General features: G+C 63.5%; 53 protein-coding genes (1 of these 53 running past the window's edge). 30 read left to right on the plus strand and 23 right to left on the minus strand.

What is annotated here, in order from left to right; genetic code table 11:
* Positions 1-142: 142 nt before the first annotated feature.
* The 11 genes from KFO72_RS13850 to KFO72_RS13900 form a co-directional block, all read right to left on the minus strand.
* Positions 143-1,183, minus strand: coding sequence for an ABC transporter substrate-binding protein (locus KFO72_RS13850; RefSeq protein ID WP_225032373.1), 1,041 nt, complete (start codon positions 1,181-1,183; stop codon positions 143-145).
* Positions 1,180-1,977 carry a siderophore-iron reductase FhuF gene (gene fhuF / locus KFO72_RS13855; protein ID WP_225032374.1) on the minus strand — a complete coding sequence of 266 codons (798 nt, stop codon included), beginning with the start codon at positions 1,975-1,977 and terminating at the stop codon, positions 1,180-1,182. The genes KFO72_RS13850 and fhuF overlap by 4 nt, the downstream gene beginning before the upstream one ends.
* 2 nt (positions 1,978-1,979) lie before the next feature.
* Complete coding sequence (gene fhuB / locus KFO72_RS13860) at positions 1,980-4,106, minus strand: Fe(3+)-hydroxamate ABC transporter permease FhuB (protein WP_224101525.1); 2,127 nt, start codon at positions 4,104-4,106, stop codon at positions 1,980-1,982.
* Complete coding sequence (locus tag KFO72_RS13865; protein WP_224101524.1) at positions 4,103-4,945, minus strand: ABC transporter ATP-binding protein; 843 nt, start codon at positions 4,943-4,945, stop codon at positions 4,103-4,105. Before KFO72_RS13865 ends, fhuB begins: the two co-directional genes overlap by 4 nt.
* Positions 4,946-4,949: 4 nt before the next feature.
* Positions 4,950-5,975, minus strand: a complete 1,026-nt coding sequence (locus tag KFO72_RS13870; protein WP_176052772.1) for a TauD/TfdA family dioxygenase — start codon at positions 5,973-5,975, stop codon at positions 4,950-4,952.
* 140 nt (positions 5,976-6,115) lie between these two features.
* Positions 6,116-6,349, minus strand: a complete 234-nt coding sequence (locus tag KFO72_RS13875; RefSeq protein ID WP_054933064.1) for an MbtH family protein — start codon at positions 6,347-6,349, stop codon at positions 6,116-6,118.
* Between the two features lie 55 nt (positions 6,350-6,404).
* Positions 6,405-7,112 (minus strand): RNA polymerase factor sigma-70, encoded by a 708-nt coding sequence (locus KFO72_RS13880; RefSeq protein ID WP_225032375.1) that lies wholly within the window; start codon positions 7,110-7,112, stop codon positions 6,405-6,407.
* 373 nt (positions 7,113-7,485) lie between these two features.
* Complete coding sequence (locus tag KFO72_RS13885; protein ID WP_107202830.1) at positions 7,486-8,817, minus strand: MFS transporter; 1,332 nt, start codon at positions 8,815-8,817, stop codon at positions 7,486-7,488.
* Between the two features lie 114 nt (positions 8,818-8,931).
* Positions 8,932-9,180, minus strand: coding sequence for a DUF2783 domain-containing protein (locus KFO72_RS13890; RefSeq protein ID WP_054933066.1), 249 nt, complete (start codon positions 9,178-9,180; stop codon positions 8,932-8,934).
* 42 nt (positions 9,181-9,222) lie between these two features.
* A complete protein-coding gene (locus KFO72_RS13895; protein WP_225032376.1) occupies positions 9,223-10,944 on the minus strand; it encodes an FAD-dependent oxidoreductase in 1,722 nt (573 codons plus the stop codon).
* A 42-nt stretch (positions 10,945-10,986) separates the two neighbouring features.
* Positions 10,987-11,946 carry an MBL fold metallo-hydrolase gene (locus tag KFO72_RS13900; RefSeq protein ID WP_054933068.1) on the minus strand — a complete coding sequence of 320 codons (960 nt, stop codon included), beginning with the start codon at positions 11,944-11,946 and terminating at the stop codon, positions 10,987-10,989.
* Positions 11,947-12,182: 236 nt separating this feature from the next.
* Between KFO72_RS13900 and KFO72_RS13905 the strand changes: the two genes are divergently transcribed.
* Positions 12,183-13,031 (plus strand): IclR family transcriptional regulator, encoded by an 849-nt coding sequence (locus KFO72_RS13905; protein ID WP_054933077.1) that lies wholly within the window; start codon positions 12,183-12,185, stop codon positions 13,029-13,031.
* Positions 13,028-13,855 (plus strand): IclR family transcriptional regulator, encoded by an 828-nt coding sequence (locus KFO72_RS13910; RefSeq protein ID WP_054933069.1) that lies wholly within the window; start codon positions 13,028-13,030, stop codon positions 13,853-13,855. The genes KFO72_RS13905 and KFO72_RS13910 overlap by 4 nt, the downstream gene beginning before the upstream one ends.
* A 12-nt stretch (positions 13,856-13,867) precedes the next feature.
* Here the strand turns inward: KFO72_RS13910 and KFO72_RS13915 are convergent, their stop codons facing one another.
* From KFO72_RS13915 to KFO72_RS13925, 3 genes are read right to left on the minus strand one after another with little or no spacing between them, the layout of a single operon-like run.
* The gene (locus KFO72_RS13915; RefSeq protein WP_060604361.1) at positions 13,868-14,740 is read right to left on the minus strand and encodes a MurR/RpiR family transcriptional regulator; all 873 of its coding nucleotides are present in this window, start codon (positions 14,738-14,740) and stop codon (positions 13,868-13,870) included.
* A gap of 39 nt (positions 14,741-14,779) precedes the next feature.
* On the minus strand, positions 14,780-15,850 hold the full coding sequence (locus KFO72_RS13920) for an ABC transporter ATP-binding protein (protein WP_225032377.1): 1,071 nt from the start codon (positions 15,848-15,850) through the stop codon (positions 14,780-14,782).
* 49 nt (positions 15,851-15,899) lie between these two features.
* Entirely contained in the window at positions 15,900-16,673 is a 774-nt protein-coding gene (locus tag KFO72_RS13925) for an SDR family oxidoreductase (RefSeq protein WP_054933072.1), read from the minus strand.
* Between the two features lie 298 nt (positions 16,674-16,971).
* Here KFO72_RS13925 and KFO72_RS13930 point away from each other — a divergent pair, with 298 nt between their 5' ends.
* The 6 genes from KFO72_RS13930 (at position 16,972) to KFO72_RS13955 (ending at position 22,146) form a co-directional block, all read left to right on the plus strand.
* Complete coding sequence (locus KFO72_RS13930) at positions 16,972-18,204, plus strand: ABC transporter substrate-binding protein (protein WP_054933073.1); 1,233 nt, start codon at positions 16,972-16,974, stop codon at positions 18,202-18,204.
* Positions 18,205-18,406: 202 nt separating this feature from the next.
* Positions 18,407-19,297, plus strand: a complete 891-nt coding sequence (locus KFO72_RS13935; RefSeq protein WP_035999643.1) for a carbohydrate ABC transporter permease — start codon at positions 18,407-18,409, stop codon at positions 19,295-19,297.
* Complete coding sequence (locus tag KFO72_RS13940) at positions 19,294-20,139, plus strand: carbohydrate ABC transporter permease (RefSeq protein WP_035999640.1); 846 nt, start codon at positions 19,294-19,296, stop codon at positions 20,137-20,139. The genes KFO72_RS13935 and KFO72_RS13940 overlap by 4 nt, the downstream gene beginning before the upstream one ends.
* A gap of 204 nt (positions 20,140-20,343) precedes the next feature.
* Complete coding sequence (locus KFO72_RS13945) at positions 20,344-20,781, plus strand: carboxymuconolactone decarboxylase family protein (protein WP_107202832.1); 438 nt, start codon at positions 20,344-20,346, stop codon at positions 20,779-20,781.
* Positions 20,782-21,067: 286 nt separating this feature from the next.
* Positions 21,068-21,292: a hypothetical protein gene (locus KFO72_RS13950; protein ID WP_060604364.1), complete on the plus strand. Its 225-nt coding sequence runs from the start codon at positions 21,068-21,070 to the stop codon at positions 21,290-21,292.
* A 143-nt stretch (positions 21,293-21,435) separates the two neighbouring features.
* Positions 21,436-22,146 (plus strand): dienelactone hydrolase family protein, encoded by a 711-nt coding sequence (locus tag KFO72_RS13955; RefSeq protein ID WP_054933075.1) that lies wholly within the window; start codon positions 21,436-21,438, stop codon positions 22,144-22,146.
* A 60-nt stretch (positions 22,147-22,206) separates the two neighbouring features.
* Here the strand turns inward: KFO72_RS13955 and KFO72_RS13960 are convergent, their stop codons facing one another.
* Positions 22,207-22,965, minus strand: coding sequence for a YoaK family protein (locus KFO72_RS13960; protein ID WP_054933079.1), 759 nt, complete (start codon positions 22,963-22,965; stop codon positions 22,207-22,209).
* A gap of 182 nt (positions 22,966-23,147) precedes the next feature.
* Positions 23,148-23,603 (minus strand): hypothetical protein, encoded by a 456-nt coding sequence (locus KFO72_RS13965; RefSeq protein WP_060604367.1) that lies wholly within the window; start codon positions 23,601-23,603, stop codon positions 23,148-23,150.
* 373 nt (positions 23,604-23,976) lie between these two features.
* Between KFO72_RS13965 and KFO72_RS13970 the strand changes: the two genes are divergently transcribed.
* From KFO72_RS13970 to KFO72_RS13980, 3 genes are all read left to right on the plus strand, one after another.
* Complete coding sequence (locus KFO72_RS13970) at positions 23,977-24,345, plus strand: ArsR/SmtB family transcription factor (protein WP_054933080.1); 369 nt, start codon at positions 23,977-23,979, stop codon at positions 24,343-24,345.
* Positions 24,317-24,808 (plus strand): SRPBCC family protein, encoded by a 492-nt coding sequence (locus KFO72_RS13975; protein WP_062916038.1) that lies wholly within the window; start codon positions 24,317-24,319, stop codon positions 24,806-24,808. The genes KFO72_RS13970 and KFO72_RS13975 overlap by 29 nt, the downstream gene beginning before the upstream one ends.
* A gap of 315 nt (positions 24,809-25,123) precedes the next feature.
* Entirely contained in the window at positions 25,124-26,443 is a 1,320-nt protein-coding gene (locus tag KFO72_RS13980) for a cation:proton antiporter (RefSeq protein WP_225032378.1), read from the plus strand.
* A 181-nt stretch (positions 26,444-26,624) separates the two neighbouring features.
* On the opposite strand, the gene KFO72_RS13985 is transcribed toward KFO72_RS13980, so the two are convergent.
* Positions 26,625-27,500, minus strand: coding sequence for a LysR family transcriptional regulator (locus KFO72_RS13985; RefSeq protein ID WP_054933082.1), 876 nt, complete (start codon positions 27,498-27,500; stop codon positions 26,625-26,627).
* A gap of 102 nt (positions 27,501-27,602) precedes the next feature.
* Here KFO72_RS13985 and KFO72_RS13990 point away from each other — a divergent pair, with 102 nt between their 5' ends.
* Positions 27,603-28,028 carry a VOC family protein gene (locus KFO72_RS13990; protein ID WP_054933131.1) on the plus strand — a complete coding sequence of 142 codons (426 nt, stop codon included), beginning with the start codon at positions 27,603-27,605 and terminating at the stop codon, positions 28,026-28,028.
* A 90-nt stretch (positions 28,029-28,118) separates the two neighbouring features.
* Here the strand turns inward: KFO72_RS13990 and KFO72_RS13995 are convergent, their stop codons facing one another.
* The gene (locus tag KFO72_RS13995) at positions 28,119-31,466 is read right to left on the minus strand and encodes a DNA-binding protein (protein WP_225032379.1); all 3,348 of its coding nucleotides are present in this window, start codon (positions 31,464-31,466) and stop codon (positions 28,119-28,121) included.
* Positions 31,467-31,864: 398 nt separating this feature from the next.
* Here KFO72_RS13995 and KFO72_RS14000 point away from each other — a divergent pair, with 398 nt between their 5' ends.
* The 4 genes from KFO72_RS14000 (at position 31,865) to KFO72_RS14015 (ending at position 36,725) form a co-directional block, all read left to right on the plus strand.
* On the plus strand, positions 31,865-32,377 hold the full coding sequence (locus KFO72_RS14000; protein ID WP_225032380.1) for a sigma-70 family RNA polymerase sigma factor: 513 nt from the start codon (positions 31,865-31,867) through the stop codon (positions 32,375-32,377).
* Between the two features lie 4 nt (positions 32,378-32,381).
* Positions 32,382-33,365 (plus strand): FecR domain-containing protein, encoded by a 984-nt coding sequence (locus KFO72_RS14005; RefSeq protein ID WP_225032381.1) that lies wholly within the window; start codon positions 32,382-32,384, stop codon positions 33,363-33,365.
* 92 nt (positions 33,366-33,457) lie between these two features.
* The gene (locus KFO72_RS14010; protein WP_225032382.1) at positions 33,458-35,968 is read left to right on the plus strand and encodes a TonB-dependent siderophore receptor; all 2,511 of its coding nucleotides are present in this window, start codon (positions 33,458-33,460) and stop codon (positions 35,966-35,968) included.
* 22 nt (positions 35,969-35,990) lie between these two features.
* A complete protein-coding gene (locus KFO72_RS14015) occupies positions 35,991-36,725 on the plus strand; it encodes a hypothetical protein (RefSeq protein WP_225032383.1) in 735 nt (244 codons plus the stop codon).
* A gap of 30 nt (positions 36,726-36,755) precedes the next feature.
* On the opposite strand, the gene KFO72_RS14020 is transcribed toward KFO72_RS14015, so the two are convergent.
* Positions 36,756-37,055: a DUF4148 domain-containing protein gene (locus KFO72_RS14020; RefSeq protein WP_060604382.1), complete on the minus strand. Its 300-nt coding sequence runs from the start codon at positions 37,053-37,055 to the stop codon at positions 36,756-36,758.
* Between the two features lie 403 nt (positions 37,056-37,458).
* Positions 37,459-39,639: a TonB-dependent siderophore receptor gene (locus KFO72_RS14025; RefSeq protein ID WP_225032384.1), complete on the minus strand. Its 2,181-nt coding sequence runs from the start codon at positions 39,637-39,639 to the stop codon at positions 37,459-37,461.
* 790 nt (positions 39,640-40,429) lie between these two features.
* Here KFO72_RS14025 and KFO72_RS14030 point away from each other — a divergent pair.
* The 13 genes from KFO72_RS14030 to KFO72_RS14090 all read left to right on the plus strand — a co-directional run bounded on the left by KFO72_RS14030 (position 40,430) and on the right by KFO72_RS14090 (position 53,744).
* Positions 40,430-42,802: a bifunctional salicylyl-CoA 5-hydroxylase/oxidoreductase gene (locus tag KFO72_RS14030; protein ID WP_060604384.1), complete on the plus strand. Its 2,373-nt coding sequence runs from the start codon at positions 40,430-40,432 to the stop codon at positions 42,800-42,802.
* Entirely contained in the window at positions 42,802-43,581 is a 780-nt protein-coding gene (locus KFO72_RS14035) for an SDR family NAD(P)-dependent oxidoreductase (RefSeq protein ID WP_060606992.1), read from the plus strand. The genes KFO72_RS14030 and KFO72_RS14035 overlap by 1 nt, the downstream gene beginning before the upstream one ends.
* Complete coding sequence (locus KFO72_RS14040; protein WP_060604385.1) at positions 43,578-44,135, plus strand: MarR family winged helix-turn-helix transcriptional regulator; 558 nt, start codon at positions 43,578-43,580, stop codon at positions 44,133-44,135. The genes KFO72_RS14035 and KFO72_RS14040 overlap by 4 nt, the downstream gene beginning before the upstream one ends.
* Positions 44,136-44,165: 30 nt before the next feature.
* A complete protein-coding gene (locus KFO72_RS14045) occupies positions 44,166-45,017 on the plus strand; it encodes an enoyl-CoA hydratase family protein (protein WP_062916030.1) in 852 nt (283 codons plus the stop codon).
* Between the two features lie 2 nt (positions 45,018-45,019).
* Complete coding sequence (locus tag KFO72_RS14050; RefSeq protein ID WP_225032385.1) at positions 45,020-46,216, plus strand: acyl-CoA dehydrogenase family protein; 1,197 nt, start codon at positions 45,020-45,022, stop codon at positions 46,214-46,216.
* A complete protein-coding gene (locus KFO72_RS14055) occupies positions 46,213-46,656 on the plus strand; it encodes an acyl-CoA thioesterase (RefSeq protein ID WP_060604390.1) in 444 nt (147 codons plus the stop codon). The genes KFO72_RS14050 and KFO72_RS14055 overlap by 4 nt, the downstream gene beginning before the upstream one ends.
* The gene (locus KFO72_RS14060; protein ID WP_054933095.1) at positions 46,653-47,051 is read left to right on the plus strand and encodes a RidA family protein; all 399 of its coding nucleotides are present in this window, start codon (positions 46,653-46,655) and stop codon (positions 47,049-47,051) included. The genes KFO72_RS14055 and KFO72_RS14060 overlap by 4 nt, the downstream gene beginning before the upstream one ends.
* A 67-nt stretch (positions 47,052-47,118) precedes the next feature.
* Positions 47,119-48,759 carry an AMP-binding protein gene (locus KFO72_RS14065; RefSeq protein WP_225032402.1) on the plus strand — a complete coding sequence of 547 codons (1,641 nt, stop codon included), beginning with the start codon at positions 47,119-47,121 and terminating at the stop codon, positions 48,757-48,759.
* A 75-nt stretch (positions 48,760-48,834) separates the two neighbouring features.
* The gene (locus tag KFO72_RS14070; protein ID WP_225032386.1) at positions 48,835-50,058 is read left to right on the plus strand and encodes a dienelactone hydrolase family protein; all 1,224 of its coding nucleotides are present in this window, start codon (positions 48,835-48,837) and stop codon (positions 50,056-50,058) included.
* Between the two features lie 122 nt (positions 50,059-50,180).
* On the plus strand, positions 50,181-50,852 hold the full coding sequence (locus KFO72_RS14075; RefSeq protein WP_225032387.1) for a glutathione S-transferase: 672 nt from the start codon (positions 50,181-50,183) through the stop codon (positions 50,850-50,852).
* Between the two features lie 130 nt (positions 50,853-50,982).
* Complete coding sequence (locus KFO72_RS14080; RefSeq protein ID WP_225032388.1) at positions 50,983-52,452, plus strand: DHA2 family efflux MFS transporter permease subunit; 1,470 nt, start codon at positions 50,983-50,985, stop codon at positions 52,450-52,452.
* Complete coding sequence (locus tag KFO72_RS14085; protein ID WP_225032389.1) at positions 52,449-52,808, plus strand: nuclear transport factor 2 family protein; 360 nt, start codon at positions 52,449-52,451, stop codon at positions 52,806-52,808. Before KFO72_RS14080 ends, KFO72_RS14085 begins: the two co-directional genes overlap by 4 nt.
* A 90-nt stretch (positions 52,809-52,898) precedes the next feature.
* The gene (locus KFO72_RS14090; RefSeq protein WP_225032390.1) at positions 52,899-53,744 is read left to right on the plus strand and encodes an AraC family transcriptional regulator; all 846 of its coding nucleotides are present in this window, start codon (positions 52,899-52,901) and stop codon (positions 53,742-53,744) included.
* A gap of 8 nt (positions 53,745-53,752) precedes the next feature.
* Here the strand turns inward: KFO72_RS14090 and KFO72_RS14095 are convergent, their stop codons facing one another.
* The 3 genes from KFO72_RS14095 to KFO72_RS14105 form a co-directional block, all read right to left on the minus strand.
* On the minus strand, positions 53,753-54,337 hold the full coding sequence (locus tag KFO72_RS14095) for a flavin reductase family protein (protein WP_054933102.1): 585 nt from the start codon (positions 54,335-54,337) through the stop codon (positions 53,753-53,755).
* A 157-nt stretch (positions 54,338-54,494) separates the two neighbouring features.
* Positions 54,495-54,821, minus strand: coding sequence for a hypothetical protein (locus tag KFO72_RS14100; RefSeq protein WP_035999537.1), 327 nt, complete (start codon positions 54,819-54,821; stop codon positions 54,495-54,497).
* A gap of 244 nt (positions 54,822-55,065) precedes the next feature.
* Complete coding sequence (locus KFO72_RS14105) at positions 55,066-56,280, minus strand: DUF2252 domain-containing protein (protein WP_054933103.1); 1,215 nt, start codon at positions 56,278-56,280, stop codon at positions 55,066-55,068.
* 216 nt (positions 56,281-56,496) lie between these two features.
* Here KFO72_RS14105 and KFO72_RS14110 point away from each other — a divergent pair, with 216 nt between their 5' ends.
* Positions 56,497-56,954: the 5' portion of a GNAT family N-acetyltransferase gene (locus KFO72_RS14110; RefSeq protein ID WP_225032391.1), read on the plus strand. 262 nt of this gene lie beyond the right edge of the window; 458 of the gene's 720 nt are visible here — the first part of the coding sequence; the start codon lies at positions 56,497-56,499; its stop codon lies beyond the right edge, outside the window.

Consider the following 56,954-nt stretch of genomic DNA (forward strand, 5'->3'; position numbering starts at 1 on the left):
GGCAAAGAAAAGTAGGTGCCGCCCCGCACAGGGGCGACGCTTGAAGCACGCTAACAACTCGCGGATGCCAGCGCAAAGCAAAAGCAAAAGCAAAAGCAAAAGCAAAGGCAAAACCAAAACCAAAACCAAACCACCACCAACATCACCGCGAAGCGGAAACCCCCAATTGCGCTTCAGCCGTCGGCAACGACAACACCGCATCCGTCACCGCCCGTGACAACCTCAACGCCGACATCGGCCCACCAAACCCCCAAACATTACGCTCGACCAGCGTCACCCGTCCTTCACGCCGTGCCGGCACAAACCTCCACACCGGCGAATCGAGCTTCGCCTCGAGCTTCACCTCCGGACCGGTCGCGCTCGTCAACAACACACTCATTTGCGGGCGTTTCAACAGATCTTCCGACGTCACGTAGGTCGTTCCTTCACGCGTCGGTTGCGCGGGCCACAACGTCAGACCCAGCTTCCTGGCGACTCCGCCCGCCATGCTGTTACTCGTATACGCCCAGTACCGATCGGGCAACCCCAGCTCCTGCAACAGCGCAAAGTCCGCATGCGTGCGGCCCGCATCCGCAAGACGCTTTGCATCGCGTGCCAATCCTTCATCCAGCTGCCGTTCAATCGCCTGCGCCTGCACCGTGCGCCCCGTCATGCACCCGATCGTATCGAAGATCCTGCGCGCCCATTCGAGCTGCGTCGCCTGCGCGCCGTCGAGCTTCATCTCGGGGCTGAACTGAAACAGCACGGTAGGCGCAATCGATTGCAATGCGCCGAAAATCGGCGCATGCCGGAAGCCAACGCCAATGATCAGGTCCGGCTTGAGCGCGGCAATCGCTTCGAGGCTCGGCTCCTGGCGCGTGCCGACGTCAGGCACCGACTGCATCCGTTCGACGCCATATCCGATCCACGACGGGTAATACGCGGTGTCGACCATCCCAGCAGGCGTCACGTCGAGCGAAAGCAGCGCTTCGGCAAACATGAATTCGAGCACGACAATGCGCTTCGGATGCGCGGGCAGCGTGGCGCTCGCCTGCGTCACGGTGGGATTGGCGGACAGCGGCGCGCACGCAAGCGCACCTGCATCGCGAGGCGCGGACGTCGCGCCTGCCGCGCTCGCGGTACACGAGAACGCGACGCACGCGGCGCAAACAGCGCAAGCGGCCGCCCGTAGCGCCTGCTTCATCGTATCGCCTCTTGCCGCGCGAGGTCTTCGTCGCTCATCGTGAGTAATAGTGGACAGCTCGCACACAGTTGATCTTCTCCGGGTATTTCATAGCGCACACAGCAGACGCGGCGCGCACGAAACGGCGCGGGCAAGAGCGTCGAGCGCGGCGTCACGTCGCGCACCGGCACGCGTAGCGGGTTCGGCTCGTCGCCGCCGAACAGCGCACCCGATCCGAACATCCACGCGGCGTCGCGGGCCGCGCCCGGCACGGCCGCGCATTGCCCGAACAACGTGTCCAAAAGATTGCCGACGTTGCTCCATAGCACGCGCGGCGCGATTTTCGTCATGCTCGCCAGCAGATCGATCACGCCGCGCAGATGCTCATCCACCAGCGACGCATATCGCCGCGCGGGATCTTCAGTTGGGTCAGCAAGTGCGTCGTGCGGCAGATACAGCGCTTCGGGCATGCCTTCGCGCAGCAACAGCAGGCAGCGCGCAGGGTTCATGTCGAGCGGTCTCTGCAAGACGAGCGCCGACACCAGCGCAGCGGGCACCGCGAGGCCGAAATAGTATTTGCTCCACTGCGACAGCAGCGCGCGCGCATGACGTTCGGGATCGCCGCCGTAGCGCAAGAGCATTGCATCGAGGATCGCTTTACGCTGCGTCGCGAGTTGCGTGAGCGGTACGCGCACTTGCGCGGCGTCGCCGGTGTCTGAAGTTTCAGCAGGCACGCCGAGCCACACGCGTTCGACATACGCGGAGAACGGCGTATCGGCGACCAGCGATGCAAACGATTGTGCGGCAGAGGACATGTTCACCGCCCGCGCTTGCGTTCGCGCCGCGCCTGCACGATCAGCAACGCGAGCAGATACGGCGCGCCGATCAGTGCCGTCAGCACCCCCGCAGGAATTTCGCGCGGCGCAAGCAGCGTGCGCGCGCCGATATCGGCAGCGGCGAGAATCGCCGCGCCGCACGTCGCCGCGAGCCACAAGCGCGTGCGATGCGCGCGCGCCCCCAACAATGCCGCAAGATGCGGCGCCATCAATCCGACAAAGCCGATCGGCCCGACGGCTGCAACCGCCGCGCAGGCCGCGATCGTCGCGACCGTCAGCGCTAGCGGACGCAGCAGCGCCACGGGCAAGCCAAGCGATGCGGCCTGGTCGTCGCCGAGTGCGAGCAGATCGAGCGGACGCGCGAGCAGCACGAACGCAGGCAGCGCGGCCGCGCACCACGGCAACAGCGCAAGCACATCGCTCCAGCTGCGACCATAGGTGCCGCCCACCAGCCACACGACGAAGCGCGCGGGCTGCACGCTCTCCTGCACAATCACCCATTGTGCGAGCGTCGTCCACAGCGTGCCGACAACCAGTCCCGTCAACGCGACCGCGAGCGGCGCATAACGCATGCGCCGGTTCAACGCGAGAATCGCGACGAGCGTGACGCCGCCGCCGACCAGCGACGACCCGGCAATCGTCGCGTGCGCGGCGAGCGGCCAGAACAGCAGCGCGATGAGCGTCGCTAGCGAAGCGCCTTGCGTGACGCCCAGCACTTCCGGCCCGGCCAGCGGATTGCGCACGACGCTTTGCATCAGCACGCCGCTGGCCGCGAGCATCGCGCCCGCAAGCAACGCGCACACCACGCGTGGCAGACGCAGATCGAGCAGCATGCGCGCAACGCTATCGCTGCCGTTCATTGCGGGGAGCCAACGCGACGGGGCGAGCGTGGTCTCGCCGAACGTGCCTGCGGCATAGATCGAAATGGCCGCAACGGCGATGACGATCAAACCGGCACCAAGTGGAGAAAGTCCTGTGATCCATGTAGCGAAACGGCTGGGTGCCGATTGAGCGGGAGCGTCGGCCGCTTGCGTGAGCGCCGAGGTCCATGCGCCGCCGTGGCGGATCATCGCGAGCATCAGCGGCGTGCCGACGACAGCGATCGCGACGCCCGTCGACAGCGTGCCGTCCAGATCGAGCGCGAGCACGGCGCTATCGGTTGCGAGCACGAGCAGCGCGCCGACCAGCGCGGACAACGGCGCGAGCGCGGCAAGCCGCGTCGAGCGCGAGCCGCGCAAATGGCGCAACAGATTCGGCGCAATCAGCCCGACATACGACATCGGCCCAGCGACGCTCACCGCCACGCTCGCGAAGCCGATCGCGACGAGCAGCGCATAAAAGCGTGCTGCATCCACGCGTACGCCGACGGCAAGCGCGGCGTCGTCGCCGAGCGCGATGGGATCGAGCGGACGCACGACGAAGGGCAGCGCCGCGAGCGGCAACAGCAACCACAGCACTGCCGTCACCAGTCCTTCTGCGCCCGGTTGATAAAGACTGCCGCTCGCCCACAGCGCGACGCCCGCGATGCTTTGCTCGAAGAACGCGAGCGTGAGGGTCGAGATGGCCGAGAACAGCAGCATGCAGACGCTGCCCGCGAGCACCATGCGCAACGGCGTCGCGCGCCAGCCGCCCGCTGCCGCCGCGACGCACGCGGCCGCGAGCAGGCCGCTGCCGAACAGCAGCGGCACGGACGCCGCGCCCGCCAGCGCCGGTATCAGCATCGCGGCGAGCAGGCCGAGCTGCGCGCCGCCCGTGATGCCGAGCAGATCCGGCGAAGCGAGCGGATTGCGCGTCAGCGACTGGAACAGTGCGCCCGACACGCCGAGGCATCCGCCCGCGACCAGTGCCGCCAGCACGCGCGGCAAATGCAGGTTGAAGAGCAGCACATGCGCGAGCGCGTGTTCGTCGGTGTCATGCGCTGCATTCGACGTTGCGGCGTGCAGCATCATCGACAGATCCGGGGCGAGGCGCAACGCGGCAATGACGACGATCGACGCGAGCAGCGCGAACGTCAACACGCCGACGCGGCTATGCTGCGCCTCGCGCCAGCGCGGCAGCGCACGTGTTTGCGCGCGCTGCATGCGTTTTCTTGCGGCAAGCGTGGTCATGCGGCGAGGCCTTTGTCGTCGGATGCGGCGGCCAGTTCGTCGCGTGCGGCATGCGCGGGCACGCACATCGGCGCACCTGTCTGCGGATGCGCGATGCGCAGCATCGGCACGCCGAAGGTCGCTTCGAGATGCTGCGGATCGATGATCGCGTCCGGCGTGCCTTGCGCGACGATGCGGCCAGCGCGCATCAACACGATTTCATCGCTGTAGGCAGCAGCCTGATTCAGATCGTGCAGCACCCAGACGATTGTCAGGCCGCGCTCCCGATTCAAACGGCGCAGTTCGGTGAGAATGTCGAGCTGATGATGAATGTCGAGATACGTGGTCGGCTCGTCGAGCAACACGATGGGTGCGCGTTGCGCCAGCGCCATGGCAATCCACGCGCGCTGGCGCTCGCCGCCCGAGAGCGCGGCGACGTCGCGTGCGGCATCGTCTGCGATACCGGCTGCGGAGAGTGCGTCGTCGATCGCCGCGCGATCTTCCTTCGACAAACCGCGCATCCAGCCGCCGTGCGCGTAGCGTCCGTACGCGACGAGATCGCGCACGGAGAGGCCGGCGGGAATCTGGTTGAACTGCGAGAGCATCGTCAGCGTGCGCGCGAGATCGCGCCGCCGATACGCAGCGAGCGGCTTGCCCGCGACCGTCACCTCGCCCGCCAGCGTGGGCTGCAAACCGGCGAGCGAGCGCAGCAGCGTGCTCTTGCCGCAACCGTTCGGCCCGCACAGCGCGGTCACGCGATTGGCACGAATGTCGATATCGAGCGAATCGATGACGACATGATCGCGATATCCCACCGTCAGCGAACGCGCCGACAGCGCCAGGTTGGAACTGCTTTTCATTGGATCATGTAGCGATGGCGAATCGGTTGGACCTTTGTGCGTTTGCCGGGACGCTGTAGCTTTCCGCCATCGCGACGACGACCTTGCGCGGGCCTTCGAACGGATCGCGCGCATGTGCCGTCAGCATGTTGTCGAGCATCACCACGTCACCGCCCGTCCACGGGAACACGATGCGCTGTTGATCCAGCACGCCGCGAATCTCCGCGAGCGCCTCGGCTTCGAGCGGCGCGCCGTCGCCGTAGTAGACGTTGCGCGGCACGTTGTCGAGACCCACTGCATCGACGAGTGCTTCCTGCATGTCTTCATCGAGCGCGGACAGATGGAACAGATGCGCCTGGTTGAACCACACGCGCTCGCCCGTGCGCGGATGCACGGCCACCGCCTGGCAAAGCTCGCGCGTACGCAGCAACGGTTCGCCGTCGTCGTCTTCGCGCCATTCGCAATCGATGCCGCGGGCCGCGCACATCGCATCGACGGCGCGCGGGTCTTCGGTGCCGAATGCCTGTTGCCACGGCAGATCGAGCCCCTGGCCGAAGTTGCGCACGTACAGCAGCTCGCGTCGCGCGAAGCGCTCGATCAACGCGGGGTCGAGCGCACGATAGATCGCGCGGCTGTCGGCAATCGGCGTCGCGCCGCCGGAACGCGCGGCGAGCGCGCAATGGAACCAGATGCGCATCGGCCATTCGCGCGTGTACGACTGCTCGTTGTGCAGCGGAATCGAGCGGTGCGGCGGATATTCCGTCGACGTGTACACGGCGCCTTCGACCTGGCTGCGCGGCGTCGAAGCGAATTCATAGCCAATCAGCGGCGCGCCGAACGAGGCGGCGAATTGCTGAAACGTGTCGATCGACGGCACGGCGAAGCCCGTGAACAGCACGCCGCCGGCGCGCTCGATGCAGTTGCTCGCGATGTCGCGCAACAGCGGCGCGGCGGCTTCGAGCGTGAACGACCTGTCGCCGCGCGGCGACACAATGGTCGGCAGGCCGGGCTCGATGCGCAGATCGTCGAGTGTCGGGAGAGACGCTGTCATGACGTGTCCTCAGTGGCGGGCCGCGCCGATCATGCGTCGACTACGCATCGACGCGGCTCGAAGAACGGTCTCGCGCGGCGCGCTCGTGGCGCGCGAGAATCTTTGCTGCGCGCTGCCGTTGCAGGGCGGCAGCGTATGGCTCAGCGCGTAACCGGCGCGGCGTCCATGTGACGGCGCAGGCTCGCGGGACGCATGTCGGTCCATACGTTTTCGATATGCTCGAGGCACGCGGCCTTCGGCCCGCGTACGCCGACTTCGCGCCAGCCAGCGGGCACGTCGCGGAACGCCGGCCAGATCGAATACTGTTCTTCGTCGTTGATGACGACCGTGTATTGAACGTCGTCCTGTGCGTCTTGATGCGTGTTCTGGGTCATGTCGTGTCTGCTTGCGTATCAGGTGAGATGCAGTTGAACGTTTGCCTTCGTGACTTCACGAGGCCGTCATCTGCTTGACGTTCGACGCACAACTTTTTTTACTGCGCCCCGCCGTCTTTGCGTACGCGACGTTTTGCGCGCCGGCGTGCATGCAGTCCGCGCAATGCTTCGCGGCGTCGCGAACCATGAAATGCACGAGCGTCTGCGAGACATTCAAGGCGCGCGCGGTTTCCTGCAAAGTCTCTTCGCGCAGACGCACCCGCTCGAAGGCGCTGCGCGTGCGCTCGGGCAATTGCGCGAGGGCGTCGAACGCGTGTCGCAGCGAGTCGCGTGTGACGAGCGCGGACTCGGGCGACGGTTCCGGCGATGGCACATCGAGCCCGTCTTCCTCGCATGCGTGCCACGTGTTTTCGAGCGACTGGCGGCGGCACGCGTCGATCGATGCGTTGCGCACCATGCGCGCCACGTAGGCGAGCGGCTGCCGCACGTCGTCCTGATTCGAAAAGCCCGTGAGCTTGATGAATACGTCGTGGACCACGTCCTCGGCACGGCTCGAACACCCGACAAACGACCGCGCAAGCTGGATCAGCGAGCGGCGGTTTTCGATCAGCACGTCGAGCAGCAGTCCTTCGCAGCGGCGTTGTTCCGTCGCGGTGACGCGCGCTTCGGACGGCTCGCAATCGATGTCGTCCAGTGCTCCTTGTGCGAACGCCGCCGGGTGACGGTCGATCCGTGCCGCAAACCTCGCCATTGATTCAGCCATCGAATCGTCTCCATGTCGCTATCGATCAGATGGAAGCGAATCTAACGTAAACGCGAATCATTCTCAATCATAAATCTGGCTATTCTTATTATTTTTTGGTGACGTTTATGCTTGATGGATGGTTTTTGCGAAGGAATGCGATCGGCCGATGCAGGGCGCATAGCCTTGTGGGGATTGGGGGCTGGGCGGGTGGATTGCCTGCCTACCCGTCCATGGAAACCCACCTGAATGAGCAGATTTCCTCGCGCACTGCTGATCTGGAGACGTCAGACCGACGGACGGTTAGTTGCTTGAACTAGCGCTCGTCGACAGATAACGTCGCGAGCGCGTTCGCAGCAAGGCCCATGCATATAGGCGAACAGGACCGGCAGTCTTACCCCACAACCCGCTGCTTCGGCACCCCGCGCAACAGCGCGATACCGCTCATGAACAACAAAGCCGTCAGCAGATACAACGCGTTATCCATGCTGCCCGTATGGGTCTTGATCAGACCGATCACCCACGGGCTCACGATGCCGCTCGTAATCCCAATGCTGCTGATCAACGCGATGCCCGCCGCCGCAGTCTTGCCCGACAGATAACCCGACGGCACCGTCCAGAAAATCGGCAGCGCGGCAAAAATCAGCACGGCTGCTATCGAAAGAATGCCGAGCATTGCGGCAAAGCTGCTCAAGTGCAGCGTCAACAGCGAAAGCGCGATGCCGCCGCCGATCGTGCACGCCGCGAAATGCTTGCGCCGTTCGCCGTGACGGTCCGAATGCCGCGCGATCAGGATCAGGCCAACCGCGCCGATCGCATTCGGTATCACCGTGTACAGGCTGATCCACAGCACGTCGTGCACGCCGAAGTCGCGGATCATCAGCGGCATCCAGAAGTTGAGCGTCAACGACGCGCACGTCAACGAAAAGTAGATGAACGCGAACAGATAGACGCGCGGGTTGCGCAACGCGTCGATGAATGCGCGCGACGAATGCGAGTTCGCGGGCCGATGCTCGGCGTCGCGTTGCTCGATCAGATGAGCCTTTTCCTGTTGCGTGAGCCACGCTGCGTGCTGCGGGCCGTCGACCAGCCAGAACGCAGCGAGCAATCCCAGCACGACAGCGGGCGCGCCTTCGATGGCGAACATCCATTGCCAGCCGTACAGGCCCATCACGCCCGCCATGTCGCGCATGATCCAGCCGGAAACGAGACCGCCTAGCACGCCCGCCACCGCGACGCCTGCGAAGAAGATCGACAGGATCACGGCACGCCGCCGCGCCGGATACCAGTACGTCAGATACAGCACGATGCCGGGAAAGAAGCCCGCTTCGAACACGCCGAGCATGAAGCGCAGCAGATAGAAATGCGAAGCCTGCGAAACGAACATCATGCACACCGACGCAGCGCCCCACAGCAGCATGATCCGCGTGAACGTGCGGCGCGCGCCGAAGCGCGCGAGCAGCAGGTTACTAGGCACTTCGCACAGCACATAGCCGATATAGAAGATGGCCGCGCCGAGTCCGTACATCGCATCGCTGAAGCCGAGATCATGCTTCATCTGCAACTGCGCGAAACCGATGTTGATGCGGTCGAGAAACGAAATAACGTAGCAGAGAAACAGAAACGGCACGATCCGCAACGTCACCTTGCGATACAGCGCGGTGTCGTCCTGAAACGCGGCGGCGGGCTCGCCGGGCTCATAGGCATGCGTGATTGACTGACTCATCGAGATCTCCAGGCAATGCGGGTCCAACGGACCCATTGGGTCCGGCGTCTGTTGCGCCGTGTTGTCAGGGAAGACGGCTTGCGCTTCGTTGAATGGGCGAGCCGGATCGAAAGATCAGGCGGCGACGCGCGGTGCGTCGGCCGTGTGCTGCGCAGCGGATGAATTCGGCAAATCGACGCCTTCGCGCGCGTATTGGATCGCTTCCATCAGCGTCGCGTAATCGCCAATATGATTGGCGAGCAGCAGAATCAGTTGCGCATTCGCGGCCTGGCTTTGCGCTTCGTCGAAATCGCGGTGCATGTCGATCAGCGCTTCGTAGAAGTCGTCGGGCTGCGTCAGATTGAGTTGCGTGATGAGTGCCACGTTCGTCTCCAACTTTTATCGTAGTGATCTGCGCTACTGCGTTCAGGCAACGCCTTCCACGCACAACGCGCGCTTGAGCGCCGCATCGACGCGCGTGGCGTCGAACGTGCGCCAGCGCGCGCACACGTGCTGGTCCGGACGGATCAGATAGAACGTGCCGGGCGTGGCGTCGTAGCGAGACCACGCAAGACCTTCCGCATCTTCGAGCACGACGGCATCGTCGAGGCCATGCACGTCATGGCGAATGCCGTGCGACGCAACGACAACCAGCCTGAACGGAATCGAACCCGTCTGCAGCGCCTTCAATGCGTGTTGCGTCGCCGCGTCGATGCCATCCTTGCCGCAAAAGACGATGCCCGTGAACGCATTGCCGAGTTGCGCGAGCAGCCACGCGGGCGCGCCATTCGATAACACAGGCGCATCCACGCACGAAGCGCCCGGCACCATCTTGCCTTCGAAGCCATCGTGATCGGCCGAATTGAGCGTCGAGTCGTGCAGTACCGCAGGCACCGAAAGCCGCCCGCTGTTCGCGAGCTGACGCGCGAACGGGTGCTTGCGCGCAAGCTTCAATACGGCGTCGCGGAACGTGCGGCTGACGGGCGACTTGGGTGTGATGAAGTCCGTTGAGCGCGTCGAGTTGCGAATGTTTTCGTCGGCGGCGTATTCGCGTTCGCTTGCATACGTGTCGAGCAACGCATCGGGCGCGCGGCCGTCCAGCACCATCGCCAGTTTCCACGCGACGTTCTCGGCATCCTGAAAGCCGCTGTTCGCGCCCCGCGCGCCGAACGGCGAGACCAGATGCGCGGCGTCGCCGACGAACAGCACGTTGCCGTGCCGGAAGCGTTCCATGCGCAGACACGAAAACGTATAGACGCTGACCCATTCCAGTTCGAACTTGACGTCCGGCCCGAGCAGCGCGCGAACGCGCGGCAGCACGCGTTCGGGCGTTTTCTCGAGCGCCGGGTCCGCGTCCCAGCCGAGCTGGAAGTCGATACGCCACACGTTGTCCGGCTGCCGGTGCAGCAGCACCGATTGATTCGGGTGAAACGGCGGATCGAACCAGAACCAGCGCTCGCTCGGAAACTCCGCTTCCATCTTCACGTCGGCGATCAGGAAACGGTCCTTGAAAACGCGGCCTTTGCTGTCGAGGCCCATCATGTTGCGGATCGGGCTGCGCGAGCCGTCAGCGGCGACCACATAGCGGCCGCTCAACGCGTACTCGCCTTCGGGCGTCTCGACGGTGAGCGTGACGAATGCATCGGCGGAACCCGGCTCGCCGTGCTGCTGCAAGCCGACCACCTTGCTCTTCCAGCGGATGTCGATATCCGGCAGCGACTGCGCGCGTTCGAGCAGAAAGCCTTCGACGTAGTACTGCTGCAGATTGATGAACGCGGGCCGATGATGCCCCGCCTCCGGCAGCAGATTGAACGTGTACACCATCTCGTTCTGCAGGAACACCTTGCCGACGTTCCAGCTGATGCCCTTGTCGACCATGCGGTCGCCGCAGCCGAGGCGGTCGAAGATATCCAGCGAACGCTTCGAAAAGCAGATTGCGCGCGAACCAGTAGCGAGCGAACAATCGTCGTCGACGAGTACAACCGAGACGCCCTGCTGCGCGAGATCGATCGCCGTCGCGAGACCGACGGGCCCCGCGCCGACCACGATCACCGGATGCCGCGCGGCGTCTGTCGCCGCTGCGGCTGCATCCTGCTCGGCGCAGCGCCGGTATTCGAACGACAAGGTCTGGTAGTTGATGCTGCTCATTCTGCTGTCTCCATCCATCTGCGCTGTGCTATTGCCGCGTCATCACGCCTGCAGCGCGTCCCACATGTCCTTGTCGCGCTGCGCGGTCCAGATGCGCGGATGCGTGATGCCGCTCGCTTCGTCATAAGCGCGCGATACATCGAACGGCAGGCAATGCTCGTAGATGAAAACATGACCGAACTTCGGGTCCATCGCCTTGCGCGTGTGAGCCATCGCGGCCTTCAGATCGAGCTTGTCGGCAACGGCTTCGCGGCCGCTTTGCAGCAGCGTCGTGACGAAGTCCTTCGTGTAGTCGAGGCCCTTGTTGACATCTTCCGGCGTGGTCAGCGCGGGGCCGCGGCCCGGCACGAGCATGTCGGCGTTCAGCGCGCGCAGCGCTTCGAGCGTGGCGGGCCACTGTTCGAGTTGCGCGTCGCCGCAATAGCAGGCCGCGTCGTATTCGACGAGGTCGCCGGAGAACAGCACCTTCTGCGACGGCAGCCATACGACCGTGTCGCCCTTCGTGTGACCCGCGCCGAGATGCGCGATGCGCACTTCGAGCTTGCCGAGGAACAGCGTGATCTCCTTCTCGAACACCAGCGTCGGCCACGTGAGGCCCGGCACCGTTTCGACGCCTGCAAAGAGACGCGGAAAGCGCTCGATCTCCGACTTCATGTCGGCCTCGCCGCGCTCGACGATCATTTCATACGTGCCGCGGCTCGCAATGATCTGCTGCGCGCCTTCCGCGAAATACGCCGATGCGCCGAGCACGCGCACCGCGTGGTAGTGCGACAGCACGACGTATTTGATCGGCTTGTCGGTCACGCTGCGAATCTTCGCGATCAGGTCTTGCGCCATGGCGGGCGTCGCGGTGGTGTCGACGATCAGCACGCCGTCGTCGCCGATCACGACGCCCGAGTTCGGGTCGCCTTCAGCGGTGTACGCATAGGCGTTCTCGGACAACTGCGTCCACGTGATCTTCTTTTCTTCGAGGTCGGCTTGCGATGCGAATGCCTTGGCCATGCTCGTCTCCGTTGATTGAGGGGCGACGGGCGAGACGCGGCGCACGCCGGCGCAGCGGTAGGGAGGTGTCTCGTCCAGTCTGATTGGAATGATGTCCGGCGGTTGTTAGCTCGGGGTGATTTCATCTTAGACTCTGACGATTATTTGTCAATAGCGAAACGTATCGCTATACGCTAATTTCTCGTATACCCTGGGCGGTTCTGGATCGAACGGGCATGGCGTGGCGTTCGTTTAACATGGACCTTTTTTCGATGCAGGCAGGCGACGCGAGCGGCATGTTGAAGACAGCAAAAGACGACGAGACGACGGGCTCGGGCAAGCAGCAGCGCGGCATCCAGAGCGTCGAGGTCGGCGGACGGCTGCTGCACGCGCTTGCGAAAGCACGCACACCGCTCGCGCTGTCCGATCTCGCGACGAGCGCCGACATCGCACCAGGCCAGGCGCATGCGTATCTGGTGAGCCTCACGCGGCTGGGTCTCATCAAGCGCGACGAACTCTCGGGGCGCTACGAACCGGGGCCGCTCTCGTTGCGGCTCGGCCTGATGCAGCTGGCGAACCAGCCGGCGTTTCGCGCCGCCGTGCCGCGTGTCGCGGCGCTCGCCGAAGAGATCGGCTTCAGCGTCGCGATCTGTGCGGCGGGACCGCAGGGCCCCACCATCGTCCGATACGAACATGCGGGGTTTCCGCTGCACGTGAACCTGCATGTGGGCACGGTAATGTCGTTGCCCGCGACGTCGACGGGGCGCGTGTTCTGCGCACACCTCCCGCCCGCGACCTTGCAAACGATGTGGGCGAACCAGTCGGGTGGCGCGGGCGATATCGTTGCGCCTTCCGAACGCAAGGCGTTCGACGCGACGCTCGCGGCGATCCGCGAACGCGGCATCGAACGCGGCATCGATGCGCCGAGCCCCGGCATCAGCAGTCTCGCTGCGCCCGTGCTCGATGCCGACGGGCAGTTATGTCTCGCGTTGACGGTGATCGGGCCGAGCGGCGCGATCGACGTGAACTGGGACGGTCCCGTCGCGCGCGCGCTTCGGCATGCAGCGCGCGAAATCGGCGCGGATAGCGCGGCGGATCGAACATGAAAGACGCACTCGATAACACATCATCGTCCGTGAGCACCGACACGAAGCAGCAGCGCGGCATTCAATCGCTCGACAGCACGGGCGAACTGCTGACGGCTTTGGTCGCGGCAGGCAAGCCGTTGTCGCTGCGCGATCTCGCTGCGGCCGCGGACATGGCGCCCGCCAAGGCGTTTCCTCATCTGGTGAGCTTGCAGAAGATCGGCTTGCTGAGCCGCGATACGTCGGGCTGTTTCGAAGCAGGACCGCTTGCGCTCGAACTCGGGCTGATCGGCTTGCAACGCCTGTCGCCGACGCGCGAAGCCGAACCGGAGATCGTCGATCTCGCGGTGACGACGGGCATGAGCGTCGCGATGGCCGTGCTCGGCCCGCTTGGGCCGACTGTCGTGCGGCTCGAGGAATCGGCGCGGCCGCTGCATGTGAGCCTGCGCGTGGGCACGGTGATGTCGCTGGTGAATACGGCGATTGGCCGCGTGTTCGCCGCGCATGTCGCCGACGATGTGCGGCATGGTCTGCTCGCGCAGGATCATCTGAGGCTGGCGGGTGCGTCGGCGGCGGATACGCACGATGCGACGCTCGCGCCGCCGTATGCGGAACGTCTCGCGCGGATTCGCGAGCACGGCATCGACACCGCGCTCAACAAGCCGATCCCCGGCATCAACACGCTGGCTGCGCCCGTGTTCGATCACACCGGCAGCATCGTGCTGGTGCTCGCGTTGATGGGCACAGCGGGAAGTTTCGACAGCGACACGCAAGGCGGCGCGGCGCAAACGCTGCGGGTAGCGACGCAGCGGCTGTCGCGGCGGTTTGGGTATGTGACGGGCTGAGCGCGCGGCCGACTACTGCGCCCCATCCTCCGCCGCCGCACCCGTCTCCTGCGACAGCCGCGCCTTCGCGTGCCGCATCTTCTCCAGCGTATGCGGCTCCAGCCGCAATGCGACGCCGATCGCGAGCGCATCCATCACGCACAGATGCACGAGCCGCGATACGCCCGGCGTGTTGGGATCGACGGGACTCGGTACGCGCAACAACAACGGAATATCGACGAGCCACGCAAGCCGCGAGCCGACATTCGTCAGCGCGATCGTCGTCGCGCCGCGCTCCTTCGCGATCTGCATGCTCTCGTTCACTTCGACGCTGCGGCCCGAATGCGAAATCGCGAACGCGACATCGCCGGGTTCGAGCAGGCCGGCGTAAAGACGCTGCAAATGCGCATCCGTGAACGCGCTCGCGGCGATGTCGAGCCGCAGGAAACGCAGCGCCGCGTCCTGCGCGACGAGCCCCGAGCCTGAGCCGACGCCGAAGAAATACACGCGGCGCGCGCTTGCGAGCGCCGCGAGCGCCGCGTTCACCGCAACGGGATCGATTGCGCTGCGCGCCTGCGTGATGCCCTCGACGGCCGCTTCGCCGACCTTGTCGATCAGCGTCTGTGTATCGTCGCCGCGCGCCACGGCCGTCGACGCATACGGCATCCCGCCCGCCACGCTCTGCGCGAGTTGCATCTTGAAGTCACGCAAACCGTGCGCGCCCACTGCGCGGCAAAAACGCGTCACGGAAGGCTCCGACACGTCCGCGCGTTGCGCGAGCTCGGTGATGCTCGCGCGCATCGCGAAGTCGACATCGGACAGCACCATGTCGGCGACCTTGCGCTCGGCGGGCCGCAGCGATTCGAGCGCGCTGCGGATGTGAGGAATCAGGTTCGGTGCGGACACCCGTGCGTTCCTTTCGATGGAAGATGAATCAGCGGCATGTCAGCCCAGTCTGTTGCCGCTCTCCGTGTCGAACAGATGCGTGTGCTGCTCGGGAAAGCGCACCGTCACGCGCTGGCCCGGCTCGATCGACGCGCGCTGGCGCATCGTCACGCACCACGCCGCGCCGCCGATCTTGCCGTACAGATGCGTTTCCGCGCCCGTCGGCTCTACCACCTCGACATCCATCGGAATGCCTTCATTCGACGCTTCGATATGCTCGGGCCGCACGCCGAGCGTAAGCTTCGCGCCCGGTTTCGCCGCCTGACTGGTGCCGGGCAACGGAATCTGCACACCGTCCGCGAGCTGCAATGCGAGGCCGTTCGACACGCTCACCACTTCGCCGGCGGCGAAATTCATCGACGGCGAGCCAAGGAAGCTCGCCACGAACAGATTCGCCGGCCGGTCGTAGAGCTCCAGCGGACGCCCGATCTGCTCGATGCGCCCCGCGTTCATCACGACGATGCGGTCGGCCATCGTCATCGCTTCGATCTGGTCGTGCGTGACGTAGATCACCGTGTTCTTCAGCCGCTGATGCAGCGCCTTGATCTCGGTGCGCATCTGCACGCGCAGCTTGGCGTCGAGATTGGACAGCGGCTCGTCGAACAGGAACAGCGACGGCTCGCGCACCACCGCGCGGCCCATCGCGACACGCTGACGCTGCCCGCCCGACAGCGCGCGCGGCAGGCGGTCCAGATAGCCGCTGAGGTTCAGCATCTTCGCGGCGGCTTCGATGCGCGGCTTGAAACTCGTCGACGCTTCCTTGCGGATACGCGGACCGAACGCGATGTTGTCGTACACGGACAGATGCGGATACAGCGCGTAGCTCTGGAACACCATCGAGATATTGCGCTGCTGCGGCGGCAAGCCATTCGCACGCGTGCCGCCGATCGTCAACTCGCCGCCGCTGATTTCCTCGAGGCCCGCGACCATCCGCATCAGCGTGCTCTTGCCGCAACCGGACGGGCCGACCAGCACGACGAATTCGCCGTCGTCGATATGCAGGTCGATGCCGTGCACGACTTGCGTGTCGCCGTAACGCTTGTAGATGCCGCTCAGTTGCACTGCTGCCATGCTGTCCTCATCGTCGGTTGCGGTTGTGTCGCGTGCCTGCTTTGGGCGTTCAGATCGATTCGAGCGTCAGTTCTTCGGCCATCAGCCGGTTGCCCGCCATCAGGCCGCCATCGACGGGCAACACCACGCCCGTGATCACGCGCGCCATCGGCGACGCGAGAAACTGCACGGCGTCGGCGATATCGTCGGGCGTCGCGAAGTCGCGTAGCGGATACCATTTCTTCAGGTCCTCGAAAACTTGCGGGTTCTTGTCGACGCGCGCCTGCCACGCCTGCGTCTTCACTGTGCCGGGACACACGATGTTCGCGCGAATCCCGTAGCGGCCAAGTTCGATCGCCAGCGACTTCGTGTAGCTGATCAGCCCCGCTTTCGCCGCGCTGTACGCTGGATGACCGAGCGCCGCCAGGCCGTTCACGGAGCCGATCAGCACAATCGACCCTTGCTGCCGCCCGATCATCGACGCCCGCACCGCTTCGACCGTGTGATAGGTGCCGTTCAGATTCAGATCGACGTCGCGCCGCCAGCTCGCGGCATCCGTTTTCGCGAGCGTCAGCCCTTGCGCCGCGCCGGCGTTCGCGACGAGCACGTCGACGGGGCCGCATTTTTCAACCGCCTGCGCGACGCTTTCGCGCACGGCGTCGGCGTCGCACAGATCGACGGCGATGGGTGTCACGCGGTCGGCGCCCAGTTCCGCAGCCAGCTTATCCAGCGCGGCTGCATCGACATCGAGCGCGAGCACGGTCGCGCCGTCCTGCACGAAACGCCGGCACAACACACTGCCGATCCCGCCGCATGCTCCCGTCACCAGCACGACACGCTTCATGTCCTGTCCTCTTCGCGTAGGCAGGCGGCTTTTGCACCGGGCAACAAGCCGCATCCGTTGTGTAAATTTCCTACATATTGCACATTTTCACCGCTGGCCAACCATGCGGACGCAATAGATGGCCAATTCCCCGCACCGCACAAAAAGCCCATCCTTTACAGCATGTTATGCAAAAAAGCGCGCGACAAAAAATATCGTCAGCCCTACGTGACAACATTTTTTTTCGTGTGTAGGATTTTTTCAAACAATTCAACCCAAGCAGCCGGGTACGGCGGCGGACCACCCCAGGAGAGACGAAATGTCGTTGCATGCACGTGCTTCCCTTACGCTCGGCAAAGTCGCCGCAGCGCTCGCGTTTGCAGGTCTTGCCCTATCGGCGCACGCCGATACGGTGCGTGTGACGGTCGCGCATTACAGCGACGCGACGGCACCGTACTTCGAGAAAATGGCACGCCAGTTCGAAAAGGCCAATCCCGGCACCACGATCAAGATCGAGGACGTGAACTGGGACACGCTGCAACAGAAGCTGCAAACGGATATCTCGGGCAACGCCAACGCCGACCTCGCGATCGTCGGCACGCGCTGGCTGCTCGACTTCGTGAAGGACGACGTCGCGGAGCCGCTCGACCCGTACATGGACGCGAACTTCAAGAACCGCTTCATTGGCCCGTTCCTTGCGCCCGGCCAGATCAACGGCAAGACCTACGGCCTGCCGATCGCCGCTTCGGCCCGCGCGCTGTACTACAACAAGGATCTGCTTGCGAGCGTCGGCTATCCGAATGGCCCGAAGACGTGGAATGACGTGATCGATGCGTCGAAGAAGCTGAAGGCGAAGGGCATTGCCGGTTTCGGCCTGCAAGGCAAGGAAATCGAAACCGACGTGTACTACTACTATGCGCTGTGGACCAACGGCGGCGACGTGCTGAACAAGCAGGGCAAGGCCGGTTTCGATTCGCCCGCGGGCATCAAGGCAGCGACGCTGTACAAGTCGATGATCGACCAGGGTCTGACGCAGCCGGGCGTCACCGGCTATAGCCGTGAAGACGTGCAGAACCTTTTCAAGCAAGGCCGCGTCGCGATGATGATTTCCGCGCCGTTCCTCGCGAAGCAGATCAAGAAGGAAGCGCCGAACCTGAAATACGGCATCGATCCGCTGCCCGTCGGCACGAACGGCGCGACGTATGCCGTCACCGACTCGATCGTGATGTTCAAGAACTCGAAGGTGAAGAAGGACGCCTGGAAGTTCCTCGACTATCTGTTCACGAAAGAGCCGCGCGTCGAGTTCACGAGCACGGAAGGCTTTTTGCCGACCACCAAGGCGGAAGCCGCCGACCCAGCATTCAACGATGCGGACACCAAGGCGTTCATCGCGCTGCTGCCGCAGGCGCGCTTCGCGCCGACCGTGACGGGCTGGGAAGACACCGCGAAGGCCGTGACCAACGCGATGCAGGCCGTGTACCTCGGCAAATCCAAGCCTGACGATGCGCTGAAGCAGGCCGCGAGCCAGGCGAATCAGGCGCTCGGCCAGTAACCACGCGTTTCGATGATTCGTCAGGGAAGTACGGGAAGCCGCATCGGCTCGACGCCGATGCGGCTTCACATTCGATGAGCGCGCTTCCTTTCGCGCGAATCCAGATGTCAACCTTCATGCGAAGCGCCGGGTTGCATCCGGCCCATTCCGTCCCGAGGGCTTCATGAGTTCCAACGCCCAAGCATCCGTCGATCGAGCACGCATGAGCCGTTCCATTGCCCCACGCGCCGCCGCGCCCTGGTGGCTGATCGCGCCGAGTCTGATCCTCGCGCTGTTCATCATCAGTTACCCGATCTTCAACATCGTGTATCAGTCGGTGCACGATGTTTCGCGCTTTGGCGCGATTCGCGATTTCACCGGATTGAAGAACTTCTTCACGGTATTCGCCGACCCCGTGTTTCTCGATTCGCTGCGCCGGACCATAGTCTGGACCGCGTTCGTGGTGGGCGGCACGGTGATCATCTCGGTGCCCGTCGCGCTCGTGCTGAATCAGGACTTTCACGGGCGCGGCATCGCACGCACGATCATCATGCTGCCGTGGTCCGTGTCGCTGACGATGACGGCTGTCGTCTGGCGTTGGGCCTTCAACGACGACTACGGGATGGTCAACGTGACGCTGCAGCGGCTGGGGTTGATCGGCGGTCCGATTCATTGGCTGGCGACGCCCGAGCTTGCGTTTCCCGTCGAGATCGCAGTCGGTATTCTCGTGTCGATTCCATTCACGGTGACGATTCTGCTCGGCGGTCTGTCATCCGTGCCGGGCGACATCTACGAAGCCGCGCGCATCGACGGCGCGAGCGCATGGCAGCAGTTCCGCCAGTTGACATTGCCGCTGCTGCGCCCGTTCGTGAACATGGCGATCCTGCTCAACGTGATCTACGTGTTCAACTCGTTTCCGATCATCTGGGTGATGACGCAAGGCGGCCCCGACAACGGCACGCATATTCTCGTCACCTATCTGTACGAACTCGGCTTCAGGCTCGGGCGTCCCGGACAGGCAGCGGCTGTGTCGCTGGTCATGCTCATCATGCTGTTCGTGTTCTCGGTGCTGTATCTGCGCATTCAGCCGTCGAAAGAAGGAGAGCCCGCATGAACGCGAAGATGAAACGCACCGTGTGGTGCTGGCTCGCGCTGTCGCCGCTGATCGTGGTCGTGCTGTTTCCGTTCGCCGTGATGTTCTTCACTGCGCTCAAGCCCGCCAACGAAGTGTTCGTCTATCCGGCGCGCTGGCTGCCGATGCACTGGCAATGGCAGAACTTCGTCGACATGTGGACGGCCGCGAACTTCGGCGTCGCGTTGCGCAACAGCACCGTCATCAGCCTGCTTTCGACAGCGCTCGCGCTCGCCGTCAGCCTGCCCGCCGCGTATGCGCTGGCGCGCTTTCCGTTTCGCGGACGCGGACTGTACCGCCAGTTTCTGCTCGTCACGCAGATGCTCTCGCCGATTCTGCTCGTGGTCGGCCTGTTCCGTCTCGCCGCGATGATTCCGTATGGCGACGGCAATCTCGTCGATTCGAAAATCGGCGTGATCGTCTCATATGCGGCATTCAACATTGCGTTTGCCGTATGGATGCTGTCGTCGTACTTCCAGACCGTGCCGCGCGATCTCGAAGAATCCGCGTGGCTCGAAGGATGCAGCCGCACGCGCGCCGTGTTCAAGGTGTTCCTGCCGCTCGCCGTGCCCGCCATCGTCGTGACGGCGATTTTCACGTTCATCAACGCGTGGAATGAATTCGCCGTCGTCTATACGCTGATCCGCTCGCCGGAAAACAAGACGCTCACCGTGCAGGTCACGGATATGGTGGCGGGCAAGTACGTCGTCGAATGGCATCTGGTGATGGCCGCCACGCTGTGCGCGACGTTGCCCGTCTCGATCGTGTTCGCCTGGCTGCAGCGTTACCTCGTGAAGGGCCTCGCGCTCGGCGCGGTCAAATAACATCTGCTTTTTTCTGTCACGCAAGGGCCGTCGCGCGGCGGCGGTCCTTGGTCTGCATTCTTTCCGTCTGCCTTCAGTGGTTCCGCGATCGCGCCGAAGTGGTTACCTAAAATTTCTCTGAATTGGACATTTCGCACAGCCAGTTTCGCGCCTAATCTCCCTGTGTCGCGCAGGCCAATGCGCACTCTCACTGAGGAAACGATCATGGAACAACGTCTCGACTTCTACAAAGCCAATCCGCACGCAATCAAGGCAATGCTCGCGCTCGAAGAACGCATCGGCAAGAGCGACCTCGAAAAATCGCTGACGGAACTGGTGCGTCTGCGCGCATCGCAGATCAACGGTTGCGCGTTTTGCGTCGACATGCACACCGCCGACGCGCGCAAGGGCGGCGAAACGGATCGGCGTCTGGCGACGGTCGTCGTGTGGCGCGAAACGCCGTTCTTCACGGCACGCGAACGCGCTGCGCTGGAGTGGACGGAAGCCCTGACGCTGATCTCCGAGGACCATGTGCCCGACGCAGTGTGGGAAGCCGTGAAGCCGCATTTCAGCGAGGCCGAACTGGTCGACCTGACGCTGCTGGTTTCGGCGATCAATGCGTGGAACCGCTTTGCGATTTCGTTCCGCAAGATGCCGGCGTAACGAACGCGGCATTCGGGCGGTTCGCGCGGCGTTGCAGAAAGCGGGCATCGGCGCCCGCTTTTTCATGTGCAGGCTTCGCAAGGCATCCGCCGTAATCGCACCGCGTCAACATCGGGGCGGACAATCTTTGACCTAAAGCCGCATCCGCACAAAAATCGGAGAATCCTGACGCGTGCGGGAAAGCAATCCGATTAGCGACGCTCACTCCTGTCAATAAAGTCGTCCGTACGGTGACACCTCAAACAGCGGTGCATCGTGTTCATCAGATCACAACGGAGCATTTGACATGAAAGTGAAATCTGCATTACTTGCGTTGCTCGCTTCATCGATGTTGTCGTGTTTCACGCAAACCGCGTCGGCGGCGCCCGTCGCGCTGGAAGCGCAGCCGTTCGCCATGAAGTCGGACGGCCCGAAGACCGCTTCGATCGCCGATCAGAAGCTCGCATTCGGCTACTGGATTTGCGATCCCAGCTGGAATCCTTCGGATTGCTACTGGCTTCCCGGTGACTAAAGCATCCGGAACCGGCGAGTAATGTGCGACATCCTGCAAGCACTCGAAGCTTGCAGGATGTTTTCATTTCCGGCCAGTCCGCGGGCCTGCATTCGGCCCGCATTGGCGCTATGCTAGTGGGTCCACTCATCAGGAACACGCTCATGAAAAAGACCACAGGCTCCACGATCACTTTCAGCCGCCCAGACGGTAAACAACTGCAAGGTTATCTGGCCACGCCCGAAAAAACGGATGGCGCGCCCGCCGTGGTCGTCATTCAGGAATGGTGGGGCTTGAACGACCAGATTCGCGGCGTCGCGGATCGCCTTGCGGCGGCCGGCTACTTCGCGCTCGTGCCCGATCTGTATCGCGGCAAATCGACGGTCGAAGAGGAAGAAGCGCACCACCTGATGGACAGCCTCGATTTCGGCGATGCCGCATCGCAGGACGTTCGCGGCGCGGCGCAATATCTCAAGCAGCGCTCGGGCCGTGTCGCGGTGATGGGCTATTGCATGGGCGGCGCGCTGACCCTGCTGACGCTGGGTCAAAGCCCGGAGTTGTCGGCGGGTGTCGTGTTCTACGGCTTCCCTCCGCTCGACTATATCGACGCGTCGAAAATCAAGGTGCCCGTGCTCGGACATTACGCGACGCAGGACGCGTTCTTCCCGATCGCGACAGTCGATACGCTGGAGTCGAAGTTGCGCGACGCGAACGTGGATGTCGAGTTTCATCGCTACCTCGCCCATCATGGGTTCGCCAACGAAACCGCCGTCGGCTTCAGCCGCATCGCCAGCACGCAGTTCGACCCGGTGTGGTCGGAAATGGCGTGGGATCGGACGCTGACCTTCCTTGGCCGCAAGCTCTGGGAGAAGTAAAAGTCGCGGCGCGAGATGCGCGTGTGAGAAGCGTGTTCGGGTCCGTCCGGCGAGCGCAGTTCAGCGCGCCCGCCGCGGATACCTCAACAGATCATCGGCGACGGGCACGGCCGCCAGCACCAGCAACAACGCCGCAAGCGGCAGCGTCGCGATGAACCCGACCTGTTTGAAAGCGATCGCGCCAGCAAGCCCGCCCGCGAGAAACATGCCGAGCAGCGACGCGAGCAGACCGAGCCGCCGCATGTCGGCACCGACGTAAGCCGCTTCCGTCGACGGCACGCCCCGGTTCCAGTACAAGCCCTTGCCTATTTCGATGCCGATATCCGTCACGAGCCCCGTGACGTGCGTCGTGCGGATTTCTGCTTTCGATATCTTGGTGATCATGGCGTTCTGCAGGCCCATCACGTAGCAAAGCAGCGTGACGGTGGCCGGCACGAACAGCGGACGATGCTGCTCCAGGTTCGCGCCCAGCACGCCGAAGCACAGCAACAGAAGCCCTTCGAGCACGAGCGGCATCGCGTAGACGCTCTGCGTTCCTTTGCGCCGGCCCCAGTTGATCAGAATGGCCGAACTCGCCGCGCCGGCAAGAAACGCGAAAATCGAACTCGCCGCCGACAGCACGAACGCAAGGTTGCCGAGCGCAAGACTGTCGGCCAGCGACGACACCATGCCGGACATGTGCGACGTGTATTGGCCAATCGCCAGAAAGCCGCCCGCGTTGGCCGCGCCGGCAATCCCCGCGAGCGCGAGGCCGAGCCGCCGGTTGGCGGCGTCAGTGCGAGCGGCCGAGGTAAAGCCGCGCAGATAATCAACGGGCACGATGACGCCTGCAAAAGAAGGGAATTTCGACAATCCTACCTTCAAACGGCGCTTATCTCGTTTTTGATCGGCAACAATGCCCTGCGATGATTTGTCGCATGGCGCTTCGCCCCCGCGCCGTCGTGCCCGTCCGGCCCGCGAGTTCACCGTCCAGTGAACTCGTCAGGCCGTAAGCTCGCCAATCAGTCGTCGTAGTGACGATGCTTGTGCTTGCGCTTGTACGAACTGTGCGAACCGTACGAGCCGCGCGAATAGTCGTCTGCGTACGAGTTGGAACGCGAGATGTTGCCGCCGAGCGCCGAGCCCGCGCCGCCGCCCAGCGCCGCGCCGACCAGACCGCCGCCGCGCCCGCCCATCGCGTTGCCCGCCGCGGTGCCCGCACCGCCGCCGAGCGCGCCGCCGATGATCGCGCCCGTGCGCTCACGGCGGTTCGACGTGACTGCACCACCCGCGCCGCCACCCACCGCGCCGCCGATCACGGCGCCCGTGCTGCCGCCCACCGCGCCGCCCAATGCCGCACCGGCGACGCCGCCGAGCGCGCCGCCAAGCGCATTGTTCATATCGCCGGCCATCGCCGGCAACGACGCCGCAGCCGTCAGGGCTGCAATGGCCACCATCTGAATGATTCGCTTCGACATAGTTTGATCAATAGTTTTTGAGACGGGGCGAGTATAACCAAGGTGTGAAAGGCGTTCGTAACACCGGTCATTCCTTCCAGTAAGAGGTGTAACAATTTCCGCCCGGCGAATGCCGTCTGGCCCGTCACATAAGGCGGGAGCAGGTTTCAGAGCAATCGTTGCGCTCAGCGGGACACACTTTTTCGCTGTCTCGGCGTTGTGCCGTGACGACGTGCGCTTGAATCTTTCCATCGATTGCGCTACCGCCGAAGCGCGAATGCCTCCGTTGCGCGAATCCTCGCGATTGAACGATGAACCATGCTGATAGCTAAGGCGCGCGCCGTCGCCTCGTGCCCCTTCGCAGCGTCGCCATTTCTGCACTATACTTAGCCTTATGGCTAACTATCATGCCGCAATCAGCGAAGTGTTCCAGGCGCTGGCCGATCCGACCCGTTGCGCGATCGTCAGCATGCTCGGGCGCGGTGCGCAGACCGTCTCGGCGCTGGCGCAGCCGTTCGACATGGCGCTGCCGTCGTTCATGAAACACGTCGCCGTGCTGGAGCACAGCGGCCTGATCCGCACGCACAAGGTCGGGCGCGCGCGCACCTGCGAACTGATGCCCGCGAAGCTGACGGAAGTCGAAACATGGCTGGCCGCGCAGCGCGCCGTGTGGGAAGCGCGATCCGACCGGATGGTCGAATTCGTCGAACAGCTTCATCAAGAGGAGCAAGCCGATGTCAACACAACCCGTCGAAAGCGCTGAGCCGAGCGATCTCGTCATCACGCGCGTCCTGCGCGCGCCCGTGGCTGCGTTGTGGCGCGCGTGGACCGAGCCGGACTTGCTGAAAGAATGGTGGTGCCCGAAACCCTGGACCACCGAAGTGCGCGCGTTCGATCTCCGTCCGGGCGGCGCCTTCCACACCTTCATGCAAGGTCCCGATGGCGGCACGAGCGACAATCCAGGCTGCTTTCTCGAAGTCGTCCCGCACGCGCGCCTAGTGTTCACGTCGATGCTCACGGCGGGCTGGCGCCCCAACACGCCGTGGCTCGGCTTCACCGCCGACATCGCGATGTCCGAAGAAGCCGAAGGCAGCCGCTACATCGCGCGCGTCATGCATCCCGACGTGGCGACGCGCGACCGGCACGAGCAACTCGGCTTCTTCGACGGCTGGAACACGTGCATCACGCAACTCGACGAATTCGCGCTCACGCTCGTCCGCACGTGAGCGGCGGCGCGCGGACGGCCTTCGCGCGCTGAAAGAGGTCGGCGCGATGCGGCTCGCGCCGGATGGCGGCGGACAAGAAATTGACGATGCGCAAAGGTGCCGACGCGTCTTTTGACATACATCACTGCGCTAGCGCAAGCCGCGACACTACACTGACTTTCCATACCTGCACGGCACGGCGGACGGCGGGACGAAGCTGGATCCCTCTGTCACCGAAAACCTGAGCGGCCCACATATCCCGCCAGGCCGCGACATTGGGCGGGTCGAGCCCCATAGCTAAGGCACTACGCCTGCGAGGCCGCGCACCGATGGAGCATGCCTTTGCAAATCGCAATCGAACTCACCATACGCGCGGGTGGCCTCCTGCTCATCACGGCGCTTTGTCATGGACTGGCGCACCGGCTGCAGTTTTCCGATTCGTTTGGACTGACGGGCGCAGGGCTGTTTCTCGGCCTGTGCTATCTGGCGTTGCAGCACTTCTTTCCAGACTTCACGGCATCGACTGTCGAGCCGTTCCTGACGCCGTCATTCCCGCCTGAAGCGTATCTCTGGCTTTTTCTTCCGCCCATTCTGTTCGAGGCAGCGCTCAAGGTCGACACGCGGCAACTACTGCGCGACCTGGCGCCCGTCCTCACGCTCGCGATCGGCGCCGTCGCGGCCACGGCGGCTGCCGTCGGACTTGCCGCCTGGCTGACCAGCGGAGAAAATCTGATCGTTTGTCTGTTGCTCGGCGCGATCGTCAGCACGACCGATCCTTCGACCGTGATCGCGCTGTTTCGCATCAACCGCGCGCCAGCGCGGCTGATCAAACTCGTCGAGGGCGAAAGCCTGTTGAACGATGCAGCCGCCATCGCGATCACCACCACGGTGACAGGCGTGCTCGTTCTCGCGCCGTCGACGGCACATGCCGTCGGTCATCCGCTGCTCGGCTTCCTTGCTTCGCTGCTCGGCGGATGTGCGCTCGGCGCGTGCGCCGGATCGTTGTTCGCGTGGATTTCGCAGATCCTGCGCAGTCCGCCGTTTTCCGAGTATGCGCTGTCGCTCGCATTGCCGACCCTGCTCTATCCCGCTGCCGAACTCTGGCTTCATGTCTCCGGCGTCGCCGCCGTCGTGTGCGCGGGCCTCGCGGCCAACTGGCTGATGAGAGCGTGCCGCCCCAAGGCGAGCCTGATACGTTTTCGCCACCTGTGGGAACACCAGGCCGGCCTCGCCTCCGCCGCCGTTTTTCTGCTCGCTTCCGCCCGCGCGCCCGATCTGCTAGACAAGCTGCGCCTCCATGATGTCGCAATATTGTGTCTCGCACTGGCCGCCGCCGTCGCGAGCCGGTTCGGCATCCTGACGATATGCGTGCCGCTGCTGAGCCGTATCGGCATCTGCAAGCCATTGCCCCGCGCGCATCAACTTCTGATCGCCTGGGGCGGCGTGCGTGGCCCCGTGACGCTCACGCTGGCGTTGTGCGTGGCGCGCGAATCCGCGCTGTCGCCCGAAACGCGCCACTTCGCCGCGACCATGGCGACGGGCTTCGTGGTGCTCAATCTGCTGTGCAACGGGCTGACGCTTGGGCGTCTCGGACGATGGCTCGGCGTGGTTCGGCCGGCGCGGCAGGGCAAGCAGTCGGTCCTTGATCATCCGTAGCGGAGGAAGTGCTCGATCACAGTCCATTTGTCGAAGCAGTGCGCGCGGTGGAAGCAGTACTGGGTCACTACAACCGGGGCACACTTCAGGTCTTCCGTTGCAAACGCCGATGTCGATCTATCTGCAGGCGAATCTGCCGCCTGCGTCGTGATCCAGAAAGCGTGTTTCAACGATCGTCCGTTCAGGGCTTCTTGCGCGCCTGCGCTTCGATCAGTTGCAGCAACGCCTTCACCGGCTCGCTCAAATGGTGCGGGGCGCGATGCACGAGGCCGACATCGCGATGAAACGTGTGATGCCCGAGATCGACCGCGCGCACTTGCGCGGGCCAGCGCCGATATGTCGCCGTCTGCGGCACGATCGCCACGCCGACGCCGTTTTCCACCAGCCTGACAATGGCTTCCAGTTCGTCGAGCTCGCACACTTCGCGCACGGTGAAGTGCATGCGGCGCAGGAAACGGTCCACTTGCCGCCCGCCGAACGACGCGCGGTCGTAGCGAATGAACGGCTGGTCCGCCAGCAGTTCCGCCCAGTTCGCTCCCTTCACGCCGCGCGGCACGATGAGTCGGAACGGCTCTTGCGCGAGCGTCGTCCAGCGCAGATCGCTCTGGAACGAAAACGGCGGGCGAATGATCGCGGCGATATCGATCTCACCGGCATCGACCAGATTGACGAGTTCCATCGACACGCCGGGAATCACACGCGTCGTGCATCCCGGGCATTGCGCGTGAAACCGCGCCAATGCATCGGGCAGCAACGAGCGCTGCACCGACGCAATCGCACCGACCGTCACGCGCACGGTGGCCGCCGGGCCTGCTGCCGTCGAACTGAGGTTGTTGTAAAGCCGGACCACTTCCTGCGCCTGCACGAGTATCTGCTGACCGGTCGCGTTCAAACGCGCCGTTCGCCCTTCGCGGTCGAACAATGCAACGCCCATTTCCGCTTCCAGCCGTTGCATCTGCGCGCTGACGGCCGCCTGGGTCAGACCGATCCGGTGGCCGGCAGCGGCGAAGGTGCCTTCCTGGGCAACGGCAATCAGTGTTTTCAGCTCACGGAGCATTGATAAATTCTGTTTGTGTTTGACGAAATTATATATTGATTATATTTTTCAATTCCGCCGCGTACCATGTGCGGTCTGCGAGCGCCCCACATGGAGAAAACCGTGAGCCTTTCCCCTTTTCATCTGGCCATTCCCGTCTACGACCTTCCCGCCGCGCGCGACTTTTACGGACGCGTGTTCGGTCTCGAAGAGGGCCGCTCCAGCGCGCAATGGGTCGACTTCAATTTCTTCGGCCATCAACTGGTGATTCACGAGCATCCCAGGACGGCGTCGCAAGAGAGCGTGCACAGCAATCCCGTCGATGGTCACGATGTGCCCGTGCCGCACTTCGGCGTCGTGCTCGGATGGGATCAATGGGAAGCGCTTGCGGAACGGTTGAAGTCGTTCGGCACGAAGTTCGTGATCGAGCCATATATCCGCTTTCAGGGGCAAGTCGGCGAGCAGGCGACTATGTTCCTGTTCGATCCGTGCGGCAACGCCCTGGAGTTCAAGGCGTTCAAGGATATCGGTCAGTTGTTTGCGAAGTGACGCACGCCGTGAAGCGAAATGCGACGCCTGAGGCGCGCCGCTTCACGGCAAGTTCTCGCGCAGCACCATGCTGAACGCGCGTCGTGCGTGTCAGCCCTCCAGCTTCGACATCACCGCCGTGGCGGGATCGTACTGATAGCCTTTCTGCGCGAGTTGCTGGGTCATCGTCGCGCCGATCAGCTTCTTCTGCGCTTCCCTGAACACCAGTTCGTGGTCGGGCTTGAGACGCTCCAGCTCGAACGAGAGCCTGCGCAACAACGCAACTTCACCGGTGCTGCGCGCGTCGATGAAGAGGATTTTTTCGTTCGCCTGGTCGAGCCGCTGCTTGATGTCCTTCGCGTAGGTCACCCATTGCTCGGCGTTCGCGCGAAGCTCGTTGTAGGCCTTCGCGTGAGCCTTGGCCTGCGCCGCGATCTGGCGTTGCAAGGACGCGAGTTCTTCCGCGACATCCGTTCCGCCCGACACGTCGCCGCCTTGTGCGCCTTGCGCGCCTTTCATCGACGCCGGCTCGCGCGGGCGCTCGGCCTGACGTTGCGCCAGTTCGGCTGCGCGCTGTTCCGCTGCATCCGCGCGCTCCTTCGCGTCGAACGCGTCTTGCGTCGCGCGCGCCAGTTCGGCGCTGGCCGCTGTCTGCGATTCGCTCATCGCGCTGATCTGCGCGCGGGCTTCGTCCAGTTCGCGCGTGACGCGCTGCAGCTCGTCGCGCTGCGTCGACGCGTTGTCGTTTCTCGCTGCGGCCGCCTCGCGCTCGGACAAAAGACGCTGCGCCGATTCCGCTGCCTGCCGCTCGGCTGCATCCGCCCGTTCCTTCGCCGCCGATGCGTCCTGTGCGAGCCGCGCCAGTTCCGCGTTGGCCGACGCTTGCGCGTCGGTCAGCGTGCTGATCTGTTTGCGGGCTTCGTCGAGTTGCGACGACGCTTCGCTGTTGCGCGCGGCGGCGGCTTCCCGTTCCGCTGCGAGACTTTGTTCCAGTTGCGCGGCACGATGCCCGGCTGCGTCCGCCGCTTCTTTTGCAGCGGATGCTTCTTGCGTGAGCCGCGACAGCTCGGCGTTTGCAACGGACTGCGCATCCGTCAACGCGGCCGCGTGTTTGCGCGCCTCGTCGCGTTCTGCTGCGAGCCTTTGTTCGGCCGCTTCCGCGCGGTTCGCCGCCTCGGATGCGTCTTGCGTCACCTGCGCCAGCTTGGCGGCTGCTTCCGTTTGCGACTCGGTCAACGCGTCGATCTGCTTGCGCGCTTCGTCGAGCTCGCGCGTGACGCGTTGCAGCTCATCCGCTTGAGCCGACGCTTCGGCGCTTCGAGCCGCCGCTGTCTCGCGCTCCGCAGCGAGGTCTCGTCCGAGCTGGGCTGACAGCTGCGCGGCTGCATCTGCACGGCGCCTCTCGGCCGATGCGTCTTGCGTCATCTGCGCCAGTTCAGCGGCGGCGGCCGTTTGCGACTCGGTCAGCGCGCTGATCTGACTGCGGGCCTCTTCGAGTTCGCGCGTGACGCGTTGCAATTCGTCGAACTGAGCGGATGCTTCGCTGTTACGCGCCACGGCTGCTTCGCGCGCGACGGCGAGACTTTCGTCTAGCTGGACGGCGCGCTGTTCGGCGGCTTCGGCCCGCTGTTTCGTAGCCTCGGCTTCCTGCCTGGCGCTCGCCAGTTCAGCGTTCGCCGCCGTTTGCGACTCGGTCAGCGTAGCGATCTGGGTTTGCGCTGCTTCGAGTTCCTGCGTGACGCGCTGCAATTCGTTGCTGCGCGCCGCCGATGCTTCCCGCTCGCTCGCGAGGTTCTGCTCCAGTTCGGTTGCGCGCTGCTCGGCGGTTTCGGCCCTTTGCTTCGCGGCGGCCGAGTCTTGTGACAACGCGTCGATCCGTGAGCGCGCTTCGTCCAGTTCGCGCGCGACACGCTGCCGTTCGTCGCTTTGCGCCGCCGTGGCCTCGCGCTCCGCCGCCAGGCTCTGCTCCAGTTCCGCCGCTCGCTGTCCTGCCGACTCCGCGCGTTGCCTTGCGGACGATGCCTCTTCCGTGACCCGCGCCAGTTCGGCGCTCGCGGCCGCGTGCGCCTCGTTCAGCGCGTTGATCTGCGTGCGGGCTTCTTCCAGTTCGGCCCTGGCACGCTGAAGCTCGTCGCTCTGCGCCGCCGTCGTCTCGCGCTCGACCGTCAGGCTCTGCTCGAGTTGCGACGCGCGCTGCTCCGCTGCGTCGGCACGTTCTTTCGCGGCGAAGCCTTCTTGCGAAACCCGCGCCAGTTCGGCGTTCGCAGCCGTCTGCGCGTCGCTCAGCATATCGGCGCGCGTGCGTGTTTCTTCCAGTTCGCGGGAGACGCGCTGCAACTCTTCGCGCTGCGCCGCCGTGGCCTCGCGTTCGACTGTCAGGCTCTGGTCCAGTTGCGCTGCGCGCTGCTCCGCCGCGTCGGCACGTTCGGTCGCGGCAGAGGCGTCCTGCGTCGCGCGCGCCAGTTCGGCTGCCGCCAGCGCGTGCGCGTCGGTCAGCGCGCCGATCTGCGCTCGGGATTCGTCCAGTTCGCGTGCGACGCGCTCCAGTTGGGCACGCTGCTCGGCAAGGTCGGCGGCATGTTCCAGCGCGGCGTCGCGTTCCGCCGCAAGCGCGTTGCGGGTCTCGCTCAACTCCGCCTCGACCGATGCGAGCCGCGCCGTGCTCTCGTTCGCCTGCGCCGCCGCTGCGTCGGCGCGCGCCACTGCCGCAGCCGCTTCCTGAGACACGCGCTCGGCCTCTTCCGACTTCGCCTGGCAAGCCTCGTCCAGGGTCGCGATCTGCCGGCGCGCATCGTCGCGCTCCCGCCCAAGCCGCGCGATCTCTTCGTTCTTGCCCGAAACCGTCGCGGCGAGCCATTCGTTTGCCCGGTGCTGATCCTCCAGTGCGTTCTGGATCGCCGTGAGCTTCGCTTCATCCGCCGATGCGCGCTCGGTCAGGTTCTGGACGTTCGCCTCGGCGGCTTGTGCGCGCGCGCTCACTGTTTCGAAGTCTGCGCGAACCTGCGCGGCAGACTCCTGCAACGCCTGGAGGTCGTGGCGCAGCCTGTCCAGCCGCTCGCGCCCCGTCGCGGCTTCTTCGCCCGTCTGCTGATACGCGGCAAGCGCCTCGTCACGCTCCCTGCGCACGACATCGAGCTGCTGGCTCGCCGCGCCCAGGCCTTCGCTGAGCAGCCGTCCGGCGTCGTCCTGCGAAGCGGTCCAGATGCGGCGCGCGGCTTCCATCACGGTTTCCGCCAGTTCGCCCGGCAACGCCTTTTGCGCCTGCGTTTCCGGTGCCGGCGGCTGCGGCTCGCGCGTCTCGCGCCAGCGTTGCAGCGCGGCGGCGACGGCGACGATCGAACCGCTGCGAACCTCCGCCCAGATCGTGACGGGGGAAACCAGACGGCCTTCTTCGGTCATGCGGTCTGCAATGGCTGCGACCTGCTCATCAGTCATGGTGGTGTCGGTGTCGGTGGACATATGCGCCTCGAGAATCAACTTGCCAGGCGAAAGACAAAATTTTCGATACGTTACTACGATCGGCGGCCTCCGCGACGGAAGAAACGTGCCAATGCTCATCCAGCAAGCATTTGACGGACGATGCAGACGCCCGGCCCGCCGAGCCGTGATTTTGACAGCAGGCATCGGCGGGACGGGCGATGGCCTTGCTGCGACAGTCGTCAGAACCCGTACGGCAGCGCGCAACGGGCGTTCGACGCAGCCGCGGGGCGTATGTCCGCGCGCCATCCCCGCCGGCAGGCGAAGCGCGCGCGGGAAATTTGATCGCGTGCAAGATCGCTTTCCCCTGTGCGACAATACGAATAGTTCTCATTTAGTAGTTTCATTTTTGCTTACCGGGCTCGTCCGGAAGACCGCGCATGCCGGCAGACAATCTCTCGTTGCGTCTCGAGGTCGAAGACCTCTACGTCGCCCATCATGGCTGGCTTCATACGTGGTTGCGGCGCAAGCTGGGATGCGCGCATCGGGCGGCCGACCTTGCGCACGACACCTTCATGCGCCTGCTCGCGCGCGACGAGCCGCTTGAACTGCTTGAACCGCGCGCCTTCCTCACGACGGTCGCGCAACGCGTCCTCGCGAATCACTGGCGACGTGAGCAGATCGAGCGTGCCTATCTCGATGCGCTCGCACGGGTGCCGGAGCCGCTCGCGCCGTCGCCTGAAGAACGTGCCGTGCTGCTCGAAACATTGTGCGAGATCGACGCGTTGCTCGACGGGCTGCCCGTAGCCGTCAAACGCGCATTCCTGATGGCGCAACTGGACGGCGCGACGCAGACGGAAATTGCCGCCACGCTGCGGATTTCCCTCGCGACGGTGAAGCGCTATCTGCTGAAAGCGGCCGCGCAATGCTTCTTCGCGATGACACTGGAGTGAATGCGTGAGTATCGGCACGCCTCCTGGCATCGCTCCCGATGTCGCGCGCCGCGCGGTCGAATGGTGGCTCGATCTGCAGTCCGGCGACATCACCGACTCGCAACGACGCGCGTTCGAATGCTGGCGTGCCGAACACGCCGATCACGATCGCGCCTGGCGGCACATCCAGTCGGTGAGCCAACGTCTTCAGACACTCAATGAAAGCCCGGCTGCAAGTGCCGCGCGCGCCGCGTTGACGCGTCCGCGTTCGCCCGCACGGCGCGCCGGCGTCAAGACGCTCGTGCTGCTCTTCTTTGCGGGCGGGACAGCCTGGCTTGCCCGCGATCAGATTGCGTGGCGCGGCTGGAGCGCGGATCTGCGCACGGGCACGGGCGAGCAGCGCAATGTGACGCTCGCTGACGGCACGCGGCTCATGCTCGATACCGCGAGCGCCGTCGACGTCCGCTTCTCGGACACGGAGCGCCGCATCGTTCTGCTGCGCGGCGAAATCATGGTCGTCACGGGACATGACGACGGTCCCGCGCCTCGTCCGTTTGTCGCGCAGACGGCACAAGGTGTCTCGATACCGCTCGGCACGCGCTTCTCGCTCAGACAGGAGCCGTCGATGACGCGGCTCGATGTCTTCGAAGGCGCGGTCAAAGTCGAACCGGGGCGCGCGCCGGGCGCGTCGAAGGTCGTGCATGCAGGCGAGCGCATGCGCTTCAGCGCCACGCAAATCATGCCGATCGAAGCGGCGAGCGCCGATACGGCCGCATGGACACAAGGCATGCTGGTGGCGAGCAACATGCGTCTGGGCGACTTCCTGTCGGAACTCGGGCGCTACCGGGACGGCTACCTGCGCTGCGATCCTTCGATCGCGGATTTCCGTCTGTCGGGCACCTTTCCGCTATCGGACACGGACCGCGTGCTCAAGACGCTTGCGACCACGCTGCCTGTCGAGGTGGAGTACGTCACGCGCTATTGGGTGACGGTGAAGCCAGCGCGCTAAACAATTTTCGTCGCTATTGAGCTGTTTTCGATTCTCGCGGGACAAGGCAGATGAGAACACCAGATCATCTACCTCGTCGAGCTTCGTAAAACATGGGACTTTCTGCAAGAGCCTGCGCCAATACCGCCGAATTTAAGTCACGTGGTCGCGGGTATCACGGGCGGCACATCATCGGTATCGCGACGGCAACGATCTTCGCGGGCATTGCGTCTCACGCCGTAGCCGCCGTTGCCGCCGCCACTTCCGCTACTTCCGCCGCCGATGCAACGCAGACGGCCCAGGCCGCGCCGCGCAAGTCTTTCGACATCGCCGCCGGGCCGCTCGAAAACGCGCTCAGCCAGTATGGCCAGCAAGCGCGAATCATGCTGTCGTATCCGAGCACGCTCACCGCGAACCGCCATAGTGCGGGCCTGCATGGCGACTACGATACCCAGCAGGGGCTTGCGCGTCTGCTGCGCGGCACAGGGCTGTCGTCCGTCCAGCAGACCAACGGCAGCTACACGCTGGTCGAAGATGCAAGCAATGTCGAGCTCGACGACAGCGCCGTGTTGCCCACCGTCAAGGTCGCGGCGACAGGCATTCGCGCCGGCAGTTACCGGCCGCCTCCCGAGGCGAATGTCACGCGCTCCGACATTCCTGTCATCGATACGCCGCAGGCCATCAATATCGTGCCCCAACAAGTGCTGCGCGATCAGCGCCCGCGCAATCTCGACGACGCACTCGCCAACGTCAGCGGCATCGTCCAGGGCAACACGCTGGCGGGCACGCAGGACACGCTGCTCAAACGCGGCTTCGGCGGCAACCGCGACGGCTCGATCATGCACAACGGCATGCCGCTCGTGCAGGGCCGAGGTCTCAACGCCGCAGCCGACAGCGTCGAAGTGCTCAAGGGACCGTCATCGCTGCTCTACGGCATCATGGACCCGGGCGGCGTCGTCAACGTGGTGAGCAAGCAGCCGTTGCTCACGCCTTATCACGCCGTCTCGGCGCTCGGTTCGACCTACGGCCACGGCCGCAACGGCGCGGACGGCACGCTCGATCTGACCGGGCCAATCGGTGATTCGGGCCTTGCATACCGGCTCGTCGTCGATCAGATCGACGAACAATACTGGCGCAACTTTGGCGAACATCGCGAGACGCTCGTCGCGCCTTCGCTGGCCTGGTACGGACGCGATACACAGGTGGTACTGTCGTACGAGTATCGCAAGTTCCTCTATCCGTTCGATCGCGGAACCGCTCTCGATCCAAAGACCAACGAGCCGCTGGCCATCCCCGCGCGCGAGCGGCTCGACGAGCCGTTCAATGAAATGGACGGCGAGTCGCATCTCGCGCAACTGACCGTCGATCATCAGATCGATGCAAACTGGAAGGCGCATTTCGGCTACAGCTACAACCGCGAAACGTACGACGCCGGCCAGTTGCGCGTGCAAGGTGTCAACAGCACGACGGGCGTGCTCTCGCGCAGCAACGACGCGACGCACGGTGCGCTCAGCACCGACAGCTACGCGATCGCCTATATCGATGGACATTTCACGGTGGCGGGTTTGCGCAACGACCTGCAGGTGGGTGTCGACGACGAATACCGTCGCATCTATCGCAAGGACCTGTTGCGGCAGGCGACGAAGTACACGTTCAACTATCTGCACCCCGTCTATGGCCTCGAAAGCCCGTCGACCACCGTATCCGCCAGCGACAGCGACCAGACCGATACGTTGCACGACGCGTCCGTGTTCTTTCAGGACAGTCTGCATCTGACCGACAAATGGATACTCGTCGGCGGCGCACGCTTTCTGTCGTACAACCAGGTCGCGGGACGCGGCCGACCGTTCCATGTGAACACCGATCTGAACGGCACCAAATGGCTGCCGCGCGCGGGGCTCGTCTACAAGTGGACCGATTACGTCTCGCTGTACGGCAGCTACACGCAGTCGCTCAAGCCGACGTCGACGATCGCACCGCTCAGTACGGGCGTGGTGATCGACTCATCGGTGCTGCCTGAAGAAGCGACCTCGTGGGAAGTCGGGGCGAAAGTGGCGATGCCCGCCGGCCTGACGGGCACGCTCGCGTTATTCAACATCGACAAGTCGAACGTGCTGGTGTCGCAGTACAACGACACGACCAAACAAACCGACTGGCGAACCTCAGGCAAGGCACGCTCGCGCGGCGTCGAGCTCGATGTCGCCGGGCAGATCGGCCAACGCTGGAGCGTCATTGCGAGCTACGCGTACATCGACGCGAAGACCACGCAAGACCCGCTATATGCGGGCAACCGGCTATGGAATGTCGCGCAGCATACGGCGTCGCTCGCTGCCGTCTACGATTTCGGCGCGATCTTCGGCGGCGATCAGTTGCGCGTCGGCGCGGGCGCGCACTATGTCGGCGAGCGGCCCGGCGATTCCGCCAACAGCTTCACTCTGCCCGCCTATACCGTCGCCGATGCGTTCGCGAACTACAACACGAAATGGAACGGACACAATGTGTCGTTCCAGTTGAATGTGAAGAACCTCTTCAACAAGACGTATTACCCGTCCAGCGCGAATCGCTATTTCGTGGCGGTCGGCGATGCGCGGCAGGTGTCGCTTCTGTCGACGCTCGAATTCTGAACCCGGCCACGAGGAACTCGCAATGAAACGCAATCGAACGGCCACGATCGATCACACGCGACGTCACGCGCTTTCTTCGCTGCTCGGTTTCGCGGCTGCCGCACTGTTACCGTCGGTCGCTCGCGCCAATGACCAGGGCACGCAGAAAAGTATCGTGATGGTCGTGCAACTGCACGGCCCCAACCTCGCAACTGATCAGCGCATCGCCGCGCGTCTCGACGCACGCGGCTATGCCGTTCAACTCGTCGATCAGGATTTCCGCCCCGAACTCGCGCGCGACGCGAGTCTGATCGTCATCTCGTCGACGGTGTCGTCGAAGGATGTATCGCCGGGATGGCGCACGCTACCCGTGCCGCTCGTCACCTGGGAAAACGATCTGCTCGACGATCTCGCGATGAGCGGCAAGCGCCATGATGTCGATTTCGGCGAGACAGAAAAAGAGCGTTACTTGTGGCTGGTGAATGCGCCACATCCGATTGCTGCGGGTTTGCCGGCAGGCGTCGTCAATGTGTATGGAAAGCAGGCGGCGATGAGTTGGGGCAGGCCGGGCCTCGGCGCATCCATTATCGCGAGCGTTTATGGTCAGCCCGAGAAGGCTGCAATTTTTGCCTACGAAACGGGGGCGACAATGGACTACGAAACGCTCGCGCCCGCCCGGCGCGTGATGTTCTTCATGAGCAACGACAGCTTCGCGAACCTCTCGCAGTCGGGCCAGCAATTGTTCGATGCCGCAATAGACTGGGCCATCAAACGTTAGACATGCACCGCCCGGCTGCTCGCTGTTCTATCAGTGGTGTTCGAACAGCTTGCTATCGCTCATGCCTTTCGCCGGCGATCCCGACTGCGAAAAATTCAACGGTATCGTTCCGTAGTCGCTTGCTGATTGGGGCGCAGCGGTGGACGCGTTCGCGTCGTAGTCGGGATAGTGCACCTTCGATTGATGCAGCGTGCCGTCTTCCCCGGCTTGCACAATTTGCGCCTTCACTTCGGCGCGGGTTGTAGCTGCATTCGAATCGATCTTCGCATACGAGATTGCGGGCATTAACAGCACGCCGGTCAGCATCGCGATGGTGATTGAGGTTTTCATCGAACTCTCCTTCCTTGATGAGCGGGTTCAAAAGATGCCCGTTCAGATTAGGCCCAAAAGACTTAACGGTTCCTTATTCGCTCGCGGCGATTTCAACCGTTGGGCATCAGGTTTGCGACGATTAGATTATTGGCGAGCGCGAATGACCATAGTCTGGCCGCTCGATTACCAATTTGTTATCTGCAAGGAAGGCCACCGGGTTGAAGCTGACTAAGGTGTCGGTCAGTGACGGACGTTCGGCTGTATACGAAGCGTCAACCGGTGGATTGACGTTCGGACAAGATAGATTGGTGGCGTGCTGTCAGATGCGTCGGACGCATCAGAAGCAATAGTGTCAGAAGCGGCAGGCACACGAAACTGTGTGCCCGGCGCTTTCGTATCGCTGACTATCGCGGCGGCCTGCCTAGAACTGCATCGTCGCGCTAGCCACTGCCGTGCGCGTCGCGGACGGGCTAACGTAGTAGCCCCACGCAGTCGTCCAGTAACGGCGATTCAAGAGGTTGTTGATACCCGCGCGGAACGTCACTTCCTTCCCCGCAATACGCGTTTCATACTTGCCGCTCAGATCGAACACGGTATATGCCGGCACGAATTGCGTGTTGGCGGCGTCCACGGCCATATCGCTGACATAGCGGCCGCCGAATGCCAGCGTAAGGCGACGCATGTACGACGGGTTGTATTCGACACGGCCCGTCACCGTCCATCGCGGCGCGCCATAGATGCGCTTGCCTTCGATGGTCGGATCGTCGATATCGACGGCCTTGGTATCGAGCCACATCACGCCGCCCATCACGCGCCAGTCGCTGGCGAGCTGAAGCCAGCCGCTCGCGTCGACGCCCGTATAACGCTTGGTGCCGTCCTGAACGAAAATGTTGGCGGAGTTCGTGTAGTTGTAGCCCTGATCGACGCGGAACAGCGCCAGATTCGCGCCCCACTTGCTGCGATCCGTCTTGAAGCCCACTTCGTACTGCTTGCTGCGCAGCGGACCAAATGTCGCCGGGTAGTTGAGGTTGGTGTTCGCAGCCGAACCGCCTTGCTCGAGCGACTGGACATAGCTGACATAGAGCGTCGAATACGGGTCCGTCTTGTACATCAACGCCACAGTCGGCGTCACGGGCGACGCGCTGTAGTTCGCCGTGGTCGCGCCCGTCGGGTCGTAGGTGAACTGATGGAACTGCGTATAGCGCAAGCCGAGCAGCGCCGAAATGCGCGGCGTGAACTGCACGGTGTCGCTCGCATAGAGCGCGGCCTGTGTCGTGCGGGACCGCCTGTAGAGGTTCTCGCCGATATGCACGTCCGCATTGGTCAGGAACGTGCTGCTATAGATGTTACCGACGCCGAGACTATACCCGTCGTTCCAGCCTTCGCTGTTGTCGTACTCGGTGACTTGCGATTGGTATCCTGCACCGAACACGACATCGTGCTTGACGCTGCCCGTGTTGAACTTGCCTTCCACCATTGCATCGACGTTCTGATAGAAGTATCGCGTCATCGCCGCATACAGCGTGTTGGAGTAGTTGCCGGCCGTGTCGTACACGTACAGCAGACTGTCCGAGTTCGTGCGGTTTTCCTTCGCGAAGCGGTACTTCACGCTCGCGTGCCAGTTCTCCGAGAGACGGTAGTCGAGACCCGTTCCGAACGAAGCCATCTCGACCTGGTAGTAGTTCTGCGGCTGCGACAGGTCGTGCGTCACCTTGCTCGCGTCAGGAATGCCGCCCGCGTCCGAGCCGAACATCAGGCCGAAGATCGTGCCTTCCTGCTTACGCTTCGTGTAGAACGCGTCGACCGACCAGGTCAGGTCCGGCGTGATGCGGAAGTCCAGAGCCGCCGACGCCACCTGGCGTCGCAGATGACCGTTCGCCTCGGCCGTATTGCCTTCTTCGTTGACGAGGTTGAAGCGGTAACCGAAGCGGTCATCCGTGCCGAAGCGGCCGCCGACGTCGAGCTTCTCGCTGAACACACCCGCCGACTGATACCCCACCGAAAAGCTGCGATACGGCGTGGCGGTCGGACGTTTCAGGACGTAATTGACGATACCGCCCGGCGAGCCAAATCCGTACATGAAGCCGGACAGCCCTTTCAGCAGTTCCACCTGCTCGAACGGCTCAAGCGCGAGATCGGCATCCCACGACGGAAAGCTCTGACCATCGACCTTGATGCTGTTGAGCGTGTCGATCGGCAGGCCGCGCACGTTGAACATCGAGTTTTCGCCGACGGCGTTGGTGCTCGTGATCGATACTGCGGGGTCGTACTGGAACAGGTCGTTGGCCGTGTTGGCGAACCGATCCTGCGCCTCTTCGCTCGTCACGACGTGCGTCGAAAAAGGCGTGTCGACCTGCTTGAGCGTGCCGAGCGCGCCAGCACTGATCTTGTCGGGCTGCGCCCCATCGCTATCCGCCGACGCCTTGACACTGACGGTTGGCAGCGTCGCGTCTGCGGCAACGGCGTCCTCCGCGTGAACGCGCGACGATGCAGCGGATAGCGCAATCCCGACGCTGATGAGCAGCGCTGCGCCGAGTACCGGCTGGTAACGGGAAATACGGTGAGAAGACAGCGCGTGGTGGTCAGACTTCAGAATCTTCATTCGTTGTTATGGCAGGCGGGTTACGAAACACCTGATGTAAACGGTGGCGAAATTTCGGGTGAATGGTAATGACAACGATTCGCAATTGCAATTGAATTTGCCCGGCCAGGACACATAGTCGTCGCCGCACCACAGTGTTTTTCGCGCGCAGCGTTGGCGCTTACGCCCACTGGTGGCGGCTCTCGAGCAGGTAAGCCACGTTTCTTACCCAATCTATCAAATGCGAGTCATTCGCATTTACGAAAAATATGTGGCATAGTGGAGCGACGTGCGTGTTTGTCACCTCCAGCACACCCTGCGACACCTGACATCCGATGGCGGGCACCGTGTTTTCGTCACCGTTGGCCGTGCGGCATTGTTCGGAGTACAAACTGTTATGGCTTGTCGTGTCCGTGCGCCCGTGACAGTCGGGCGATGTATGTCCAGACCCGTTGATGGGACACAGGGAGCGAAATGATGAACGTCTGGTTCAACGGCAGGAATACGCAGGCCGACCGGCGATGCGGCAGCGCCGGACGATATATCCGCCGCGCCGCCGGATTCACTATCGTGGGCGCCGGTGCGGTTATCGGCATGGTTCGACTTGTGGCGTGGTTGTCGAACGCTGGGTGACGCCCGGACCGGGAAACGCAAAAAACTCGCGCACGCCCTTCCACACTCGCCAAGGCAACTGACACCTTTATTCCCGGATCACATCCGAGGTCTCGCTCCGCCTTTTCGCCGAAATTTACTTGACACCTAAACTATCAAAACCTAAAGTAAAGCCGAGCACACACGTTGGGGAACCAGCATGCGCATTGTCTGTATCGGCGGCGGCCCGGCTGGGCTGTATTTCGGGTTGTTGATGAAGCACCGGCATCCGGCGCACGAGGTGGTCGTCGTCGAACGCAACCGGCCGTACGACACCTTCGGCTGGGGCGTCGTGTTCTCCGACCAGACGCTAGGCAATCTGCGCGCCGCCGACGCCAGGAGCGCCGACATGATCCTCGACGCGTTCAACCACTGGGACGACATCGAAATCAACTTTCGCGGCGCGAAAGTACGCTCGTCGGGACACGGCTTTTGCGGCATCGGCCGCAAGCGGCTGCTGAACATCCTGCAAGCGCGTTGCGAAGAACTCGGCGTGAAGCTGGTCTTCGAAACCCAGGTCACGAACGACGACGATTACGACGCCGATCTCATCATCGCCAGCGACGGCCTGAACAGCGCCATCCGCCAGAAATACGCCGCGACCTATCAACCCGACATCGACATGCGCGACTGCCGCTTCGTGTGGCTCGGCACGAACAAGCTCTTCGACGCCTTCACGTTCGCATTCGAAAAGACCGAATGGGGCTGGTTCCAGGCGCACGCGTACCGCTTCGACGACCAGACATCGACGTTCATCGTCGAAACACCCGAGCGCGTCTGGCGCGCGGCCGGACTCGACGAAATGAGCAAGGAAGACGGCATCGCATTCTGCGAGCGACTCTTTGCGAAGTACCTCGACGGCCATCCGCTGATGTCGAACGCGAGCCATCTGCGCGGCTCGTCGCAATGGATTCGCTTTCCGCGTGTGGTCAATCGCGAATGGGCGCACTGGAAAACGGGCGCCGACGGCAAACGCGTACCCGTCGTACTGATGGGCGACGCCGCGCACACCGCGCATTTCTCGATCGGCTCGGGCACCAAGCTCGCGCTCGAAGACGCGATCGAACTCGCGAACAGCATCGACGCACATCCGCACGATCTCGCCGCCGCACTCGCGCACTACACGGAAGTGCGCAGCGTGGACGTGCTGCGCATCCAGAACGCCGCGCGCAATTCGACGGAATGGTTCGAGCATGTCGACCGTTACACCGCTTTCGAGCCGGAGCAGTTCGCGTATTCGCTGCTGACGCGCTCGCAGCGCATTTCGCACGAGAACCTGCGCGAGCGCGATCCCGGCTACCTTTCGTCATTCGAAAACTGGCTCGCGGCTCGCGCGGGCATCGAACGCGCGCCCGAACAGCGCTCCGTCCCGCCCATGTTCACGCCGTTCAAACTACGCGGCGTGACGTTGAAGAACCGCATCGTCGTCTCGCCGATGGCGCAGTATTCGGCTGTCGACGGCGTCGCGGGCGACTATCACCTGATGCATCTCGGCGCACGCGCGATGGGCGGCGCGGCACTCGTGATGACCGAGATGACGTGCGTGTCGCCCGAAGCGCGCATCACGCCGGGATGCCCCGGCATGTACACGCCCGCGCATCTCGCCGCGTGGCGCCGCATTGTGCAGTTCGTGCACGCGCAATCCGATGCGAAGATCGGCATGCAGCTCGGCCACGCAGGCGCGAAGGCTTCGACGCGCGTCAGCTGGGAAGGCATCGATCAGCCCTTGCCCGACGACAACTGGCCTTTGGTGTCGGCATCGCCGCAGCAATACTTGCGCGGCGTGAGCCAATGGTCGCGCGAAGCGACCCATGCGGAACTGCGCGAGATCGAAACGCAATTCGTGCGCGCTACGGAAATGGCTGCGGAAGCCGGCTTCGACTGGCTCGAATTGCACTGCGCGCACGGCTATTTCCTGTCGAGTTTCCTCTCGCCGCTCACCAATCATCGCACTGACGAATACGGCGGCTCGCTCGCGAATCGCCTGCGCTACCCGCTTGAAGTGTTCGCTGCGATGCGTAAGGTCTGGCCGCAGGACAAGCCCATCTCAGTGCGAATTTCCGCGCACGACTGGGTCGACGGCGGCACGACGCCCGACGACGCCGTCGAGATCGCACGCGCGTTCAAGGCGGCGGGCGCGGACATGATCGACGTCTCGTCGGGTCAGGTCAGCAAGGAAGAAAAGCCGGTGTTCGGACGCATGTTCCAGACACCGTTCGCCGATCGCATCCGCAACGAGGCGGGCATCGCGACGATCGCGGTCGGGGCGATCTCCGAGGCGGATCACGTGAACAGCATCATCGCAGCAGGCCGCGCGGACTTGTGCGCGGTCGCGCGGCCGCATCTGGCGAATCCGTCGTGGACGCTGAACGAGGCGGCGAAGATCGGCTACTTCGACGTCAACTGGCCGAAGCAATACACGGCAGCCAAGTCGCAGCTCGAACGCAACTACGAACGCGAGCGGGCGCAAGCCGCCGAGAGTGCGCGGCTTTCACCGCTCGAACGCGCGCAACGCGCGGAGGGAACGGTTTGATGAACAACACCCTTGCAGGAAAGCACGCCGTCGTGACGGGCGGCGGCAGCGGCATCGGCGCAGCAACGGCGCAAGCGCTCGTTCGCGCAGGCGCTCGCGTCACGCTGATGGGACGCGACGCGCAACGTCTTGCCGCGCAGCGCGAAACCTTGGGCGCATATGGCGAGATCGCGGCCTGCGTCAGCGTCGACGTGTGCGACGAAAGCGCTGTAAACAAGGCATTTTCTGAAGCATCGTCGATTGCAGGTCCGGTCGATGTGCTCGTCAACAACGCCGGCCAGGCGCAAGCGTCACCCTTCGCGCACACCGATATGGCGCTGTGGCAACGCATGCTCGACGTCAACCTGACGGGCGTGTTTCTCTGCACGCGCGCCGTATTGCCGTCGATGCTCGAACGCGGCTACGGGCGCATCGTCAACGTCGCGAGCACGGCGGGACAGATCGGTTACGCGTACGTCGCCGCTTACTGCGCGGCCAAGCATGGAGTGATCGGCCTCACACGCTCGCTCGCGCTCGAAGTCGCGACGAAGGGCGTCACCGTCAACGCCGTATGTCCCGGCTACACGGAAACAGAATTGCTGCGCGCGTCGCTCGACCAGATCACCGCGAAGACTTCCCGCAGCGAGCAGGAAGCGCGCGACATTCTCGTGCGCAACAACCCGCAGCGCCGCTTCGTCGCGCCCGCCGAAGTCGCGAATGCCGTGCTGTGGCTGTGCATGCCCGGCTCCGAATCCATCACAGGTCAATCTGTTTCCGTTTCAGGCGGAGAAGTCACATGAGCAATATTGCAAAGAAGAAAACGTCCGACGCCGCCGAGAACAAACCGGCGCGCAAAGGCATTGCGAAACCCGCGGAGAACGTCGTGGACATGGAAATGAGCACGGGCGCGGACAGCCACATGGGTTTGCGTCTGTGGCTGCGCATGCTGACGACGACCAACCTGGTGCAAGCGGAATTGCGCAAACGTCTGCGCAACGAGTTCGACACGACGCTGCCGCGCTTCGATCTGATGGCGCAGCTGGAGCGTCATCCCGAAGGTCTGAAGATGACGGAACTGTCGCGCCGCCTGATGGTGACGGGCGGCAATATCACCGGCATCACGGATCAACTGGAAAAAGAAGGGCTCGTCGCGCGCGACACCGATCCGAACGACCGCCGTTCGATCAGCGTGCGTCTCACGCCTGAAGGCCGCGCGCTGTTCGACAAAATGGCCGTCGCACATGAGCAGTGGGTGGTCGAGATGTTCGGCGGCCTCGATCTCGATGAGAAATCGCACACGCATCAGAAGCTCGGCAAGCTCAAGCAGCATCTGCTGAACACGATCAAAAGCTGACGCGCGACATCCGCAAAAGAGGAGACAACGATGACCCGATCCGCTGCCGAAGCCCTGCTAGCCGGCAATCGCACGACGCTCGCCGCGTATGGGGCGAAGCACTTCGGCTGGTCCGTCAACGCGGGCGTCGCGACGATCACGCTGAATCGCCCCGAGCGCAAGAACCCGCTGACGTTCGAATCGTACGCGGAGTTGCGCGATCTGTTCCGGCAACTTGCTTATGCAACCGACGTGAAGGTCGTCGTCATGCACGGCGCAGGCGACAACTTCTGCTCGGGCGGCGACGTGCACGACATCATCGCGCCGCTGATCGATCTGCCGATGCCCGAACTGCTGCTCTTCACGCGCATGACAGGCGACCTCGTGAAAGCGATGCGGCATTGCCCGCAACCCATCATAGCGGCCGTCGACGGCGTCTGCGCAGGCGCCGGCGCGATTCTCGCGATGGCCTCCGACATGCGCCTCGCCACCGCGCGCAGCAAGCTCGCGTTTCTGTTCACGCGTGTGGGCCTTGCCGGTTGTGACATGGGCGCGTGTTCGATCCTGCCGCGCATTATCGGCCAGGGGCGCGCGGCCGAACTGCTGTACACGGGGCGCTCGGCAAGCGGCGAGGAAGCTTACGCGTGGGGCTTCTACAACCGCCTGTGCGCACCGGAAGCGCTGCTCGACGAAGCATCGAAGCTCGCCGCCGATCTCGCCGCCGGCCCGACGTTCGCGCACGGCGTCACCAAGAAGATGCTGCACCAGGAATGGAGCATGAGCATCGACGAAGCGATCGAATCGGAAGCGCAGGCGCAGGCCATCTGCATGACGACGCGCGATTTCGAGCGCGCGTATCGCGCGTTTGCGGCGAAATCGCGTCCCGTGTTCGAAGGAGACTGACTGTGAAGCCCAACGATCCTCACAGCGCGTTGGCCTGGCCGTTCTTCGAGGCGCGTCATCGCAAACTGGCCGAAGCAATGGAAACATGGGCCGTGCAGCATCTCGCGCATGTGCCGCATGACGACGCCGACACGACCTGCCGCCAGCTCGTGCGCGCATTGGGCGAAGCGGGCTGGTTGAAGTATGGCGTCGGCGGTACGCAATACGGCGGGCATGGCGACACGATCGACACACGCGCCGTGTGTCTGCTGCGCGAGACACTTGCGAAACACGACGGCCTCGCGGACTTCGCGCTCGCCATGCAAGGGCTCGGTTCGGGCGCGATCACGCTGGCGGGCACGCATGAACAGAAATCGCGCTATTTGCCGCGCGTCGCAAAAGGCGAAGCCATCGCCGCGTTCGCGCTGTCAGAACCACACGCGGGTTCCGATGTTGCGGCAATGGCCTTGCAGGCGCGTGCACAAGGCGACAGCTATGTGCTCGACGGCGACAAGACATGGATCTCGAACGGAGGTATCGCCGACTTCTACGTCGTGTTTGCAAGAACAGGCGAAGCACCGGGGGCCCGCGGCATCAGTGCATTCATCGTCGATGCCGACACGCCCGGTTTGGAGATCGCCGAACGCATCGACGTGATCGCACCGCATCCGCTCGCGCGTCTGCATTTCGCCAATGCACGCGTGCCGCGCAGCCAGATGCTCGGCGCGCCTGGCGAAGGCTTCAAGATCGCGATGCGCACGCTCGATATCTTCCGCACGTCGGTTGCGGCGGCGTCATTGGGCTTTGCGCGGCGCGCCTTGCAGGAAGGCCTGGAACGCGCCGCGTCGCGCAAGATGTTCGGCCAGACGCTCGGCGATTTTCAGTTGACGCAGGCCAGGCTAGCGCAGATGGCGTTGACGATCGACAGTAGCGCGTTGCTCGTCTATCGCGCCGCGTGGCTACGCGACCAGGGCGAAAGCATCACGCGCGAAGCCGCGATGGCGAAGTGGCACGCGAGCGAAGGCGCGCAGCAGGTCATCGACGCCGCCGTGCAACTGTGGGGCGGCATGGGCGTGCAAAGCGGCACGACAGTCGAACGGCTGTACCGCGAGATTCGCTCGCTGCGCATCTACGAAGGCGCGACGGAAGTGCAGCAACTGATCGTCGGACGCGATCTGCTCAAGGCGCACGCGGCTGCGCAGCAGGAACGCGAATCATGAGCGCAACGTTCGACATGCCGATGCGCATCCGCTTCGCACATTGCGATCCGGCCGGCATCGTCTACTTTCCGCAGTATCTGGTGATGACGAACATGCTCGTCGAAGAGTGGTTCAACGAGCGTCTTGCCATCGACTACGCGCACATGATCCAGACGCGCCGCGTCGGGCTGCCTATCGTGAAGCTCGATTGCGAGTTTTCGAGGCCAAGCCGCATGGGCGAAACGATCACGCTTGCGCTGGACGTCACGCGCATCGGACGCCGTTCGATCGGCGTCGCGATCGTCGCGCGTTGCGCGGATGAAGTGCGCTTTCGCTCGGCGCAAGTGCTGGTGACGACATCGCTGGAAAGCGGCCAGTCGATCGACATTCCCGACGACATCGCCGCCGCGCTCGCGGCATTCGCGCCGCACGCCGTTCAATCCGAGGAGCAACGCTCATGAAAAAACGATCGCTTCTGCCTGCAGGCTGGGTCAAGCCGAAGGGCTATGCCAATGGTGTGGCGGCGAGCGGCACGCAGGTGTACATCGCCGGACAGATCGGCTGGAACGAAGAAGCGCGCATGACGAGCGAGCGCTTCGCCGAACAGGCAATCCAGGCGCTGCGCAACGTGCTCGCCGTGCTGCGCGAAGCAGGCGGACAACCCGGGCACCTCGTGCGCATGACGTGGTACGTCACCGACAAGCGCGAGTACCTCGCGTCGCTCAAGGAGATCGGCCAGGCGTTTCGCGAGTTGATCGGCGACTACGACATCGCGATGAGCGCCGTTCAGGTCGTCGCGTTGATCGAGGACGACGCCAAAGTGGAAATCGAAGCAACAGCCGTGATTACCGACTAGGCCGCGTTCGAGTCGCACAGTCCAAACCATTTCGCACATCACGCACGTATGGCAGGGGAGTTTCATGATGGAACCGTCAGCTCACGTCGATACTTTCGCGCGCGATCACTTGCCGCCGCAGGATCAATGGCCTGTGTTCCTGCTCGACAATCCGGACGTCGCTTATCCGGCGCGTTTCAACTGCGCGACTGAACTGCTCGATCGCGCCGTCGAAAACGGGCATCGCGACCGACCTGCGATCTGGTCCGACATCGACGGCAAGCCGCATGCGACCACTTACGGCGAACTGCTCGCAATGGTCAACCGCAGCGCACACGTGCTGATCGACGAGATGGGCTTGCGGCCGGGCAACCGCGTGCTGCTGCGCGGGCCGAACACGTTGCAGATGGCCGTCGCGTTTCTCGCGGCGTTGAAGGCGGGTCTCATCGTCGTGCCGACCATGCCGTTGCTGCGCGCAAAAGAACTCAAGCAGATCATCGACAAGGCGCAAATCAGCGCGGCGCTGTGCGACACACGTCTGACGGAAGAACTCGCGCGCTGCACGACGCAAGGCGACGAGTACTTTTGTGAAGGCCTGAAAGACACGCTGATCTTTCACGACGACGACGCAGCGGGTTCGCTCGAAACACTGGCGGCATCGAAGCCAGCCGAATTCAAGGCCTGCGACACAGCCGCCGACGACGTCTGTCTGATCGCCTTCACGAGCGGCACGACGGGCGCACCGAAGGGCTGCATGCACTTCCATCGCGACGTGCTGGCGATGTGCGATCTGTTCCCGCGCTACATCCTGAAGCCTACCGCCGACGACATCTTCTGCGGCACGCCGCCGCTTGCGTTCACGTTCGGCCTGGGCGGGCTGCTGTGTTTCCCGTTGCGCGCTGGCGCATCGACGGTGCTGATCGAAAAGCAGACGCCCGAAACGCTGCTGCAAAACGTCGAGCGCTTTCATGCAACCGTGATGTTCACCGCACCGACTTTCTATCGGCAGATGGCGCCGTTGATTCCGCGCTTCGACATGGCGTCGCTGAAAAAGACCGTGTCCGCAGGCGAAGCGCTGCCCGACTCGACGCGCGAACTGTGGCGCGAAGCGAGCGGAATCGAGATGATCGACGGTATCGGCGGCACTGAGCTGATTCATATCTTCATTTCGTCGGCGGGACACGATGTGCGCCCGCACGCAATCGGCAAGGCCGTGCCTGGCTACATCGTGCAAGCCGTCGACGACGACATGCGGCCCGTGCCCACCGGCACGCTCGGCAAGCTCGCCGTGCGCGGGCCGACCGGTTGCCGCTATCTCGCCGACGACCGTCAGTTGAAGTTCGTGCGTGACGGCTGGAACATGCCCGGCGACTCCGTCTATCTCGACGCCGACGGCTACGTGTTCTATCAGGCGCGCGCCGACGACATGATCGTCTCGGCGGGTTACAACATCTCCGGCCCGGAAGTGGAAAGCGTGCTGATGCAGCACCGGGCCGTCGCCGAATGCGGCGTGATCGGCGTACCGGACGAGACGCGCGGACAGATCGTGAAGGCGTTCGTCGTGCTCAATGCGGGCTATCGCGGCGATGAGAAACTGGTCGCGGAGTTGCAGGAATTCGTGAAGAATACCGTTGCGCCGTACAAGTATCCGCGCGTCGTCGCCTTCACCGACGCGCTGCCCCGCACGGAAACCGGCAAGCTCAAGCGGTTCGCTTTGCGTGCGATGTAGCGCTTCACGCTTCATTCGATAACGGCGACCTGTGACGCGCGCAGTCCCCGTCGTCCCACAATCGAGGAGCATTTGATGGCCGGTTCCTTTATCGAAGTCGCCGCTCGCGATGGCGGCCGTTTCAACGCGTACATGGCGCGCCCCGCGCAGGGGTCCGGTCCGGGCCTCGTATTGCTGCAAGAGATCTTCGGCATCAACGACTATCTGAAGCAAACGGCCGACCGCTATGCCGAAGAAGGCTACGTCGTGCTCGTGCCCGATCTGTTCTGGCGCATGCAGCCGAATGTCGTGCTCGGCTACGACGGCGACGACATGAAGCGCGCGCTCGACTTCCACGCGAAGTTCGATGTCGATCTCGCCGTGCAGGACATCGCTGCAACGCTCGATGCATTGCGCGCGCTGCCCGAGCAACAGGGCAAGATCGGCACGATCGGCTATTGCCTGGGCGGCAAGCTCGCGCTGCTCGCGGCGGCGCGCACGGACGTCGATTGCGCCGTGAGCTATTACGGCGTCGGGCTCGAAGCGTATCTGGACGAAGTGAAGAACATTCGTTGCCCGATGGTGTTTCACTTCCCCGAGAACGACGCGTACTGCCCGCCGCCCGTGCGCGAGCAGATCATGGCCACGCTTCGCGCGCATCCCAACATCGAGCAGTATGTGTATCCCGGCTGCGATCATGCGTTCGCCGCGCCCGCGCGCCCGCAATACGACAAGCCCGCCGCGATGATGGCGTACTCGCGCACGCTCGCGCTGCTGCGCAAGGTGCTCGGCCCGATCTACGATCTGAATACGCTGTGGGAACAGCACTGCTATTTCGAGTTCGCGACGCGGGACGTCGAAGCCGTGATGCCGACCATGATCGCGCAACCGTATGTCAATCACGTGCCGACCATGACGGGCGGCGTCGGTTATGACAATCTCAAGCGCTTCTATACGAATCACTTCGTCAACTCGAATCCACCCGACACGAAGCTGATTCCGATTTCGCGGACCATCGGTTCCGATCGTATCGTCGATGAATTCATCTTTGCTTGCACGCATAGTTGCGAGATCGACTGGCTGCTGCCGGGCGTCGCGCCGACGGGCAAGTACTTCGAGGTGCCGATGCTCGCTGTCGTCTGCTTTCGCGGCGACAAGCTGTATAACGAGCACATCTATTGGGATCAGGCTTCCGTGCTCGTGCAGGTCGGCTTGCTCGATCCCAAGGGCTTGCCTGTTGCGGGTATCGAGAGCGCGCGCAAACTGCTCGATGAAAAGCTGCCGTCCAATCAGCTGATGGGCGACAAGTGGTCGGCGTGATGGTTGCTCGCGCAACGTAGAGCGTCGTGATGTCGTGATGAATAGAGGCCGCCCTCTCGTGCGGCCTCGTATGATGTTTGCTCCGCCGATACCCGGCCCCTCCGCGCGACTCGCCGCCACTCATGCTGACCGTCCACCACCTGAACAACTCCCGTTCGCAGCGCGTGCTGTGGCTGCTTGAAGAACTCGACGTGCCATACGAGATCAAGCGTTACCAGCGCGACCCGAAGACGATGCTCGCGCCGCCTGAACTGCGCGCCGTTCATCCCCTCGGCAAGTCGCCCGTTGTCACCGACGATGGTCAGACCCTCGCCGAATCCGCCGCGATCCTCGAGTATCTGCTCGAGCGTTATGGTCAGGGCCGCTTCGAACCGGCTGCCGGCACGCCCGAACGCCAGCAGTTCAGATACTGGATGCACTATGCGGAAGGCTCGGCAATGCCGCCGCTGTTGCTCAAGCTGGTGGCGCTGCGCATCGGCAGCGCGCCGATGCCGTTCTTCGCGAAGCCGATTGCGAAGAAAATTTCATCGACATTGCAATCCACGTTTGTCGATCCGCAAATCGCGCTGCATTTGAGTTTTATCGAAGATTCGTTGCGCAAAACCGGCTGGTTCGCCGGCAACGAATTCACAGCCGCGGATATCCAGATGAGCTTCCCGCTCGAAGCCGCCACGGCACGCGGCAACCGCGATGCGAAATATCCGTCTGTCGCCCGCTTTCTCGACACGATCCATGCCCGGCCCGCGTATCAGCGCGCGCTCGAACGCGGCGGCAAGTACGATTTATTGAGCTGATCCGTGTCGATTTCGACCGCCTTCGATCGTCGTCTAGAGAAGAGCGGTGCGCGCAAGGTTTTTGGTTGCGGTCTGGCGCGAACGCTGACTAGACTGAACGCGCATCGACAGCCATGGAGGACGCGCACGCATGACGCATAACATCGAAGGCAATAAACGCTGGCTCGCACTGATCGTGCTCTGCATGGGCGTGCTGATGATCGTGCTCGACACGACGATCGTCAACGTCGCCCTGCCGTCGATCGCGGCCGATCTGGGCTTCTCCGAAACCGCGCTCGTTTGGGTCGTCAATGCGTACATGCTGACCTTTGGCGGCTTTCTGCTGCTAGGAGGCAGGCTCGGCGATCTGTACGGACACCGCAAGCTGTTCCTCGCTGGCATTACGCTGTTCACGCTGGCGTCGCTCGCATGCGGACTCGCGAATTCGCAGGTCATGCTGGTTTGCGCCCGCGCCATTCAAGGTCTGGGCGGCGCGGTCGTGTCTGCCGTCTCGCTGTCGCTGATCATGAATCTGTTCACCGAAGAGGGCGAGCGGGCCAAGGCGATGGGCGTCTACGGCTTTGTGTGCGCGGGCGGCGGCAGCATCGGTGTGCTGCTCGGCGGATTGCTGACCAATCTGCTGAGCTGGCACTGGATCTTCCTCGTCAATCTGCCCATCGGCATCGCCGTGTATGGGGCGTGTATCGCACTGATGCCCGCAGGCCGCGGGCACGCGCACGGGGAACGGCTCGACGTGGCGGGCGCGACAACGGTGACTGCGTCACTGATGCTGGCTGTCTACGCAATCGTCAACGGCAACGAGGCGGGCTGGCTATCCGCGCAAACCGTCGGCCTGATCGTCGTCGCGCTGGCGCTGCTCGGCGCGTTTCTCATCATCGAGGCACGCGTCGCGCATCCGTTGATGCCGCTCAAGCTCTTTACGTTGCGCAACGTCGCGACGGCCAACGTGGTCGGCGTGCTGTGGGCGGCGGCGATGTTCGCGTGGTTCTTCATCTCCGCGCTGTATCTTCAGCGCGTGCTCGGCTACACGCCGTTGCAAGTCGGCCTCGCGTTCCTGCCCGCGAACCTCATCATGGGCTTCTTCTCGCTCGGCCTGTCGGCGCGCATGGTGATGCGCTTCGGCATCCGGCGGCCGCTCGCCGTTGGCCTGTTTCTCGCGGCGCTCGGCTTGCTGCTGTTTGCGCGCGCGCCCGTCGACGGACACTTCGTCGTCGATGTGCTGCCCGGCATGGTGTTGCTCGGCATCGGCGCGGGCGTCGCCTTCAATCCGATGCTGCTGGCCGCAATGAGCGACGTCGATCCTGCGGATTCCGGGCTCGCGTCGGGCATCGTCAACACGTCGTTCATGATGGGCGGCGCATTGGGGCTCGCTGTGTTGGCAAGTCTCGCGGCCGCGCAATCGGCGGGCAGCGGCGCGCAGCAGGCCGACACGCCCGCCGCGCTCGCGAGCGGCTATCACGTTGCGTTTCTCGTCGGCGCGATTTTCGCGGCCATGGCCGCGACGATTGGCGGCGCGTTGCTGCGGCCCGGCTTACCCTCCGCCGCACAAGGGCAGCGCGACGACGACACGTTGAAGCAGCAAATGGAGCAATCGCCATGAGCGAGGCCACGGATGTTCCCGATCTGGTTCGCCGCGCCTTCGCGGCGTATCAGCACAAGGACCGCGCGGCGATCGAAGCGATCCTCGCCGCCGATTTTCATTTCACCAGTCCGCGCGACGACCATATCGACCGCCGCGAATACTTCGAGCACTGCTGGCCGTTCAACGAACAGGTCGAGTTCTTTCAGATCGAGAAGCTGTTCAGCGAAGGCGACGAAGCATTCGTGCGTTACGCGTGCAAGCCGGTGAATCGCGAGGCGTTTCGCAATACCGAGTTCTTCCGGGTCGAGAACGGGAAGATCGTCGAAGTACAGGTTTATTTCGGCTCGCCTGCGAAAGACATATCGGCGGATTGACGGGCCGCCGCATCCGCAACACCGCAAGCACGATCAAATGAGCCATCCGTCCAGCCGATATGCTGGGTTCATGCCGAAACGAGAGTCCGTATGAACCTGATCGGAAACCCTGCGGGAAAGGCGTTGTGGTTTATCGAAAGCCATTTCCACGAGGAACTGTCGCTCGACGATATCGCCAGCTGCGGTTGCGTCTCGCGCTTTCATCTGTCGCGCGCGTTCGAAGCGGCAACCGGCCACGCGGTGATGCGCTACGTGCGCGCGCGCCGCCTGACGGAAGCGGCGCGGCAGCTGGCCCGCGGCGCGCCCGATATCCTCGCCGTCGCAGTCGATGCGGGTTACAGCTCTCACGAGGCATTCACGCGTGCGTTTCGCGAGCAGTTCGGGCTCACGCCCGAAGCGTTGCGCGCGCAAGCTCATCTCGACAACCTTGCACTCGTGGAGCCGATCAAAATGGATGAATCACTTCTTGCCCATCTGGAGCCGCCGCGTTTCGTGGACGGCAAAGCGTTGCTCGTCGCGGGATCGAGCGAGCGCTACCACTGTGAGAGCAGTTCGGGCATTCCCGCGCAATGGCAGCGCTTTAACGCGATCTTTGGCAAGGTGCCCGGACAGGTCGGCCGCGTCGCGTACGGCGTCTGCTACAACGCGGACGACTCCGGCAACTTCGACTACCTGTGCGGCGCCGAAGTGGCGGACTTCTCGGGCTTGCCCGACGAACTCAGCCGCGTGCGCATCGGTGCGCAGCGCTATGCGGTGTTCACGCACAGCGAGCACATTTCGACGATACGCCGCACGTGGAACACGATCTGGAACAAATGGCTGCCGGAATCCGGGCACGCACCCGCCGATGCGCCGAACTTCGAGCGCTACAGCGAGCAGTTCAATCCCGTGACGGGCATGGGCGGCGTCGAAATCTGGCTGCCGCTGAGGAACTGAAGCGCGAATCAGCGCGTACCGCTGACGGGCGCGGCTTCGACTTCAAAGGTGTCGCCCGTTTCGAAGAAGGTGCCGCCCGCGACGTAATGGCAGGTGCGCATGTCGTGGTCGTCGCCGAAGTGCCAGCGGTTGTCCGAATAGACGCGGGTGTCCGCGTAGCACGCGACCACTTCGGCGAGGATCAGATCGTGCCGCTGGGCGTCGTCGGGAATCACCTTGCATTCGAACCACGCCACGCAGCCTTCCAGCATCGGCACATCGATCTTTTCGGCGGGAAACGTCGCGAGCTGGAGCGCCGCGAACTTGTCGATTTCGACGCCGGCGTTCGAGCCGACCGCCAGCGTATGGCGCGCGAAGCCGCGCGTGGGCAGTTGCAGGCCGAACACGCCGCTCGCTTCGACCAGTTGCCGCGTCAATGTCTTCGCATCGATCACCACGACCACTTTGGGCGGCGTGAAATCCAGCGGCATCGCCCACGAAGCCGCCATCACGTTCGAGCGACCGGCGTGCGCGCTCGTGATCAGGGTCACGGGGCCATGGTTCAGAAGACGCGTCGCGCGCGTCAGATCGACGGGTTGCCGGAATGATTGCATGAGAGGCCTTCGCGATATGGATCGCTGCATTCTAGCGAAGCCGGGCAAAACACGAAGGTTGCGCGCCGCAGCGGCAAAGGGCCCCGCAAACCGCCAGGAAACCGGATAAAAAACGGCGGCGCCAATGCGCCGCCCGCAGATCCACCTGGATGCAAATTCAATGTGTAGTCGGTGGCTTGCCGTGCGTGACGTCGAGCGGCTTGTGCGCTTCGCCATTCGCGCCGGGGAAGAAGGCGTTCCATGCGGCGCGCACGCCCTCGGCTGCCGTCGCTTCCGCGTCGATGGTTTCCGGTTCGTCCACGCGGGCGGGATCTTCGCTCAGTCCTCGCCAGGCGGTGAACACGAGAAGCGGCTTTTCGGTCCATCCGCCTTCGATGAATTTAGCGAATGCCGTGTCGCCGCTCACCAGCTGGACCTCGTACCACCCGTCTCGCACAGGCGCATAGTCGTCCAGCGGGAACCATGCGGTCGCTTCGATTTCCATAGTGCCGTCTCCAGTCGTGGAAGTGACTCATAGGGAGGCATTGTTTATGCCTTACGGGTGACGCGCCCGCTCGCGGCGCCGGGTACTGGCGCGGTCCGGGACTTGCAGGGCGAAAGACCCCGGAAAAAATCACGCACTTTTGACACGACGCACCACCAGATTTACACATCTGGCATGTCGCCGTAAAGCCCGCAATATAATCGGATTTTTCGAACGTAAGGTCGAGAACGTTCGAACCCGAAGTTCACGCTTTCGCGTTCAGCTTGAACGCGCCGCGATCGAAGGCTTCGCAGTATGCCTTCCAGTCGCTGACCACCTGCGCTTCGCACTGCGTCGCGAGGTCGATCAGCGACAGTTGCCATTTGCTGTCTTCGCCGAACGCGATCAGGTCGTCGGCGATTGCGGAAGTCTGCCTGCCGCTGCTGCGGAAGTGCGCCCACGCGACCAGTTCGGCCATGTTGCGCACGACCGACTCCAGCCGTGGCAGCTTGCCGTTCCAGTTATCGAGCGCGACGCGATCCTCCGATGGCTGGAGGCCGCGCAGCACGAACGGCCGCCGTTCGAACTCGACGGCATGCAAAAAGGCCTGCGACACCACCTGATTGCGCCGCTGAATCTCGACGACCCGCTCGGACTCGCTGCCCCATTTCGGCTGTGGTGTGTGAACGTTCGGCGCGGTGGCCGACGGCAACGCCAGCTTCATGTCGAGCAGGTAATTGCCGTCGGGCGAGCCCTTGCCTTCGACGAGAATCACATAGCGTTCGACGCCCAGACTGCCCGTACCCGCAATGCGGCGCGCTACGTCGATGATCTCGTAGAACTGCGGATTCGGCTCGCGTTTCGCGAAATCGTTCATGAACGCGACGACCCTGGCGCGTGCTTCGCCCGTGACAGACAGCGCCTTTTTGCCATCGACGCGCAGCGTGCGCTTTTTCCCTTTCAGCTCGGTGCGCCGGTTCAGGTGATCGGCGCGCGAGCGCTGGTGCAAAGCCGCAAACAGTTCGCCGACCATGCCCTCGGCCGTCTCCTCTTCGATCCAGCGCGCCTTGCCGAAACGCAGCGCGGCGGCGTAAGCGTCGGTAGCGGTATGGCAGAGCGCGAGCGCCTCGGCGCGGCTCAGCTTCAGGTCGTCGGCCGCCACCAGCACGCTCGACAGCAAACGGATCATTTCGTACAGGCACGGCGCGAGACACGCCTCGTCAAAATCGTTGATGTCGAAATAGATGAGCCGGTTGTCACCCTTGTAGCTGCCGAAATTCTCCAGATGCATGTCGCCGCAGATCCACGCGCGCGGCGACCCGTCCAGCACCGTGCCTTTGGACAGACGCTTGTAGAACAGATGACAGGTTCCGCGCAGAAACACGAATGGCGACGTGCGCATGCGTGCGTATTTCATCGCGAGGCGGTCGGGGTCACGGCCCGCATTGAACCGGGCGATTTCATCGGCAACGTCGAGCATGCGGACCTCTCACGAATGGGGAATGATCAGGATCATTCTGTACCGACAGCCTTTCACTTCCAACGTTCGCAATCCGCGCGCCTTCTACGGCCGGTAGCGACACACCGCGATGCTGGCTCCATCGAATCGCGCTCACCTGGTTCTTACGGGCGCGCAGCCTTTGCCGTATCGTGCCCGCTTGGCATACTTCAGCGGTACACGCGACGGGAGAATGACGTGGTGCAACGAGTCAACGAATACGGCCAGGCTATCGGCGAACCCATGCCACAGTGGCAGCCCGCCAGGGCGCCCGGCGATCAGCCGATGACAGGCCGCTACTGCCGGCTGGAACGGGTCGACGTCGAACGCCACGCGGATGACCTGTACGAGGCCTACAGCGCCGCGCCCGACGGCCGCGACTGGACCTATCTTCCGGTAGGCCCGTTCGACACGCGCGAAGCGTACCGCGACTTCCTCACGTCCTGCGCGGCTTCCCCCGACCCGCTGCATCACGCCGTCATCGATCTCGCGACAGGCAAAGCCATCGGCACGCTTTCGCTGATGCGCATCGACAAGGCGAACGGCGTAATCGAAGTCGGCTTCGTCGTGTTTTCGCAGCGTCTGCAAAAGACGCGCATGGCAACGGAATCCCTCTTCCTGTTGATGCAGCGCGTATTCGACGAACTCGGCTACCG

Source organism: Paraburkholderia sp. XV, from assembly GCF_020177535.1.
GTDB lineage: Bacteria > Pseudomonadota > Gammaproteobacteria > Burkholderiales > Burkholderiaceae > Paraburkholderia > Paraburkholderia caribensis.

Coding starts and splice junctions, on each gene's coding strand:
- KFO72_RS13970 (WP_054933080.1), top strand. CDS start 23,977: ATGGCTAACTATCATGCCGCAATCAGCGAAGTGTTCCAGGCGCTGGCC.
- KFO72_RS14105 (WP_054933103.1), bottom strand. CDS start 56,280: ATGCTCGACGTTGCCGATGAAATCGCCCGGTTCAATGCGGGCCGTGAC.
- KFO72_RS13980 (WP_225032378.1), top strand. CDS start 25,124: ATGCCTTTGCAAATCGCAATCGAACTCACCATACGCGCGGGTGGCCTC.
- KFO72_RS13995 (WP_225032379.1), bottom strand. CDS start 31,466: ATGTCCACCGACACCGACACCACCATGACTGATGAGCAGGTCGCAGCC.
- KFO72_RS13905 (WP_054933077.1), top strand. CDS start 12,183: ATGGACCTTTTTTCGATGCAGGCAGGCGACGCGAGCGGCATGTTGAAG.
- KFO72_RS14020 (WP_060604382.1), bottom strand. CDS start 37,055: ATGAAAACCTCAATCACCATCGCGATGCTGACCGGCGTGCTGTTAATG.
- KFO72_RS13920 (WP_225032377.1), bottom strand. CDS start 15,850: ATGGCAGCAGTGCAACTGAGCGGCATCTACAAGCGTTACGGCGACACG.
- KFO72_RS13880 (WP_225032375.1), bottom strand. CDS start 7,112: ATGGCTGAATCAATGGCGAGGTTTGCGGCACGGATCGACCGTCACCCG.
- KFO72_RS14030 (WP_060604384.1), top strand. CDS start 40,430: ATGCGCATTGTCTGTATCGGCGGCGGCCCGGCTGGGCTGTATTTCGGG.
- KFO72_RS14080 (WP_225032388.1), top strand. CDS start 50,983: ATGACGCATAACATCGAAGGCAATAAACGCTGGCTCGCACTGATCGTG.
- KFO72_RS13885 (WP_107202830.1), bottom strand. CDS start 8,817: ATGAGTCAGTCAATCACGCATGCCTATGAGCCCGGCGAGCCCGCCGCC.
- KFO72_RS14090 (WP_225032390.1), top strand. CDS start 52,899: ATGAACCTGATCGGAAACCCTGCGGGAAAGGCGTTGTGGTTTATCGAA.
- KFO72_RS14055 (WP_060604390.1), top strand. CDS start 46,213: ATGAGCGCAACGTTCGACATGCCGATGCGCATCCGCTTCGCACATTGC.
- KFO72_RS13940 (WP_035999640.1), top strand. CDS start 19,294: ATGAACGCGAAGATGAAACGCACCGTGTGGTGCTGGCTCGCGCTGTCG.
- KFO72_RS14000 (WP_225032380.1), top strand. CDS start 31,865: ATGCCGGCAGACAATCTCTCGTTGCGTCTCGAGGTCGAAGACCTCTAC.
- KFO72_RS14040 (WP_060604385.1), top strand. CDS start 43,578: ATGAGCAATATTGCAAAGAAGAAAACGTCCGACGCCGCCGAGAACAAA.
- fhuF (WP_225032374.1), bottom strand. CDS start 1,977: ATGTCCTCTGCCGCACAATCGTTTGCATCGCTGGTCGCCGATACGCCG.
- KFO72_RS13925 (WP_054933072.1), bottom strand. CDS start 16,673: ATGAAGCGTGTCGTGCTGGTGACGGGAGCATGCGGCGGGATCGGCAGT.
- KFO72_RS13865 (WP_224101524.1), bottom strand. CDS start 4,945: ATGAAAAGCAGTTCCAACCTGGCGCTGTCGGCGCGTTCGCTGACGGTG.
- KFO72_RS14085 (WP_225032389.1), top strand. CDS start 52,449: ATGAGCGAGGCCACGGATGTTCCCGATCTGGTTCGCCGCGCCTTCGCG.
- KFO72_RS14060 (WP_054933095.1), top strand. CDS start 46,653: ATGAAAAAACGATCGCTTCTGCCTGCAGGCTGGGTCAAGCCGAAGGGC.
- KFO72_RS13945 (WP_107202832.1), top strand. CDS start 20,344: ATGGAACAACGTCTCGACTTCTACAAAGCCAATCCGCACGCAATCAAG.
- KFO72_RS13875 (WP_054933064.1), bottom strand. CDS start 6,349: ATGACCCAGAACACGCATCAAGACGCACAGGACGACGTTCAATACACG.
- KFO72_RS13975 (WP_062916038.1), top strand. CDS start 24,317: ATGTCAACACAACCCGTCGAAAGCGCTGAGCCGAGCGATCTCGTCATC.
- KFO72_RS14065 (WP_225032402.1), top strand. CDS start 47,119: ATGGAACCGTCAGCTCACGTCGATACTTTCGCGCGCGATCACTTGCCG.
- KFO72_RS14035 (WP_060606992.1), top strand. CDS start 42,802: ATGAACAACACCCTTGCAGGAAAGCACGCCGTCGTGACGGGCGGCGGC.
- KFO72_RS13955 (WP_054933075.1), top strand. CDS start 21,436: ATGAAAAAGACCACAGGCTCCACGATCACTTTCAGCCGCCCAGACGGT.
- KFO72_RS14010 (WP_225032382.1), top strand. CDS start 33,458: ATGGGACTTTCTGCAAGAGCCTGCGCCAATACCGCCGAATTTAAGTCA.
- KFO72_RS14015 (WP_225032383.1), top strand. CDS start 35,991: ATGAAACGCAATCGAACGGCCACGATCGATCACACGCGACGTCACGCG.
- KFO72_RS14025 (WP_225032384.1), bottom strand. CDS start 39,639: ATGAAGATTCTGAAGTCTGACCACCACGCGCTGTCTTCTCACCGTATT.
- KFO72_RS13850 (WP_225032373.1), bottom strand. CDS start 1,183: ATGAAGCAGGCGCTACGGGCGGCCGCTTGCGCTGTTTGCGCCGCGTGC.
- KFO72_RS14075 (WP_225032387.1), top strand. CDS start 50,181: ATGCTGACCGTCCACCACCTGAACAACTCCCGTTCGCAGCGCGTGCTG.
- KFO72_RS14045 (WP_062916030.1), top strand. CDS start 44,166: ATGACCCGATCCGCTGCCGAAGCCCTGCTAGCCGGCAATCGCACGACG.
- KFO72_RS13930 (WP_054933073.1), top strand. CDS start 16,972: ATGTCGTTGCATGCACGTGCTTCCCTTACGCTCGGCAAAGTCGCCGCA.
- KFO72_RS14070 (WP_225032386.1), top strand. CDS start 48,835: ATGGCCGGTTCCTTTATCGAAGTCGCCGCTCGCGATGGCGGCCGTTTC.
- KFO72_RS13900 (WP_054933068.1), bottom strand. CDS start 11,946: ATGGCCAAGGCATTCGCATCGCAAGCCGACCTCGAAGAAAAGAAGATC.
- KFO72_RS14095 (WP_054933102.1), bottom strand. CDS start 54,337: ATGCAATCATTCCGGCAACCCGTCGATCTGACGCGCGCGACGCGTCTT.
- KFO72_RS13935 (WP_035999643.1), top strand. CDS start 18,407: ATGAGCCGTTCCATTGCCCCACGCGCCGCCGCGCCCTGGTGGCTGATC.
- KFO72_RS13965 (WP_060604367.1), bottom strand. CDS start 23,603: ATGTCGAAGCGAATCATTCAGATGGTGGCCATTGCAGCCCTGACGGCT.
- KFO72_RS14100 (WP_035999537.1), bottom strand. CDS start 54,821: ATGGAAATCGAAGCGACCGCATGGTTCCCGCTGGACGACTATGCGCCT.
- fhuB (WP_224101525.1), bottom strand. CDS start 4,106: ATGACCACGCTTGCCGCAAGAAAACGCATGCAGCGCGCGCAAACACGT.
- KFO72_RS13985 (WP_054933082.1), bottom strand. CDS start 27,500: ATGCTCCGTGAGCTGAAAACACTGATTGCCGTTGCCCAGGAAGGCACC.
- KFO72_RS13910 (WP_054933069.1), top strand. CDS start 13,028: ATGAAAGACGCACTCGATAACACATCATCGTCCGTGAGCACCGACACG.
- KFO72_RS13895 (WP_225032376.1), bottom strand. CDS start 10,944: ATGAGCAGCATCAACTACCAGACCTTGTCGTTCGAATACCGGCGCTGC.
- KFO72_RS13870 (WP_176052772.1), bottom strand. CDS start 5,975: ATGACAGCGTCTCTCCCGACACTCGACGATCTGCGCATCGAGCCCGGC.
- KFO72_RS13950 (WP_060604364.1), top strand. CDS start 21,068: ATGAAAGTGAAATCTGCATTACTTGCGTTGCTCGCTTCATCGATGTTG.